This is a genomic window from Type-E symbiont of Plautia stali (genome assembly GCF_059731115.1).
In genome coordinates this window covers 3,452,269-3,509,939 of record NZ_AP035906.1, presented here as the reverse complement: position 1 = coordinate 3,509,939, position 57,671 = coordinate 3,452,269, and the positions used below count along the sequence as shown (strand labels likewise).

Sequence of the window (57,671 nt, the reverse complement as noted above, 5' to 3'; positions counted from 1 at the left end):
ATCAGGCCTGATTTCACCTCCGTTTTACCGCGCTTTACTCCGTTAATATCGATGACACGCCGCACGTTTGTTGCGGCGCGATCGTTGCTTGCTGTTGTTCGCGAGTCCAACTCAATTCCCTGTGCGGGAGTGGTCGCTGCGGTGCTCTCCTGAAACCCCCGTCGGCGTTAATACCTACCCAGGCCACACCGAAAATTCTGCAACTTTTCCCAATAGCATTTTTCGGCATTGCATCGAAGATATATCATAGCTATTCTTCCTGACGTCAGATGAGAATGATTTTCGATAACCTTTGACGTGAACGACTCTCAAGTTACGGTATCGTCAGCTGAAGGGTCGGCAATCCTGCCACCCCGGATGGGTAACAGCAGGTTCGCATTTAGTAACGCCTTTGTCTGGAGAGATCTCTTGCAAAAAAACACTAACGATCGCGCACCGAAGCGCGTACGTAACGAATTACGCTTCCGTCATATCACCGTGGCGAGCAAAACCTTAATCGCCGGTGAATTCTGGCGCATCGAGTTTACCGGCAGCGATCTGGCGGGCTTCAATTCGCCATCGTTCGACGATCACATCAAAGTGTTCTTCCCGGACAACGCTGGCAGTGCTTTGGCCTTGCCGAAAATGACCGAAGAAGGGATCGTCTGGCCTGGTGGCGTACGTCCGGCTGCGCGTGACTACACGCCGCTGGCGTTTAACGGTACGGATTCCCTGACGCTCGATTTCTATATTCACGATGGCGGCGTGGCCAGCAGCTGGGCGAATGAGGCAAAGCCAGGTGATCAAATCGCCATGGGCGGCCCGCGTGGCTCCTGTGTGGTGCCCGTGGATTATGCCTGCCAGATTTACGTGTGCGATGAGACCGGTCTGCCAGCCTTTAAGCGTCGCTACGCTGAGATGCAGGCGCAGCAGATCCATCTGCTGGCCTACGCCGATGAAACCACCGGGCGTGATTACCTCGGCGATCTGCCAAATGTGCAGGTGACCTGGCTCGGCAGTGGCAGCATGCAGGTAGACAACCTCGGCCCGCTGATTGCAAAGCTGGATCAGATCTCACTGCCCACAGAAGAGTATTTCATCTGGCTGACCGGTGAAGGTGAAGCGGTGAAACTGCTGAGCGACTACTTCACGCAACGCCGTGGTGCCCACACCGACTTCGTGCGCGCGGTGGCTTACTGGCATCAGAAATAACTGACTTCGCCGCGCCCGCTGCCGCCTGTGTTGAATTTTGCCAGGCGGCAGACTACTATCAACCTCCCTTAATTGACCTCAGGGAAGGCAATGAAACAGCAGCGGGATTTTCCATGGCAGTCCGATAATGCACAACGTGCAATCTGTGCAGGTGCGCGTAAAAAGCGCCGGGAAAGGATGCTGGATGCCAGTGATATCCGCCTGTTGATGATGCATTTCCTCGCCAACGGTTCTGCGCATGGCTATGAGCTGATCAAGTCAGTGGAAGAGCTGTCCAAAGGGGAATACTCCCCCAGCCCTGGCATCATCTATCCTAACCTCACTTTGCTCGAAGAGATGGATGCGATCCGCGTGGTAGATGCACATGCATCGCGTAAAGCCTACGCACTCAATGAAGGTGGTCGCGCATTATTAGCCGAGAACGGCGAGAATATTGCCAATATTATTGAGCGACTGACTTCGCTGGCGATTCTGGTGAATAATCGCAGCATTCCGGAAGTTGAGCAGGCGATTCATCATATTCGTCACACGCTGAATCATCGCTTATCCCAGGAAGATATTTCGCCTGAGTCGCTCGAAATTGTGATTAATGCACTGAACGAAGCGACGGAAAAAATTTCGAACAGTTAACAGGTTAAAGGCGCGTACAATCGCGCCTTTTTTATTGCCTGTGGTATTAACCTTTCTGCTACGAAATTCATAAAATAAAAACATCCCAACATCCTTTATTACAGGCATACCAAAAAGGTTTAGCCTGTGAATATAAACGGTAGTTTTTAACTTTTTTATTTGGCGTTACTTTTTCTCCATCGCAGTTAACGCGTTTATGGAGAGAAGTATGTCTGAAAATAAAACCCCAGCCGTGCACGATCTGCGCTCGGCCATCGCGCTACTCACCAGCCTGAAAGGCGAGTTTGTCAGCACCGATACTGAAGTCGATCCACACGCCGAACTGTCTGGTGTTTATCGCTATGTCGGCGCAGGTGGCACCTGTGAACGTCCAACCCGCAAAGGTCCGGCGATGATGTTCAATAAGGTCAAAGGCTTCCCTGATGTGCGCGTGGTCACCGGTTTGATGTCGACTCGTGAGCGCGTCGGCCATCTGCTCAACTGCCCGCCTGAAAAGCTAGGCTTCCTGCTGAAAGATTCCGTCCACCACGCGATTGCTCCGGTGGTGACCCGCACCAAACCGCTGTGCCAGGAAGTGGTGCACTATGCGGAAGATCCGGCTTTCGATCTGCGCACGCTGTTGCCTGCACCTACCAACACTGAAGAAGATGCTGGTCCCTATTTCACCATGGGCATGTGCTACGCCTCGGATCCGGAAACCCACGAATCGGATATCACTATCCATCGCCTGTGCATTCAGAGCCGTGATGAGCTTTCGATGTGGCTGACGCCGGGTCGTCACATCGACGCCTTCCGTGAAAAAGCCGAAAAGGCCGGACAGCCGCTGCCGATCTCGATCAGTATTGGTGTCGATCCGGCGATTGAGATCGCCGCCTGCTTTGAACCACCGACCACCCCGCTGGGCTACAACGAACTCAGCATTGCCGGTGCGCTGCGCGGCTATCCGGTGCAGTTAACGCCGTGCGTGAGCATCAATGAAAAAGCCATCGCCCATGCTGAAATCGTGATTGAAGGCGAACTGCTGCCGAACGTGCGTGTGCGTGAAGATCAGAACACCAATACGGGTAAAGCGATGCCCGAGTTTCCGGGATACACCGGCGAAGCCAAGGATGCGCTGCCGGTGATCAAGGTGAAAGCCGTCACCCATCGTAAACACCCGATTCTGCAAACCACCCTGGGCCCGAGTGGCGAACACGTCAGCATGGCAGGCATTCCGACGGAAGCCAGCATTCTGGATATGCTGGATCGTGCGATGCCGGGGCGCGTGTTGAACGTCAATGCGCACACCTCTGGCGGCGGAAAATTACTGGCCGTCATCCAGTTCAAAAAAGCCTCCGCAGTGGATGAAGGACGCCAGCGCCAGGCGGCACTGATCGCCTTCGCCGCCTTCTCCGAACTCAAACACGTGATCCTGGTGGATGACGATGTCGATGTGTTCGACACCGACGACATTTTGTGGGCGATGCAAACCCGCTATCAGGGCGATGTCGATCATCTCACCATTCCCGGTGTGCGCTGCCATCCGCTCGATCCTTCACAGGTGCCGGAATACAGCGCCAGCATTAGCCAACAGGGCGTGACCTGCAAAACCATCTTTGATTGCACCGTGCCGTGGCACATGAAGGCGCACTTTGAACGCTCGAAGTTCAAAGAGGTGGATGTGAAACGTTTTCTTCCTGATTTTGAGTAAGTGAGGTAGCAGTGAGCAGAAGGCGCATTATCGTCGGCATTAGCGGCGCGTCGGGTTTTCAGTACGGCATGAAGGCGCTGCAGTTGCTGCGCGATCAGGATGTGGAAGTGCATCTGGTGGTGACCAAAGGCGCAGAAGTGACGCGTTCGATGGAAACCCAATGGCAACGGCAGGATGTGGTGGATCTGGCCGATGAGGTGCACAGCATCAGCAATCTCGGCGCGTCGATTTCCAGCGGATCGTTTAAAACCCTCGGCATGCTGGTGGCGCCCTGCTCAATGAACTCGCTGGCATCGATTGCCCATGGGCTGACCAGCAATCTGCTGACGCGAGCAGCGGATGTGATCCTGAAAGAGCGTCGCCGGCTGGTGCTGATGGTACGAGAAACGCCGCTCAATCTGGCGCACATCCGCAATATGCAGTCTGTTACGGAGATGGGAGGGATTATTTATCCTCCGGTTCCGGCTTTTTATCAGCAGCCGCAGTCCGTGGATGAGATGGTCCATCACAGCGTGGCGCGTGCCCTCGATCTGTTCGATCTCGATGTGGGCAACCTCAAACGCTGGGGTGAAAAACATAACGATAAGTAAGGAGTAAATTATGGTAGTGGGACCCTTTGTCAACGGCAGCGCGGTGCTGATTGGCGGGCTGGTGGGCGCCTTTCTTGGCACCAGAGTGCCAGAGAGGCTGCGCACCGCGTTGCCCATGACGTTCGGCCTGTCGTCGATGGGCCTCGGCATTGTTTTGATCGGCAAGATCCACAGTTTGCCGGCGGTAATTCTGGCGCTGATCCTCGGTGCGGCGCTGGGTGAATATGCCTATCTGGAGCAGAAGATAGGTCGACTGGGAAATCTGGCGAAAGGGCTGGTGAGCCGTTTTCAAAGCCAGCCAGCAGAAGGTGGATTGAGTGGTGAAGCGTTCACTGAAAAGTATGTGGCGATCATGGTGCTGTTCTGCGCCAGCGGCACCGGCATTATTGGTGCCATGACCGAAGGCATGACCCACGATGCCAATATCCTGCTGGTGAAATCCATCATGGATATCTTCACGGCGGCGATATTTGCCACGCTGCTCGGTTATGCGGTGGCGGTGATTGCCATTCCACAGTTGATCGTGCAACTGGTGCTGGCCTCGGCGGCGGTACTGATTATGCCGCACACCACGGCACCGATGATGAGTGATTTCACCGCAGCCGGTGGGTTTGTGATGCTGGCGGCGGGCTTTCGTATCGCCGGGATCAAATCCTTCCCAGTGGCGAATATGTTACCGGCGCTGGTGCTGGTGATGCCGATCAGCCACCTATGGAGTATCTATATCCACTAAGCTTGCGCTCAGCGCGGTTGGATCGATTTCGGCCATGGTAAAGTAGCGCGAACAGGGCGCGGAGGGATTATGGATCTGAAACGATTGCATTATTTTTGCACGATAGCGGAACAGGGCTCGATCAGTAAAGCCGCGAAGCTATTGAGCATCGCACAACCGCCGTTGGGAAAACGTCTGCAAGAGTTAGAACAGGAGATTGGCTCACCGCTTTTTACGCGCACGCCACGTGCCATGGTGTTAACCGAAGCGGGTAGTTTTCTCTATCGCCGCGCCTGCGATATTCTCAGCCAGGTGAACAGTTTAAAGCGGCAGACGGTCACCATTGCTACCCACAAACAGCGCCGCGTCACCATCGGTATTTCCTACCTGTATCTGCGTTATTTCACCCCGATCCTGATGGGTTATTATCAGAACCGTCCCGAGTGGGATATCAACGTGGTGGTATCCGATTCCAGCCATCTGGAAGCGATGCTGGTCGATCAGCGTGTCGATATTGCACTGATGCAAGTGCCACACGATCGCCAGGCGTGGTTTGTGCGTGAACTGGAACCGATTGATACTATCGCCGTGGTTTCCACGCATTACAGCGCGATTCTGGCGGGAAAAACCCTCAAATTTACCGATCTCAACGGGATTCCGTTAATTTTGCTGCATCGCATTGGTGGTGAAGGCACTTATGAAGTGCTGCGTAACACCCTGTTTAGCAACTTAAGCCACATCAATATCAGCATCAAAGTGTCAGAACCGCGTCTGGTGCTGGAGATGATGGAGCAGGGCTTTGAGGGCGCGGCTTTTCTACCGCGCTCTGAGTTCGTGCCGAGTCAGCACGGCAAATATCTGGCGTGCCCGCTGGCCGAACCGTTTGCCATTTATCATCCTGCCATCGTCACGCTAAGCACCGCGCAGGATCGCCTGCTGTGGCCGCTGGAGCAGGAGGCTGAGGGTTGAGCAGTCGGGCACTATGTCTGGCGATTCTGTCATGTTCGATGCGACTTAAGGGCATGCGCATCGCTCCGCTCGAAGATTAACCCGGCTTCTTCTTATCCACGTGCCCTAACTCGCGATCCGGCCAGCAGAAATCACGCACGCGCTGTTTCAGCGCGGCCGCATCCGGGAATCCGCCTTCCTGTTTACGCTCCCAAATCACCGTGCCATCAATCGAGATTTCAAACACGCCACCCGTGCCAGGCTTCAGCGTCACCGCGCCTAAATCTTCGGCAAAAGTGTGCAGCAGTTCCTGCGCCATCCACGCCGAACGCAGCAGCCAGTTGCATTGAGTGCAGTAGTAAATCGTCACAGCCGGTTTTTGCGACATCAGGCGCCTCTTCTTAATTATTGATTATAAACAAGTTAACAAAATGTGCGGTCTAAGATACATCTTAGTGTAAAGTTTATTGATAATGATTACCAATTGCATTACATTCCTGACGAAATTATTTATTACATAAAATAAGTCCACACATTTTACGGTTTATTAACGCATATCGCGTTTTTTGGCGGCAATCCAGTGAGCGAATACTAACAATTAACCAGGTATTTCGCGCATGTCTTCACTCTTTCAGGGAATGACCCAGCAACGTCTGTTTAAAGTTGCGATTTTGTCTTCCGCTATTCACGCCGCTTGCAGCTATGCAGCCAGCGACAACACGACACTTGCTTTATCTGCTGACAAATCCACCACTACAGAGTCGGTTATGACGGTAACTGCACCGAAGCTGGAGAAACAAGCCGGTAGCAAAAGCACCATTACCGCCGCCGATATGCAGCGTGATGGTGGCAATGATTTCGGCACCATCATGCGTTACGAACCGGGCGTGACGGCAACCGGAGCGAGCGGCGGCTCTTCAGCAGGTAAAAGTGGCTTCGATCGCGCGGGCTACACCGGCTACAACATCCGTGGTCTGGAAAGCAACCGCGTCGATATCAACGTTGACGGCGTTTCTCTGCCGGATGCCACCGGACGCAGCTACGTCAGCCGTGCCGGTTTAGATACTTTCGGTATTGGCCGCGATTACATCGACCCATACATGTTTGGTCGCGTGGATATTGATAAAGGTGCGACTTCAGTCTCTCAGGCCAACACCGCCATTGGTGGTGCCGTCTCGTTCCGTAACAAGACCCCAGACGACTATTTACATCCGGGTAAGACCACCTACTTTGGCTACCAGAGCGACTTCGATTCCTCCAACCGCAGCTGGCACAACGGCATCACTGCCGCAGCAGGCGATCAGGAACTGCGCGGTATCTTTGTTTACAGCCGTCGCGATGGCCAGGAAACGCAAAACAATGATGCGAGCCGTGGCGCCTATCCTGCCAACTGGCACTCTGACGCACTGCTGGGCAGCGTGGTGTGGGAGCCGAATGACGCGCACAAAATCACCGGTACCGCCGATTTCTACCATAAAACCAATCACACCCATTACGACAGCTGGGATACTTCAGGCAATACCTTATACGGCACCGCACAGCAGCAGAGCGATACCCGTCGCTTCGGCCTGAGCCTGGCGGACGAGTACACGCCTTACAACGACTTCATCGACAGCCTGAGCACGCGTGTCTACTGGCAGCACACCGAAGCGCATGACAACACCTATATGCCTTCGAGTGCGTCAGCCTATGAAACGGTTTACTCGGACTACAACACTGACAGCTACGGCTTTGAAACCAACCTGGCTAAAACGCTGGGTCGCCATGAGCTGACTGCGGGTTTGAATGGACGTCTGGAAAAAACCGAACGTCCATTCCGCCAGTCACCGACGCCAAGCACCTACAGTGTGATCATGCAGCCTGAAGCAGACAGCCGCAGCTACACGCTGGGCGGCTTTGTGCAGGATAAGATCAACTTCGACCTGGATGGCCACAACTTTGCGGTGGTGCCGGGCGTACGTGTGGCTTACCAAAATACCAAGCCTGATAACCTCAGCAGCCTGACCAGCGGCAGCACCGTTCTAACCGAATCAGAAGTTGAAACGCTTTATGGCTCAGGCAATAGCGATACGCAGGTTCTGCCATCACTGGCATTCCAGTATGAGCTCACGCCAACACTGATGACCTATCTGCAATACAAGCGCGGCGCACAATTCCCGAACGCCAGCCAGCTGTATGGTTCATGGAACCTCGGTTCCAGCTATGCGGGTAGTCAGCAATATGCGCTGATTGGTAACCCGGATTTGAAAACCGAAACCAGCAACAACTTCGAATGGGGTCTGAAAGGACAGCCGACCGAAGGCGTGGTGATGAACACAGCGGTTTACTACAACGCTTATAAAAACTTCATTGCCTATAACCGGTACACCCGTGCCGGTAGCCCGGAGAAATTCACCAACGTTCCGAGCAACATTTACACTACTTATCAGTCAGAGAATCGCGATAAAGCCTATATCTATGGTGCTGAGTTGAGTGGGAAGGTGAATTTCGGCACCTGGTATCAAGATGTGCAGGGCCTGAGCGCACGCTTCGCCTTTAGCTACAACGAAGGTAAATCGAAGTCGAGCTACCTCGGTGACCGTTATGTCGATCTGGAGAGCGTACCGCCAATGAAAGCGGTGCTGGGCCTGGGTTGGGATGCGCCGCAGGACGAGTACGGTGCTGCTGTGACGGCTACTTTCGTGAAGGGCAAAAAAGCCACGGCGACCAACCGCCAGAGCTACACCAATACCGGTTCTGCACTGACCGATTCCACCACCGATTACGAGCGCGTGCCGGGTTACGGTATGGTCGATCTGACGGCTTATTGGCAGGTGGCTAAGAACGTCAAGCTGAGCGGTGGCGTGTATAACCTGACAGATCGTAAATATTGGGATTACCTGAGCAGCCGCGAAATGACCAGCGATACCGCACAGGATCGCAACGATATCGCACTGGCAACTCAGCCAGGCCGCACCTTCCAGCTCGGTGTGAACGTCGACTTCTAATCATTTTTTCGCCCTGCGTTCGCGCAGGGCCTTTTCATGGAGCAAGAGCAATGAACCCACGTTACGATCACTACCTGGCGCTGAAGGGCGAACATCCGAAGAAGTATGCCCGCGATCTGGCCGCTCTGATGGGCATTGGCGAAGCGCAGCTGTGTGAAGCGCGCGTCGGCCAGGATGCGCAAGCTTTAAAAGCAGATTTCCCGGCGTTGCTGAAGGCACTGGAAGCCGTTGGCGAAACCAAAAGCATTACCCGCAACGAATATGCGGTGCATGAGCAGGTCGGCAAATATGAAAACCTGCACCTCGGCGAACATGCCGGGCTGATCCTTAACCCACGTGCGCTCGATCAGCGTCTGTTCCCGGCACAGTGGCACAGCGCCTTCTTCCTGCGTGAGCAGACAGCGCGCGGCGAACGTCAAAGTATTCAGATTTTTGATCGCCACGCAGATGCGGTACTGAAAATCTACACCACCGACAATACCGAGATGGCGGCATGGGATGCGCTGATCGCTGAGTTCACGATCGAAGCCGCTGCGGCACTCGATCCACAACCTGCCGCAGCACCAGAACACAGCCGCGCCATTGATGCCGATAAAGTGGAAGCCGAATGGCGCGCCATCACCGATGTGCATCAGTTCTTTGGCTTACTGAAGCGCCACAATATTTCACGCCAGCAGGCGTTTCACGCGGTGCCGGACGATCTGGCACGTCAGGTCAGCAACGATTCGCTGGCTAAACTGCTGGAGCAGGCGCAGCAAGATGGCAACGAAATCATGATCTTTATCGGCAACCGTGGCTGCACGCAAATCTTCACCGGTGCGGTGGAGAAACTGATGCCGATGGACAATTGGGTCAACATCTTCAACCCAACCTTCACGCTGCACCTGATGGCGGACCACATTGCCGAGAGCTGGGTGACGCGCAAACCGAGTGGCGATGGCTTTGTCACCAGCCTCGAACTCTTTGCTGCCGATGGCACGCAGATCGCGCAGCTCTATGGACAGCGTAGCGAAGGCACGCCAGAGCAGGCGCGCTGGCGTGAGCAAGTCACCGCGTTGGGAGTGACAGCATGAAACGTCTGACGCTGTTATTGCTGGGCGCGCTGGCGCTGCCGGCATTTGCTGCTGAACGGGTGATCTCGATCGGCGGTGATGTGACGCAAATCATTTATGCGCTGGATGCGCAGGCCGATCTGGTGGCGCGCGACAGCACCAGCCAGCATCCAGCGCAGGCTAACAAGTTGCCGGATATCGGTTATATGCGCCAGCTTAATACCGAGGGCATTCTGGCGATGAAGCCTACGCTGGTGCTGACCAGCGAGCTGGCGAAACCGTCGCTGGTGTTGCAGCAGGTCGAGAGCGCTGGCGTGAAAGTGGTGGATGTCACCGGCAAAACCAGCCTCGACGCCATCCCGGAAAAGATCGCCACCATCGGCAAAGCGCTGCATCGTGATGCCGAAGCGAAGGCGCTGATTGAGAAAGTGAACAAGCAGCGCGCGCAGATTCCCCAGCAGCCGCTGCCAGTCAAAGTGCTGTTTGTGATGGCGCACGGTGGCATGCGCACTCAGGCGGCAGGTAACCAAACCGGCGCTGATGCTGCAATCCGCAGTGCCGGTCTGGTCAACGCCATGGCGGCGATCCCGCATTATCAGCAGTTATCACAGGAAGGTGTGGTCGCTGCCGCGCCGGATCTGGTGGTGGTGGGTGAAGATGGCCTACGCACGCTGGGTGGCGAAGAGAAAATCTGGTCGCTGCCGGGTCTGGCGTTAACACCTGCAGGCCAGCATCACGCCTTGCTGGTGGTCGATGAGATGGCCATGTTGGGCTTTGGTCTCGATACGCCGGAGACCATCGTGAAGCTGCGTAAGGCCGCCGAAGCGGTAAAACATGACTAACACCGCCGTGATGCGCTGGCTGCTATTGATGGGCATCAGCATGGTGATTTGCATGCTGATGGCTGCCAATTTTGGTGCCATGCCGCTGTCGATGCGCACGCTGTTCCATGCGCCGCTCAGCGATATGGCGTGGCAAATCTGGCTGAACATCCGCCTGCCACGCGTGTTACTGGCGGTGTTGCTCGGGATGGCATTGGCAGTCTCTGGCGCGGTGATGCAGGGCCTGTTCCGCAATCCGCTGGCCGATCCGGGGTTGCTCGGCATCAGCAGCGGGGCCGGGCTGGCCGTAGCGTTTTCTATTATCGTTCCGCTCAGCTTGCCGCCTTTGCTGGCGCTGTGGCTGCCGTCGATTGCTGCATTTGTGGGAAGCCTGATTGTCACGCTGTTGATCTTTAGTTTCAGCCGGCTGGCGCTGGGGAATCTGTCACGTTTGTTGCTGATCGGTATCGCCATCAACGCTTTGTGCGGTGCGGCGGTGGGTGTGCTCTCCTGGCTCAGTAATGACCAGCAGTTACGCCAGCTGGCACTGTGGGGCATGGGCAGTTTGAGCGCGGCACAATGGCCGAGTCTGGTGGTGTGTGCTGTACTGATTCTTCCTGCGTTGATTGCCATCCAGACCCGTGCGCGCCGTCTTAACCTGCTGCAACTCGGTGAAGAAGACGCGCATTACATGGGCATTGATGTGAAGCGCACCCAGCGTGAGTTACTGGTGCTGAGTGCGCTGCTGGTGGGCACGGCGGTGTCGGTGAGCGGGATTATCGGCTTTGTCGGGTTGGTGGTGCCGCACGTGATGCGTTTCTGTGTTGGTAGCGATCATCGCTGGATGTTGCCGGGTTCGGCGCTGGCGGGAGCCATCTTGCTATTGCTGGCGGATACGCTGGCGCGCACGGTGGTGATCCCGGCGGAAATGCCGGTGGGATTGATCACCAGCCTGATCGGTGGACCATGGTTTCTCTGGCTGATTCTGCGTCAGAAAAGGGGGATGAATGAGTGATTCAATGCAGGCTCGCGGCCTGCGCTTTAGTCATGGCACGCGTGCGCTGATTGATGATGTCTCTATTACCTTGCAGCCTGGTGAGATGATTTCCTTAATCGGCCCCAACGGCGCAGGCAAGTCCACGCTGTTGCGCCTGTTAACTGGGTTTCTGGCGCCTGAAGCGGGGGAGTGCTGGCTCGGCGATCGCCCGTTAAACGATTGGCCGCGTGAACCGCTGGCGCAACGTCGTGCGGTGATGCGTCAGCAAAACAGTGTGACCTTCCCGCTGCCTGCTGAAGAGGTGGTGGCGATGGGCCGTGCGCCCTGGCCTGCAAGCAAATCCAAAGCGGTGATCGAGGAAGTGATGCAGATTACCGGCAGTCTTGAACTGGCGAAACGCGATTATCGTTCGCTTTCTGGCGGGGAACAGCAGCGTGTGCAGCTGGCGCGAGTGCTGGCACAGTTATGGCACGACGATGGCCCGCGTGGCTGGCTGTTTCTCGATGAGCCGACGTCGGCACTCGATCTGTATTGGCAGCAGTACAGTTTGCGATTGCTGCATAAACTGACGCGTAACGGCCGCTTTAGCGTCTGTACCGTGCTGCACGATCTCAATCTGGCGTCGCTGTGGTCCGATCGCATTCTGCTGTTGCATCAGGGCAAGCTGGTGGCGCAGGGTTCACCGCAAGAAGTGATGACGGAAACTACGCTGACGCGCTGGTATCAGGCGGAACTGCACGTGGTGATGCCGCAAGAGCAGGGCAGGCCGCAGATCCAGCTGCGAGCATAGAAACATTGCCTGGTGCGCATCAATGCGCACGCTACAAGAACAAAGGCACCTGAATGCGCAGCGCCAATCCCGTAGCGGCGCAATTCATTGCGCCCAAAACGTTACCGGCAATCTACAATCAGACGGCCACGAACTTCGCCCGCCAGCAATGCCTCGGCACCTTCACGCGCTTCACTTAGCGGAATCACTTTGGTTAACTGCTCCAGCAATGTGCCATCCACTAATTCTGCCAGTCGCTGCCACGCTTGCTCACGCAACGGCTTAGCGCACATCACGCTATCCACTCCGGCTAACACCACGCCGCGCAGGATAAACGGTGCCACGCTGGTAGGCAGATCCAGGCCTTGCGCCATGCCGCAGGCAGCGACCACGCCATCACGCTTGATGCCCGCCAGCACATTGGCCAGCGTATGGCTGCCGACGCTATCAATCGCTGCAGCCCAGCGCTCTTTCGCCAGGGGTTTGCCGGGCGCACTCAGTTCAGCGCGATCGATAATCAATGAGGCACCGAGGGTGTTGATCAGGTAATCGCTGTCACTGGCACGTCCGCTGGAGGCCACCACGTCATACCCTAAACGGGCCAGCAAACTGACGCAGAAACTGCCGACGCCGCCGCTGGCACCCGTCACCAGCACCGGACCCTGCTGCGGCGTGATACCCTGTTTTTCCAGTGCCAGCACGCACAGCATCGCGGTGAAACCGGCGGTGCCAATCGCCATGGTCTGCAACGGGCTTAAAGCCGCAGGCACTTTCACCAGCCAGTCACCAGAAACGCTGGCCTTCTGCGCCAGTCCGCCCCAATGCTTTTCACCCACACCCCAACCGGTGAGCAGTGCCACATCGTCCTGCTGCCACTCTGGATGGCGGCTGCTGATCACCCGACCGACAAAATCGATACCCGGCACCATCGGGAACTGACGCACAATCGGCCCTTTATTGCAGATGGCGAGCGCGTCTTTGTAGTTGAGGGTGGAGTAGCTAACTTCGAGGGAGACATCCTGATCGGGCAACTGTTGTTCTGACAGATCCTGCAGGGAAGTGCGGTATCCCTGCTCATCATTTTCAATGACTAATGCCTTAAACATGCAGCCTCCGGCTGATTGAGGAAAGTGCGGGCCATATTACTCCTCTGGAAACAGGGAGCAACACGAAGGCGGACACACCTTGCATAAATTCGCATAACATAAAGATATTTAAGCGTTTTTATCATGGGTTGATTTGATATTCACTTATTAATCAGATGGTTGCTTAATGTTGCTTATGCGTATCAATCTCGTTGCAACGGGTTGTTCCAGTAAAAAAAAGATGCCATCATTGCGCCGCAGTTTTCCACTGATTCCATCCACCCTGAGGACGCCGCCATGCTCGGTACAATGCGCTTTTGCACTTGTCTCCGTTCGCTTTACGATAAGCGGCCCTCCGTCATCTGTTGTTCGCAATTCTCGCTCACCATGCGGTGAGGCCAGCTTAACGCGCTATGCTGTTGGACATGACTAAAGACAGACGCGATCTGACTTTACTGATGTCTATCGGTTGCGGCGGTTGATCCGCCCGAAGACGTTATTCGCCGGGGAATTTTCCTCATTGCTGTGCCACTGGCACCCACTCATCCTTCATTACGGGGATTTGTGTTATGAATCGATTGAAAATCGCTGCCAGCGTTGCGGTAGCGCCAAGCCTGAGCCTAAACACCGCGCGTGATGTGGTGACGCTCGACAATACTGATTTTACCGATGTGGCGGCGGTGGTCGTCTCACTGGCGGATACACGCAGTGGCGTGTTAACGCTGTTGCGCCAGACCGGTTTTAATCTGCCGGTGTTTGTCGCCAACGCGTTCGATGAAGAAGTGCTGAAGTTGCCGGGCGTGACCGGGGAAATCAACGGTGCACCGGAAGAGTGGGAAGCGCTGGAAGAATCCGCGCAGGCGTATGAGTCTGACCTGCTGCCGCCGTTCTTCGATACCCTGACGCGCTATGTTGATATGCAGAACAGCACCTTTGCCTGTCCGGGCCATCAGGGCGGGGCGTTTTTCCGTAAGCATCCGGCCGGGCGTCAGTTCTATGAATTCTATGGCGAGAACGTGTTTCGTTCCGACATGTGCAACGCCGACGTCAAATTGGGCGACCTGCTGATCCATGAAGGTTCGGCCAAGCATGCACAGAAGTACGCGGCGAAAGTGTTCAACGCCGATAAAACCTATTTCGTGCTGAACGGCACCTCCAGCGCCAACAAAGTGGTGACCAACGCCATGCTGACGCGCGGCGATCTGGTACTGTTTGACCGCAACAACCATAAATCCAACCATCACGGTGCGCTGATTCAGGCGGGCGCTACGCCGGTGTATCTGGAAGCGGCACGTAATCCGTTCGGCTTTATCGGCGGCATTGATGCGCACTGCTTTGATGAAGCCTACCTGCGCGAACAGGTGCAGAAAGTCGCGCCACATCGCGCCAAAGATCAGCGCCCGTTCCGCCTGGCAATTATCCAGCTCGGCACCTACGATGGCACCGTCTACAACGCTCGCCAGGTGGTGGATCGCATCGGCCATCTGTGCGACTACATCCTGTTTGATTCGGCGTGGCTGGGCTACGAGCAATTTATCCCGTTAATGGAAGGCTGCTCGCCGCTGACGCTGGAGCTGAACGAGAACGATCCCGGCATTTTTGTCACCCAGTCGGTGCACAAACAGCTGGCGGGCTTCTCGCAGACCTCGCAGATTCACAAGAAAGACAACCACATCCGTGGTCAGAAGCGCTTCTGTCCACATAAGCGTCTCAACAACGCCTTTATGCTGCACGCCTCAACCAGCCCGTTCTATCCGCTGTTTGCCGCGCTGGATATCAATGCGCGCATGCACAAAGGTGAAGCCGGGCGCAGCATGTGGCACGAATGCGTCACCATCGGCATTGATGCACGTAAAGCGATTCTGGAACGCTGCGAGATGATTCAGCCGTTCCTGCCGGAGAAAGTGCACGGCAAGCTGTGGCAGTCGGCGGAAACCGAGGTTATCGCCGCCGATCCGGCTTACTTCAGCCTGGCGCCAGGCGAGAAATGGCACGGCTTTGAGGGTTACGCCAGCGAGCAGTATCTGGTCGATCCCTGCAAGCTGCTGCTGACCACGCCAGGCATTGATGCCGCCAGCGGTGAATACACCAGCTTCGGTATTCCGGCGACTATTCTGGCGAACTACCTGCGCGAGAACGGCATTGTGCCGGAGAAGTGCGATCTCAACTCCATCCTGTTCCTGCTGACGCCAGCGGAGAATCCGGAGAAGATGGCGCATCTGGTGGCGATGCTGGAGCAGTTTGAACACCATGTGAAAGAGGATGCGCTGCTGGCTGAAGTGCTGCCGAGCGTTTATCGCAAAAACATGGAGCGCTATAAAGGCTACACGCTGCGCCGCCTGTGTCAGGAGATGCACGATCTCTACGTCAGCTACGATGTGAAAGATCTGCAGAAAGCGATGTTCCGCGAATCCTGCTTCCCGAAAGTCGAAGTGAATCCACAGGATGCGCATCAGGCTTACATCCGGGGTGAGGTGGAACTGGTGGCAATTGCGCAAGCTGAAGGGCGCATTGCTGCCGAAGGCGCATTGCCTTATCCACCAGGCGTGCTGTGCGTGGTGCCAGGCGAAGTGTGGGGTGGCGCGGTGCAGCGTTACTTCCTCGCGCTGGAAGAGGGCATCAACTTGTTGCCGGGCTTCTCACCGGAGCTGCAAGGGGTTTACACCGAGGAAGATGACAGCGGACGTAAACACTTAGTGGCGAATATGATGGTGCGCTAACCTGCCTGACGGCGTGCGGTGTAATCACCGCACGCCGTCAGCACCTTATCAGTGGCGAACCACCTGAATTTTCTCTTTAGCCAGTCTTCCTGCCGGATATGCTGCCTGTTTGCGGCGTTTACCGGTAATGTAAACACCGACGCACAGCACCATAAACGTCACCATCAGCGTCATCAGACTCTCGTAGCGATACTGTGGCAGATAGAACATATAGCCCAGCACACTGACAATCATCAAAATGCTCAGCCAGGTCAGCCACGGGAACAACCACATTTTAAAATCAGGCGTGATGCCCTGTTTTTCCATCGCCGTACGCATTCTTAGCTGTGAAACGGCAATCACCAGATAGACAATTAACGCGATCGCACCAGTGGTGGAGATCAGAAAGGCAAACACCTCGCCCGGAAAAGCGTAGTTGGCAATACAGGCGACAAAGCCCGCCAGCGTGGAACCCAATACCGCCACACGTGGCACGCCGCCGTTGGATACCGTGGAACAAGAGGCCGGGGCATTACCGCGTTTACCCAGAGAATAGAGCATGCGTGAAGCGGTATATAACCCGGAGTTCATGCAGCTGCACACAGCAATCAGCACCACCAAATCCACCACCAGTTTGGCACCGGGGAAGTTCAGGGTGGACAACACATACTGGAATGTTCCCTGGGCTAACAGTTGCGGATCATTCCATGCCACCAGCGACACCACGAGGAAAATAGACAGCAAATAAAATAATGCGATGCGGTAAACCACCAGATTAATCGCACGGCTGATTTTTTTACCAGGGTCTTTAGATTCCACGGCGGCAATGGTGACCACCTCCGCGCCAAAGAATGAAAAAATGGTCAGTAAAATACCGGTTAATACTGCGCCAAAACCGTGCGGCATAAAGCCAATACTGTTATATAAATGAGCCACACCACTGACATTTGCCAGCGGCCAGTATCCGGAAATCGCCACAATACCGATGCCAATAAATCCAATAATCGCTACCACTTTGATGATGGCGAACCAGAACTCAAAGGCGCCAAAGTTTTTAACGCTAAAAAGGTTAGTGACAGTGAGCAACAGGATAATCGCAGTAGTAAATTGCCACGAGGCAATGGAAGGGAAATAAGCATGCAGAATATCGGCACCGGCAATCGCCTCAACCGGAATCAGTAACACCCAAAACCACCAGTATAACCAGCCGATAGTGAAACCGGCCCATGGACCAATGGCTTTCGCCGCGTAGGTGGAAAAGGATCCCGAATCAGGTTGCAGCACGGCCATTTCTCCCAGCATGCGCATCACCAGCAGTACCAGCACACCGGTCATCGCGTAGGAGAGCAAAACGGCCGGGCCCGCCGTGGCGATGGCATTCGCGGAGCCGACAAATAACCCGGCACCAATAATGCCAGCAATGGAGATCATACCAACCTGTCGATCTGAAAGGCCGTCGCCTAACGAATCCTGTTTTGCGGGTGAATGGCTCATACATTTCCTCTTAGCAATTCAGGCATGACATTGGATATCCCACGGGATGCAAGCATCCGTGTTGATGAAATAATGTTGATATGCCCGATACGATGTTATTTTCCGCGATGAAGTGTGATCTTCATCGATATTTTAATTATTTAAATCAATGCCAGAAATTATTTATAGAGCGATGTGGGACGTTGTTAATTTATCTGTGGAGACGTGAAATAATCATTGCACCTTATTGAAAAAAGGGTCAATCAGGGCGGGAATGTAAGATGGGAAGAAAACTAACTAACATAGAATATAAATGATCGACAGGTCTTGCGTGTGGTTGTAAAAACAACACGTTGCGATGGGCGAAGTTTCACCATATCGATTTCTTATTTTTGTGAGGTCAGGCGAAATTTATCGGCGAGGTTTATATCTGCAAGGGTAATTAAAAAAGAGGCAGTCAGAGTCAATATTTTTCTCTCTGTCTGCCCCTAAAATAACTAATGCATTAACTCATCAGTTGATGATTAATACCGATGATAACTACGCTGTGCCTGATTCACCTTGTACAGATAGCGACGTGATTCGCCCGATGGGTGGCTAGTGGTCAGCGTTTGATACACATCATTAGGCGACATATCGTTAATCTTGGCGAAGGCACGATCTTTATCGCTGGAGAACACGCGCAGTACGCTACCCGCGCCGCCGTTGTAGGCGGTAATTACCGCGTAGCGGCGTGACACTGGATCCTGAATCCCGCCTAAATAACTCTTCTGCAACAGCGACAGATAGGCCGTTCCCGCATCAATGTTATTGGCCGGATCGAGCAGATAGCTGCGGCTCGGTTTACCCCATTTGCCCTTCATGCGGAACACGTCCACGCCAGCGGTGTGCTGAACCACCTGCATCAAGCCCAGCGCATCGGAGTTGCTGACCGCATAGGGGTTGAAGCTCGATTCCGTCTGCATAATCGCCAGAATCAGGGATGCATCTACGCCGTACTCTTCAGCGGCTTTACGCACCAGCGGCAGATATTTGTGCGCACGTTTGTCGAGGTGATTTGGCACCATCGGAATGGTTACCGACCAGATGACATGCAGGCCAGAAGTGCGTTTTTGTAGTTTGTTCTGAATCAGATAATCGGCGAAATTGGCCGCGCGTCCCTGCCAGCGAATCGGCTGACCGGTGTTATCCAGCACCTGGCCGTAAAGCAGCGGCTCTTTACTAATCTGAATATCATTGGCATCGGAGTAGAGATCGACATTACCCGGATCGTCACCAATCAACAGCGTGGTGATGATCGCCTGGCGCAGGCTGGCCATCGGATCGGTACCGGCAATGGTCTCAATGGTGATGCTACCGCTGTCGAAGTTGATGTGACTGCGGGTGTAATAGCTGTCGCTATATTTGACGTAATCCTTCGGTCCAGCGATCAGAACCTCATTGATACCCCAAATATTTTCAATGTTGGCGGCGAACTGCCCCATCAGGATGTCGAAACCGTTGGTGTCCTTAACCCACTCTTCGTGATACTGCGATTTTTTTTGTCCGGAGCAGGAAACCAAAAGTGGAGCAATCACTAACAGCGCTATCAGTTTTTTATTCATTGTAAATGCGTGCCTGATTCAAAAAGAGGGCCTCAAGGGGAGGCCCTGAACGATTATTTTTCTGGCGGGGTGAAACCTTCGATGTGCACATCTTTGCCTTCGAACAGGAAATTGATCATCTCCTTTTCCAGCACTTTGCGATCTTCCGGGTTCATCATGTTGAGCTTTTTCTCGTTGATCAACATGGTCTGCTTGGACATCCACTGCTGCCAGGCTTCTTTGGAAATCTCATTGTAGATGCGCTTACCGATCTCGCCTGGATAGAGCTGGAAATCCTGCCCTTCAGCGTCGCGTTGCAGAAACGTACAAAAAATGGTGCGGCTCATTACTCTTCCTCTTGGATCACGCGCGTGTGCAGTGCCAGTTGCTGGGGATGGCGCAATTCGTGCAGCAAACGCTCTACGGGCGCTGCCAAACCCACTGACGGTGGTTGCGCTAAGTTATACCAGAGACCGCTCGCTTCATCCATCAGCGACCCGGCAGAAGGCCACGCCAGCCACATAGGCACAATGTCTAAGTGGAAATGGCTGAAGGTATGACGAAAAGCCGTCAGCTGCTGTGGTTTGGCGTGAATGCCACGTTCGGCCAGCCAGTCAGTTAGCGCTTGCTCACTGGTGAACTGTGGGAAGCAGAACAAACCGCCCCATAATCCCACCGGCGGACGTTGCTCCAGGAACACGTCGTCGCCGTGCTGAATCATCAGGAACCAGCCGGTGCGCTCTGGAATCGTCACTTTGGGTTTCTTACCCGGATATTCGGCCCAACTATTGTTGGCATACGCGACGCAACTGTTGCTGACCGGGCAAATCTCACACTTAGGACGTGAGCGAGTACACACTAACGCACCGAGGTCCATCATCGCCTGATTAAACTGGCTTACGCCTTCGGCAGGTGTCACTTCTTCGCTAATCTGCCATAAACGTTTCTCAACGTCTTTTTTGCCCGGCCAACCACCGACAGCATAACACCGGGCCAGCACGCGCTTGACGTTGCCATCCAGAATCGCGAAATGCAGGCCGAGCGATAAGGACAGCACTGCACCCGCGGTGGAGCGTCCAACGCCGGGCAGCGCGGCCACATCATCGAAATTGCGTGGGAACTCGCCGCCGTGCTTATCCACCACCTGTTTCGCCGCTTTATGCAGGTTGCGCGCACGGGCGTAATAGCCGAGGCCGGTCCACAGATGCAGTACTTCGTCCAGCGGTGCAGCGGCCAGATCGGCAATCGTCGGGAAGCGCGCCATAAAGCGTTCAAAGTAAGGGATAACGGTGGCAACTTGCGTCTGCTGCAGCATCACTTCGGAGAGCCACACTTTATAAGGTGTCTTCTCCTGCTGCCACGGCAGGGTTTTGCGGCCGAAGCGCTGATACCACTCCAGCACCTGTTGCGCGAACTGCGGCGCTTGCATCATTTGAGGAAATATTCCGTGTTTGCTCTACAATCAGGCAGGAATTCCAGCACAGAGACATCGGGGTGTAAACCGGAAGATTGCAAAGGCTTGCTTCTGCTATCTAACTTTGCATAATGCCCGTTTCCCAGAAAAGGCTAACCAGCAGGCTTCAACATGATTAATGACGTCATCACCCCGGAATTTGATGAGAACGGGCGGCCATTACGCCGTATCCGCAGTTTTGTGCGCCGCCAGGGGCGCTTAACGAAAGGACAGCAGCTCGCGCTCGATAATTACTGGCCGGAGATGGGCGTCGAGTTCCAGCAGGAGCCGCTGGATTTGGCAGCACTGTTTGGCCGTGAAGCGCCAGTGGTGCTGGAAATCGGTTTTGGCATGGGCGCCTCACTGGTGACCATGGCGCAAAATAATCCTCACCAGAACTTCCTCGGTCTTGAAGTGCATGCGCCGGGCGTGGGAGCCTGTCTGGCTTCTGCCAAAGAGGCAGGCGTGGAAAACCTGCGTGTGATGTGTCACGACGCAGTAGAAGTGTTGCAGCAGATGATTCCGGATAACTCACTGCGCATGGTTCAGCTGTTCTTCCCGGATCCATGGCATAAAGCGCGCCACAATAAACGTCGCATTGTGCAGGTACCTTTTGCCGAGCTGGTGATGCGTAAGCTGAAACTGGGCGGCGTGTTCCATATGGCCACTGACTGGGAAGATTACGCGACACATATGCTGGAAATCATGAACAGCGTGGATGGGTATAAAAACCTGTCAGAAGCTAACGATTACGTGCCGCGTCCGGAAACGCGTCCGTTAACGAAATTTGAGCAGCGCGGGCAGCGACTGGGCCATGGCGTTTGGGATCTGATGTTTGAGAGGATTAAATAATGGCCGTACAGCGTAGCCGTCGTTTACGTAAAAAACTGCATATCGATGAGTTTCAGGAGTTAGGTTTCTCTGTGGCCTGGCGTTTTGCCGAAGGCACCACCGAGGAGCAGATTGATGCCACGCTGGATCAGTTTATTACTGAAGTGATCGATCCCAATGGCCTGGCGTATGACGGCAGCGGTTATCTGGTGTGGGAAGGTTTGGTTTGCCTGCAGGAAACCGGTAAGTGCACCGATGAGCACCGTGAGCTGGTGCGCAAATGGCTGGAGAAACGTGAGCTGTCAGATGTTCAGGTAACTGAACTCTTTGACGTCTGGTGGGACTAAGTACTCTACTGGCCTGAGATATCGCTTCAGGCTAGCTCACTTGCGCTTTTGGCGCCGGGCAGTGCGCTCACAAGTTGCGAAAGCGACTTGTACGCCCAAAGGGCGGCTCCGAAAGGGTCGAGCAACGTGAGTCATCTTATGTACTCAGGCGCGCTCCGATTATTGTGCGCTGATCGCCACCAAATTCGCTGCGCCGCTTACGCCTGACTTGTACTAACTGCAAAGGCGTGGGCGGCTTTTCATTTTAGGGAGATTTCATGGTTCGTAAGGCGCTTCTTACCGCACTGCTGCTGGCCGCAGCGACACAGGCGCAGGCTGATTATCAGTGCAGCGTTAATCCTCAGGATGATGTGATCATCAAACCGCAGAGCGTGCAGGTGGTCGGCACCAACGGTAATCTTGAAATCTCACCGCAGGGCGATGTGACCTTTAACGGGCAGAAAGCCAACGTGGATAACGCCACGCGACAGAAGGCCATCGACTATCAGAATGCGTTACGCCGTGATCTGCCGTGGGTGGATAACGGTGCCTCGACGCGTCTGGAACGCAGCCGTGTGGCGCTGGATAAAGTGATTGTGGAAAAGCTCGGTGCCAACAGCAACGTGCGCAATCGCCTGACCAGGCTGGATGGACAGCTGAAGCAGCAGATGAACCGTATCATTGAGCATCGCCCGGATGGTTTGACCTTCCACCATCAGGCGATTGATCAGGTGCGCGCTGAAGGCGAAAAGCTGGTGCAGAGCACGCTGGGCGGCATTATGCAGGACAGCCTGAACGAGATGGGCAGCAGCCAGGCCGCCAGCGGCAGTAATCCACTGCAGGCGATCATGGGCAACCTCGGCGGTCTGCAGCAGGCGGTTCAGGCGGAATGGAATAAGCAGGAACAGGACTTTCAGAACTTCGGTCATGAGGTGTGTAATCGCGTGACGGATCTGGAAGGGCAGCGCAAAGCGTTAGTACAGGGCGTTAAAGGTTAAAAAAACCAGCGGGACGAAGTAGCGTGCCGCTGGGTTATATGACTGTTTGGCCTACATAAACAGTTCAAGCAGCGAATTCAGGAACAACTTCCCTTTTTCGGTTATCTGCCACTGCTCTGCGGTTTCCACCACGTAACCTGCCTCGATCGCTGCATCCATCTGTGCACGAATCACTTGTTCATCCAGCCCGGTATAGCGGCTGAAATCTGCACGCGGTGCGGCTTCCAGCAGACGGAAGCGGTTCATAAAGAACTCAAACGGCTTGTCATCGTTCTCAACGTTGTGCTGCTTGTCGAGATACTTACCTTGCATAAAGCCGCGCGGATGACGGGTTTTCACCGTTCGCACAATTCTGCCATCCGGTTGCGTTAATTTGCCGTGGGCACCACAGCCGATGCCAAGGTAATCACCAAAGCGCCAGTAGTTAAGGTTGTGTTCGCAGCGATAACCCGGCTTGGCATAGGCTGAAGTCTCGTACTGCTGATAACCTGCGGCACTCAACAGTTCATGGCCTTGCTCATAGATGTCCCACAGCGCATCGTCATCCGGCAACACCGGCGGACGCGAGCTGAACATCGTGTTCGGCTCAATGGTCAGCTGATACCACGACAGGTGCGGCGGATTCAGCGCAATCGCCTGACGCAAATCGTCCAGTGCCTCTTCCAGTGACTGATCGGGCAAGCCGTGCATCAGATCGAGGTTAAAGCTGCGCAGACCAAGACCGGCAGCGAGATGGGCGGCACGTACCGCTTCATCAGGGCCGTGAATGCGCCCTAAGCGCTCCAGCTTCTGCGGGCTAAAACTCTGCACGCCAATCGAAATACGGTTAATACCGGCTTTCTGGTAGCCGCTGAAGCGATCCGCTTCCACGGTGCCCGGATTGGCTTCCATGGTGACCTCTGCATCGGCCGCCAGCGGCAGGCGCGCACGCACGCCATCCATCAACATTTGCATGGCGTTGCTGCTGAGCAGGCTCGGTGTGCCGCCGCCAATGAAGATGGTGCGTACTTCACGGCCAGCGGTTAGCGGCAGGTCCTGTTCAAGATCGCTGAGCAGGTGCTGCACATACTCGATGTGCGGCACCTCGCCTTTTAACGCGTGGGAGTTGAAATCACAGTACGGACACTTCTGCACACACCACGGAATGTGGATGTACAGGCTTAACGGAGGTAACTCAGGCATTGCGCATCGCATCCAGTAACAGCGTCAATGCTTTGCCACGGTGAGAAACAGCACGCTTTTCATCTTTACTCAGCTCTGCTGCGGTTTTGCCCAGTTCAGAAACATAGAAAATCGGGTCGTAACCAAAGCCGCCTTCACCTGCGGCTGCACGGGTGATTTCACCCGCCCAGCTGCCGTGGAACACCAGCGGTGTTGGATCTTCAGCATGGCGCAGGTAAACCAGCACGCAATGGAACTGCGCCTGGCGCTCGCCATCCGGCACGTTTTCCAACGCCACCAGCAGCTTATCGAGATTTTGCTGATCGCTGGCGTCTTCTCCGGCATAGCGCGCAGAGTAGATGCCTGGCGCGCCGCCGAGCGCATCCACCGCCAGACCAGAGTCATCGGCAATGGCTGGCAGACCGGTGATCTGCGCAGCATGGCGCGCTTTGAGAATGGCATTTTCAATAAAGGTCAGACCGGTTTCTTCCGCTGACTCAACGCCCAGCTCGGTTTGCGCCACGATATCGAGGCCGAAGGCCGCTAACAGATCGGCCAGTTCACGAACTTTGCCCGGATTACCGGTGGCGAGTACGACTTTTTGCATAACAGTTCCAGATTAACGAATTACAGCAAATACCAGAGACCTGGGAACAGGTCCATGCCGAGGAAATTCAGCGCGTACAGCACCAGAATCACAATCATGGCAGAGAAATCGATGCCGCCCATCGCAGGCAGAATACGGCGAATCGGTGCCATCAGCGGTTCAGTCAGCTGAATCAACACGTAATCAATCGGGCCACGTCCCTGGCTGATCCAGCTCATCAGCGAGCGAATGATGATCACCCAGAACACCAGATAACCGGCGGATTTCACCAGCGATAACAGGCCAACTAACAGATTAGTGGGATCCACGGAGAACACGCCAACCTGAATTAACAGTAGCACCGGATATTTCAGGGTGGTCAGCACAAAGGCCAGCACCAGCGAGGCTGTGTCAATCGGGCCTATCGCTGGCAGCACGCGGCGCAGCGGCTTGATAATCGGCTGTGTAATCTTCACCACAAACTGTGACAGCGGGTTGTAGAAATCACAGCGTGACCACTGCATCCAGATGCGCAGCAGCAATACCATCACGTACAGGTCGATCAGCGTTTTGACTAAAAACGTCATTGTTAACATGAGGTTCCTCAATTATTGTTGTGAAGGTCGCGCATAATCCCGCGCGCCAAATACGGCGGTGCCAATGCGCACCATGGTGCTGCCTGCGGCGATTGCCGCATCCATGTCGTCGCTCATTCCCAGAGAAAGCGTATCGACGTCAGGGTAATCCTGTTTTAGAGCGTTAAGCGCGCCAGCCATCTGCTGACATACCGCGAACTGCCGATCGTAATCTGGCTCCGGCGCCGGGATCGCCATTAAACCGCGCAAGCGCAGACGCGGCAATGCAGCTATCTGCGCCGCCAGCGCCGGAATCGCCTCCAGCATGATGCCAGATTTGCTGTTCTCGTCACTGATATTTACCTGAATTAACACGTTAAGCGGTGGCAACGCTGCCGGACGCTGATCGTTCAGACGTTGTGCAATGCGTTCACGATCCACGGTGTGACACCAGGCAAAATTCTCCGCCACCAGGCGGCTTTTATTGGATTGCAGCGGCCCGATAAAGTGCCACTGCAGATCAGGATGTGCGGCCAGCTCAGCCACCTTTTCAACCCCTTCCTGTACGTAATTTTCACCGAATGCCTGCTGACCCGCAGCAATCGCTTCTGCGACTGCGCTCGCAGGTTTGGTTTTGCTCACTGCAAGCAGGGTAATTTCTTCTGGCGCGCGGCCGCAGCGTGCAGCGGCAGTGGCGATACGCTCACGCACTTGCTGTAGGTTGTGCTCAATGGAAGTCATAGTCAGGAGAAGTTAAATGGATTTGGATGAAGTTGTGGCCCTTAGTGTAAAGCATAACGCCGCCGATCTGCACCTTTGCAGCGGACATTTACCGCACTGGCGCCGTCAGGGCGTGCTGGAGCCGATCCCACAACAAACCGCATTGGATGGCGACTGGCTGGAAACCTTTTTGCAACAGTGGCTCAGCGGCGTACAGCAGGATGAGCTGGAAGCGAGCGGGCACGTTGATTTTGCCATCACCCTGAAAAGCGGCGTGCGTTTGCGCGCCAACCTGTTTATGCAGCGCCACGGTTTATCGCTGGCGCTGCGCTTGATTGGCAGCCAGGCGCCCAACATCAACCCATTGCAACTGCCCGACGTGGTAACGCAGTTGTTGCAGCTGGAAGAGGGGCTGATCTTAATCACGGGTGCCACCGGCAGCGGTAAATCCACCACGCTGGCCGCGCTGGTGGACAGCCTCAATCGCGAACAGGCACGCCACATTATTACGCTGGAAGATCCGATTGAATTTGTGCATCACAGCCAGCGCTCATTGATACAGCAGCGGGAAGTGGGCGCACACACGGTGTCATTCCAGAAAGGATTGAAAGCGGCGCTGCGCGAAGACCCGGATGTGATTCTGTTGGGTGAGCTACGTGACAGCGAGACCATTCGGCTTGCGCTGACGGCGGCAGAGACCGGGCATCTTGTACTGGCAACGTTGCACACGCGAGGTGCCACGCAAGCGGTGGATCGGCTGGTGGATGTGTTTCCTGCCGAGGAAAAAAACCTGGTGCGCACCCAGTTGGCGGGCAGTTTGAAAGCGGTGCTGGCGCAGCGTTTGGTGCCGGCAAAAAACGGCGGGCGAATTGGCTTGTTCGAGGTGTTGGTGGCCACGCCTGCGGTGACCAATTTAATCCGTGAGGGCAAGATGCATCAACTGCCTGGCGTGCTGCAAACCGGCGCGCAGTCAGGGATGCAGACGTTCGCGCAGAGCGTACAGGCGCGACAACAGGCGGGATTGATTTGAGAATTTGCGAGTCGATTCAAAAGGGCGGGCATGATTTGCGTGCCTGCGAGTTGCTACTAAAGGGCGGGGCATGATTTGAATGCTTGCAAGTCGATACAAGGGAGCGGGCATGATTTGAATGCTTGCAAGTCGATACAAGGGAGCGGGCATGATTTGAGTGCCTGCGAGTTGATACAAAGAGGCGGGGATGATTTTAATGCCTGCGAGTCGTTACAACATGGCGGGGCATGATTTGTGCGCCTGCGAGTCGTTACAACAGGGCGGGGCATGATTTGCGCGCCTGTGAGTCAATACAAGTGGCAGAATTGATTGGCGTGTTTGCAGGTTGCCGTAAATGGCGGGAGCACAATAGCCGAGCGAATAACAAGCAAGCTGTTGCCGCAATTTGTCAGGTGCGCATTCACGCGCACCTGGATTTCAATCAGTGCGTATCGAACCAATCTTCCAAAATGATCACCGCCGATTGCGAATCGACCTGACCTTTTTGCAATGCACGGAAGCCACCGCGTTCGAACAGGTCGGCGCGCGCTTCCACGGTGCTTAACCGCTCGTCCTGCAGCTCAACGCGCACGCCGAATCGGCCATGAATGCGATTGGCGAACTTACGGGCGCGATCGGTTAACGGCTGCTCGGTGCCGTCCATGTTCAACGGCAAGCCCACCACCACGTAATCAGGCTGCCACTCTTTCAGTAGCTTCTCGATCAGCTTCCAGTCTGGCGTGCCATCTTGCGCTTTAAGCGCGGTCAGAGCGCGAGCGGTGCCGGTCAACTGTTGACCGACCGCCACACCGATGCTTTTGGTGCCGAAATCGAAGCCCAGCAAGGTTTCACTGGCCATCAGGCGTGCCCTGCATCGCTGGTCATATTATGAATATCGATGCCCATGCTGCGTGCAGCTTCGCGCCAGCGCTCGGCGATTGGCGTCTGGAACAGAATATTGCTGTTGGCGGGCGTGGTCAGCCAGGCATTTTCCAGCAGCTCATTCTCCAGCTGATCTTTCTCCCAGGCGCAATACCCTAACGCCACCAGCACGTTATCGGGCTGTTCTGAGGTGCCGATCGCTTCCAGCACATCCCGCGAAGTGGTGATCACGGTATTGTCAGAAATACGAATGCTGGAAGAGTAAATTTTCTGGGCAGAGTGCAGGATAAAGCCGCGATCTTCCGCCAGCGGACCGCCGGCAAACACCGGTTTGTCCAGCTTGATGGCCGGGTCACGTTCTGATGGGCTGATTTTAAGTTTCTTCAGGATGCCTTCGACCGTCAGGTTTTCCATCGGTTTGTTTACGATCAAACCCATGGCGCCATCTTCATTGTGCTCGCAGATATACACTACCGAGCGTTTGAACAGCGGGTCCTGCAGCGACGGCATCGCAATCAAAAAATGATGCTGTAAATTCATTCTCACTCGTATACCAAAAATAACCGGCGCGGCCGCAGCCACGTCGGTTTTGGGTTCTCACGGCGCTTACACGCCGTTGACATCAGCCCAGGCGTTTCTCGATGGCATCCATCAGCATGCCGGTGATCGAGATCGGGAATGCAGCCTCGATTTCACGCACGCAGGTTGGGCTGGTTACGTTAACTTCGGTGAGTTTATCACCAATGATGTCCAGACCGACAAAAATCAGCCCTTTGGCTTTCAGCGTTGGGCCAACGCGGCGGGCAATTTCCCAATCGCTTTCACTCAACGGGCGTGCTTCACCGCGGCCACCAGCTGCAAGGTTACCACGGGTTTCGCCACCCTGTGGGATACGCGCCAGGCAATACGGCACCGGCTCGCCATCCACTACCAGCACGCGCTTATCGCCGTCTTTGATCGCCGGCAGGTAGTTTTGCGCCATGCAGAAGTTCTGGCCGTGATTGGTCAGGGTTTCGGTGATGACGCCAAAGTTCGGGTCGTCCTGCTTCACGCGGAAGATCGAGGCACCGCCCATGCCGTCCAGCGGCTTGAGAATCACATCACCGTGCTCCTGCCAGAAGGCACGCAGCTGCTCTTTATTGCGGGTCACCAGCGTGTCTGGCGTCAGGTCGGCGAACCACGCGGTGTACAGTTTCTCGTTACAGTCACGCAGGCTCTGCGGTTTGTTGACGATCAGCGTACCTTGCTCTTCCGCGCGCTCCAGCAGGTAGGTGGCATAGATGAATTCGGTATCGAACGGCGGATCTTTACGCATCAGCACCACGTTGAGATCGGCCAGCGGGATTAACTGCTCACTGCCGAACTCGTACCATTTGTCGTAGTTCTGCTCCACGCTCAGCAGGCGCGTGCGGGCGTAGGTCACGCCACCGCGCAGGGAGAGATCGCCCATCTCCATGTAATGAATTTCGTAACCACGGCGCTGTGCTTCCAGCAACATGGCGAAGCTGGTGTCTTTTTTAATGTTGATGGACGAAATTGGGTCCATAACGATGCCAAGCTTAATCATTATTCTCTCCTCAAAGGGGGAATTTATTGCCCCGTTCCGTGACAGCGCTGCGGCTTTTCACGTGCGTAGTTTTAAAACCCTAAAAGTATCCCTTAACCCAGGTCACCAAACCTCACCTGAAGTGCCGTAATGGCCGTGAGCGCAGTGGTTTCTGTGCGCAGCACGCGTGGGCCCAACAAAATATCGGTGAAACCCTGCTGCGCGGTCATGGCAATTTCGTCTGCGGATAAACCGCCTTCCGGACCAATCAGCAGGCGTACACGTTCAACCGGCTGCGGCAGAGTGTTAATACTGTGGCTGGCACGCGGATGCAGATTGAGCTTTAAACCGCTTTCCTGCTCGGCACACCAGGCTTCCAGCGTCATCGCTTCACGGATTTCCGGCACACGATTACGGCCGCACTGTTCACAGGCGGCAATCGCAATTTTTTGCCATTGCTGAATCTTCTTCGCCAGTCGTTCAGCATCCAGCTTTACGCCGCAGCGCTCCGAAAACAAGGGTGTAATTACGTTCACGCCGAGTTCGATCGATTTCTGGATGGTGAATTCCATCTTTTCGCCGCGCGACATCACCTGCCCAAGATGGAGATGGAGCGGAGATTCACGGTCATCAGGCTGACTGGCAAGGACCCTTACTTTTACACGCTTTTTATCAGCCTGGGTGATTTCGGCGTTAAAAGTCAGATTACTGCCATCAAACAGCTCAATTTGTTGACCGGCGGTCATGCGCAGCACGCGCCCGACGTGGTTAGCGGCATCTTCGTCGAGGAAGACTTCACTGTTAACTTCAAGAGGTTCGGGATGATAAATGCGAGGTATGCGCATGCGGTTCCTGCCAGCGTTATGCCGTGTCTTCGGACACGGCCCAATCGGAAAAAAGCTAGTGTAGGGTAGCGCTTTTAGCGCTGGCAAGCCTGTTGTACATAGGGATTGTGATTTCCCTGCACCTGCGCGATGCGGTTGTCGCGTTCACACTCCCATTGGCTTACCGGATATTGCTTGTTCCAGGCGGTGAACAGCTGGGTCTGCTGGCGTGACAGACGCAACTGATACTGGTCGCGCATATAGAAGTAAGTGCGGGCGATGGCACCACGTGCACGCTCGGGTGGCTGCGCCAGCTTCTGCTTGAAATCGACTTTCATTGCGCACTGACCATATTGCGCGTCGCCGCCGTTCCACTGGCTGTACTGGAAGTTATTGCGATCGCCATTCACTTCACCAATCGCCGGTTGCAGATTGTGCAGGTCGCTTTCAATGCGGCGGTAATCGGCATCTTTACTGCAATTTTTGCGTCCGCCATTTTGCCAGCACTGGCGCTGATGGCCGAACTCCCATGCGGGCATCACATGTTCCCACTCAATACGTTCAGCGCGGTTGGCATTTTTACGCACGCTGTAGCCACAGCTGCTGAGGTCAGGGACGCCTTTTTTGCCGTGCCAGCTGATTTTGCAGCCGCAGTAAAATTCTGCCGGGGCATCGGCATTGATCTGCGCGGCGACTACTTTGGCCTGCTGGAAGTTGTTTTGATTGTAGTGGGTGATGCTGAGGCTGAAGGCGCTAATGGGGGCAACTAATAAGGAGAGTAACAACAGCGTTTTGCGAGACATATTCCAAAAATTACCTGATGCGTAAAAAGGCGGCAGGGTAACAGAATGGCGCAGGGTGGGAAATCAGATAAACGGATTAACCTGCTGAAAATTCTCCAGGTTGCAGCAAAGTACCGCATTGCACGCAGCGGTATTCACTTTCCCCCCGTAACACGCGATTGTGGCGGCGCACGGTGAGCTGATGTTGCTGACAGCGGCAGCGATAGGGGAAGGTATTGCTGCGCACCGACGCGATTTCGAACTGATGGGTGCGACGCGCGGGAACGCCGAGCACGCTCTCCATCATCCACTTCCACTCTTTGCCGTGCGGCGGCACGCGGCCAAAGGTTTTCCATACCAGCAGGTGCGCCAGTTCGTGCGGCACCACCTCATCCACAAAGGCCTGCTGATTCTCCAGCAATAGCACCGGGTTGATGCGAATCTCCCATTTCTCCAGCCAGGCCGTACCGGCAGCGGTGCCGCGCTGCTGATACACCAGCTTCGGCTCGTCATAGTGACGCTCCAGCTTTTCATTGGCGAGCTGCAAATGGTGACGCAACGAGCGCATCACGGCTTGTTGCAGGGCAATGGGAAGGCGAGGTGTTTTCATGCCGGGCAGGATAACCTGGTACGCACAAATGCGCACCTGACGAAACGCACAAAAAAAGGGCCGCCAATCGGCAGCCCTTTGTATCGCTTATCGACCTTATTGCTGGCCGATATCGCGCAGTTTTTTGCCTTGCATCAGGTTGCGCTCGATGTGTTCCAGCGAGACGTTTTTGGTCTCTGGAATCAGCGCCACGGTCAGCAGGATAAAGAACACATTCAGACCTGCGTATACCCAGAAGGTCGGCGCGTTGCCTAGCGTATTCAGCATGGTCAGGAAGGTGGCACCGACGATCATGTTGGCAATCCAGTTGGTTGCGGTCGACACGGTGATACCAAAATCGCGGCCTTTCAGCGGCTGAATTTCTGAACACAGTACCCAGATCAACGGACCGGCAGACATCGCAAAACCAACGATGAACATCAGCAGCATGGCGACAGCAAAGTATTGTGCGGAAGCGGAGTTAATGCCGATGTGCAGCATGGTACCGAGGATACCCATACCGGCAGCCATCACGATGAAGCCCAGCACCAGTGTAGGTTTACGGCCCCAACGATCCACCAGACCGATAGCAATAAAGGTCGCCAGTACGTTTACCAGACCAACAATGACCGTGCCCCACATCTGCTGAGTGGTATTGGCGAAGCCCGCAATCTCAAAGATTTTTGGCGCGTAATACATGATGACGTTCATACCGGTGAACTGCTGCATTACCTGCAACAGCACGCCCAGGAACACCGCGCGACGGAAGTTGCTGTTGCTCTGGAACAACTGCCAGCCAGACTGTTTGATCTTCAGGCTTTCACGAATCTCATCCAGTTCACGTTTAGCTTGCTCGCTAGTATCACGCAGGCGAGCCAGCACGCGTTCTGCACTGCGGAAATCGCCTTTCGCCGCCAGCCAGCGTGGGCTGTTTGGCAGGAAGAATACACCCACCAGCAGCAGCACGGCTGGAATGGTGATGATACCCAGCATCCAGCGCCATGCGCCTGCATCACTGAACGCTGTATCCGACAGATACGCGCCCAGGATACCGATGGTGATCATCAGCTGATACAGAGAAATCATGCTGCCACGAATCTTTTCCGGTGCGATTTCAGAAAGATACAGAGGAGCAGTGTAAGACGCGACACCCACGGCCAGGCCGAGTACGACACGTGCAGCAATCAGCATATCCGGGCTAACCGCCATGGCTGACCACAGTGAACCGATCACGAACAGAATTGCACCCGCCATCAGGCTCTTTTTACGGCCGAGATGTGAAGACATCCAGCCGCTACCAATCGCACCGACAGCCGCACCAAACATCATTGAGCTGACAATCCACTCTTGCTCATGTGCAGTCACGTTGAAATCTTTGGCGATGAAGGGCAGGGCACCAGCGATAACGCCGATATCCAGACCAAATAGCAGGCCGGCCAGAGCCGCTAAGAAACAGACAAACAAGGTCATCATCTTGTTCGATGTTCTGCTCTTATGAGTATTACCAGGCATAATGCCTCCGAAGTTTATCTATCGTTGTTTTTATCAATGTTATGAAACCTGCCGGCAGAAAAAAGTGAGGGCGATCACATCAGTGTAATCGGTTACACACGCTGAAGCCCTGCAATCCAGCATTTTCCGCCTGAAATAGTTACGTAACCAGTAAGGTATAGCACCCCTTAAGTTTCTGACATCTCTCTAAATACCGACTATCAGACGACGCTGAAAATAACGCATTTTCATATGAATAACTACGCTGAAAATTCTCTAAATTACGGATTACAAAAAGTTTTCAAAATGTAATCGTTAACACTTTGTTGTAAACATAGAAAATGAAGTGTAGACGGCGGGAAAAAACGTGCTGGCTGGTTAGCAGGCACAAAAAAGCCCGCAATATGCGGGCTCGTTTTTGCAGGGCTGTCAGATTACAGGCCCGCAGCCTCGCGTAGTTGAGCAGCTTTATCAGTCTGCTCCCACGGGAAGTGTTCGCGACCAAAGTGACCGTAAGCAGCGGTCTCTTTGTAGATAGGTTTAAGCAGATCCATCATCTGAATCAGGCCGTATGGACGCAGGTCGAAGAACTCGCGCACCAGCAGGGTCAGCTGTTCGGTAGGGACTTTCTCAGTACCGAAAGTTTCCACCATGATGGAGGTTGGCTCAGCCACGCCAATCGCGTAAGAAACCTGGATTTCGCAACGGTCGGCCAGACCAGCCGCGACGATGTTTTTCGCGACATAGCGTGCAGCGTAAGCAGCAGAACGGTCAACCTTAGACGGGTCCTTACCAGAGAACGCACCGCCACCGTGACGCGCCATACCGCCGTAGGTATCAACGATGATTTTACGACCCGTCAGACCACAGTCGCCCATTGGGCCGCCGATCACGAAGCGACCAGTTGGGTTGATGTGGTATTTGGTGCTGGCATTCACCCACTCAGCAGGCAGAACCGGCTTGATGATCTCTTCCATCACCGCTTCACGCAGATCGGCTGTTGAGATTTCTTCAGCGTGCTGAGTCGACAGGACTACCGCATCGATACCGACAATTTTGCCGCCATCGTACTGGAAGGTGATCTGGCTTTTTGCATCCGGACGTAACCACGGCAGTGAGCCGCTTTTACGCACTTCAGCCTGACGCTGCACCAGACGGTGGGCGTAGGTTACCGGAGCAGGCATCAGCACGTCGGTTTCGTTGGTGGCGTAGCCGAACATCAGGCCCTGGTCGCCCGCGCCCTGTTCCAGCGGATCGGTACGGTCAACACCCTGGTTGATGTCAGGAGACTGCTTGCCAATCGCGCTCAGCACGGCGCAAGAGTTTGCATCAAAGCCCATATCGGAATGGACATAGCCGATTTCACGTACGGTATTACGGGTGATCTCTTCGATATCCACCCATGCGCTGGTGGTGATTTCACCGCCAACCAGCACCATACCGGTCTTAACGTAAGTTTCGCAGGCCACGCGTGCTTTAGGATCCTGTTCAAGGATCGCATCTAACACGGCATCGGAAATTTGGTCAGCGATTTTATCAGGATGTCCTTCTGATACGGACTCAGATGTAAATAGGTGTTTAGCCATTCTGTTCTTTACCTTACAAATGGTTTGAATTCGACTGCATAGCGTAAGTGGACCAGGCCGACTCGACGCCCCTTCAGGCAAAGCCGCGAGCAGTAGGGAGTATTGGCGTAATCGCCGACACCGCCTGGATGTTAACCAGTTTAGATGGAAAACCATCTGGACGGCTATTCTAGGTTACACAGTGAGCACTTTTCCAGTGCTTTTTCTGATTCCGCACGTTTACGCAAGTGAGCAGATGGAAGAAATTCCTGACACCTTCCACATATCCCAGACAAAGATTTTGCTTTTTCACCCTGTAGGCTGTATAAAACGCCGCTGCTGTCGACCACAGTACAAAAGGATGACGCCGCCGTGCGTCGCGCCGTCAGAGCTATTCTCTGATTTTCACCCAGGCCGTTTCTCGTTTGCTGTTTGCAGGCGTTGGAGGTGATAAAAGTAATGAACCACACTTCTCTTCTTTTCGGTTCACTGCGCTCAACGGGCGCGCTGGCAATCCTTTCCCAATCCAGTCTTATTCTTTTCTCTCGTCGAAGTTTTGCGCGTTGCGGTAATTATCCCGACACGAGCGCCGGCTAAGCTATTCCCGCATTTCTGTCGCTGTGTTTCACTCGTCTTTGGCGGTGAAAAGCGTTGGCTTCTGGCCCGTTTTTTACTGACTACGGCGTGGTGTTTTACACTTAGAGTCAGCAACGTGCACGGCAACCCGATAATCGGAGCTCAGCAGGATGGGGAAATGTTTACCCGGACTCGCAACAGCAAGACCCGGCAACTGTTTCATATTTCAACGGAAAATTGAGGTTCGCGATGTCTGACGACATGAAGAATATCAAGGGTTCGTCAGCTGGCGAACAGGGTGTACTCCGCTCCATGCAGGAGGTGGCGATGAACGATCAGGAAGCGAGCAGAATGCTGCGTACCTACAATATTGCCTGGTGGGGTAATAACTATTATGACGTCAACGAGCTGGGGCACATCAGCGTGTGTCCGGATCCGGATCAGCCGGAAGTGCGCGTTGACCTGGCCAAGCTGGTCAAAGAGCGTGAAGCCGATGGTCAGCGTCTGCCTGCGCTGTTCTGCTTCCCGCAGATTTTACAGCATCGCCTGCGGTCGATTAACGCCGCCTTTAAACGCGCGCGCGAATCCTACGGCTACAAGGGTGACTACTTCCTGGTTTACCCAATTAAGGTTAACCAGCATAAGCGCGTGATCGAATCACTGGTGAACTCCGGTGAGCCGCTGGGCCTGGAAGCGGGTTCTAAAGCCGAGCTGATGGCGGTGATCGCGCACGCGGGTAAAACCCGTTCAGTGATCGTCTGTAATGGCTATAAAGACCGCGAGTACATTCGTCTGGCGCTGATTGGCGAGAAACTCGGTCACAAGGTTTACCTGGTGATCGAGAAAATGACCGAAGTGCGCCTGGTGCTGGAAGAGGCCGAGCGCCTGAACGTGATCCCACGTTTGGGGATTCGCGCGCGTCTGGCTTCGCAAGGCTCCGGTAAATGGCAGTCGAGCGGTGGTGAGAAATCTAAGTTCGGTCTGGCGGCGTCACAAGTATTGCAGCTGGTGGATATCATGCGCAAAGCCGGCCGTCTCGACAGCCTGCAACTGCTGCATTTCCATCTTGGCTCGCAGATGTCCAACATTCGCGACATCGCCACCGGTGTGCGTGAGTCGGCGCGTTTCTACGTTGAGCTGGCGAAGCTCGGCGTGAACATCAAATGCTTTGATGTCGGCGGCGGTTTGGGCGTGGATTATGAAGGTACGCGTTCGCAATCTGACTGCTCGGTGAACTACGGCCTGAACGAATATGCCAACAACGTGATTTGGGCAATTGGTGATGCTTGTGAAGAGCACGGTCTGGAGCATCCAACCGTCATCACCGAATCCGGTCGTGCGGTTACCGCGCACCATACCGTGCTGGTCTCCAACATCATCGGTGTAGAGCGCAACGAATTCAGTACGCCAGTGGCGCCAGATGCCGATTCACCACGTCCGATTCAGAGCCTGTGGGATACCTGGCAGGAGATGCATGAGCCGAACGTCCGTCGTTCGCTGCGTGAATGGCTGCACGATAGCCAGATGGATCTGTTCGACATCCATACCGGCTACTCTTCCGGTACTTACGATCTTGGCCAGCGCGCCTGGGCAGAGCAGCTCTATTTAAGCATCTGTCACTATATCCAGCAGCATCTGGATCCAAGCAACCGTGCGCACCGCCCGATCATTGATGAGCTGCAGGAACGTATGGCGGATAAGATTTACGTCAACTTCTCGCTGTTCCAGTCAATGCCGGATGCGTGGGGGATTGATCAGCTGTTCCCGGTATTACCACTGGAAGGCCTGAACAAGATCCCACAACGTCGCGCCGTGCTGCTGGATATCACCTGTGACTCTGATGGCACCATCGATCACTACGTGGATGGTGACGGTATTGCCACCACCATGCCGATGCCTGAATACGATATTGATAACCCGCCGATGCTGGGCTTCTTTATGGTCGGTGCCTACCAGGAGATCCTCGGCAATATGCACAACCTGTTCGGTGATACCGAAGCGGTTGATGTATTCGCCTTCCCGGACGGCAGCGTAGAAGTGCAGTTGTCAGATGAAGGCGATACGGTGGCGGATATGCTGGAGTACGTGCAGTTGAATCCAAACGATTTGATGACACTGTTCCGCGATCAGGTTACTCAGCAAAAGGATATCGACGAAGAGCTGCGAGCACAGTTCCTTGCCGAGTTCGAAAGCGGCTTGTACGGTTACACCTATCTTGAAGATGAGTAACTGTTAATGCTCTCAACGGGCCCTGAACAGGGCCCGTTTTATTTCCCTGCCATTCTATTTTCTTATTTCCCCATTTTTTATTTGAATTGTGATGAAGATCACTCTCAATAAATGTTAATTAGCCATTTATAACTCGCCCCTAAAATACGCCTTTTCTATCCCCTTCATTTTTATTCATAAAGCTAAAGAACCGCTTCGCTTCAATCCTGAATATCCCTGTATTAGTTACTGATTTTGTAAGGATTGGATAGGTAATCTGTTATGTTTTCTTATCGATGTATAATAAAAATTTAAACATTAAGGATTGAATAGTTCCATTGAGAAACTATATTTTTTGACGCCTTTTGGAATAATGCGCTCCAGATCTAAAAAAATGAATTTTGCGATGTAATTATCTTTATCAGACAAATGTATAAAAATTAATTCATTTAATTCAATATGTTCGTTGTTTATTCATCTGTCAAGATTTGCACTAACTTAAATTTTTCTAGGAATTATCTGATTATTTTGTGAAATTAAAATAAGTTTACTAATGAAATTGATAGATTTAAACGATTGAAGTTGGGGCAGTTCTTTACTGAAATCTATTTTGCAAACTGTAAGCTGTACGTTAGGCTTCAGTTAACGTGTTAAGTTTTATCGATGTTTCCCTTACATCTCACATGAGTAATCCTGACAGTTCAGGAGTTTCAGTAAGTTGCGGAAGGGACCGTGAAATGAGCAATCAACCTGAATACATTTTCTTGCTGGAACCCGTTCACGGTAAAGCCGGCGAGTTGATTGCATGGGAATTGTTAACCCGATTCTCAGATGATGCAGATATTAATAATAAACGTAACCCTTGCAGGGATGAAGGGTTCTTCAGTCGGCTTCCTGCTGACGAGAAATGGCAGTTATTCCTCCACCAGATCGGAAAAATTATTCAGCTATACCAGAAAGGGTTTGATCAGATAGTCAGTGTAAATGTGGATAGAGATATCGTCGCCGGTATTTTTGAAGATGCTGAAATACAACATAAACTGGCGAAACTAACGTTGTTGCGTTTAGAGATATCCGCCTTCTTTACCGCGCGCTTTAACAGCGCAGACCTGCTGATATTAAAAGGTGTCGCGAAAGTGACACCAGCCCCTTTATGGCTTGATGACTTTGGTCCGGGTTATTCCAACCTGACCATGCTCGATAGCGGAATATTTGAAATCGTCAAGATTGACAAGAAGTTTTTTTGGCAATTTGGCGACGGTCACATTTTTGACACGCTGCTCAGCCACCTCAACCAATTATGCAAAGGCGTAATTGTTGAAGGTGTGGAAAGCCAATCGCACCTCGATTTGCTGGCGCATAAAGCGATCTACGGTATGCAGGGCTATTACTGGCAGAGTGTCTATCTAAATGATTTTCTTAAGCAATCCTGAGTTGGTACGGGTTCGGCCACTACAATCGGGGTAGAAAAAATGTCTAGGAATGGGTTCATTGCATTCAATTTAATTTGTGCTCGCCCTATGGAAAATAAAGGCATTTCCCCCTTTGTTGCGCTGAAAAATAAACCCAACCCTTGCTTTGGATGGAGGCTTAACACGGCTCAGCGCGAATTCATCATGAGTTTGTATGAAATCGACCAAGAGAAGAAGTGAATAGTCATCTGGATTATTCGCCATTGAAGCCGGTATCTGCGGATACCGGGCGTTTTTATGGAATTTAATAACTGCGCGGGATTTCGATAAAATGAATAATATCTCTATCACTCCTAAAGGTGGGACAGTTGCTTCTGAAGTCAGTGGCAGCCAGGTCAATTTATCTGCGCCAAGCGTAGTGAAACTTCACCTTAATCAATCAGATATTAAGTCTTTCACACGCAATGGTAATGATTTAGTCGTCACCACAAAGGCTGGTGAAGTCGTTGTTATTCATAACTTTTACACTGCAGCTGGCGATAGCGATTTGGTGCTGCAGGACGACAAAGGCGCACTGTGGTGGGTCGAAGATCCGGGCACTGATGGCTTCCAGTACGTCAACATCGACAGTACCGAAGGGCTGTTAGCTGAGAACACCACCAATGACGGCACGATTGCCGCCTTCGGTATCGGTGGTGCGGCGCTGGCGGGCTTGGGTGCGATGTTTGCTGGTTCATCGGGCGGCGGCGGCGGTAATGCAGCGGTCGGTGATGGAAATACCGGCGGCGGCGACAATGGCGGCGGGAATAACGGCGGCGGCAACAACGGTGGGGGTAATAACGGTGGTGGCAACAACGGTGGGGGTAATAACGGCGGTGGCAACAATGGTGGTGGTGACACTACTGCACCGACTGCTGCGACCAACTTAACGCTTACCGACAATGTTGGCGCGATTCAGGGCGCGATTGTTAACGGCGTCACCACTGACGACAATACTCCGACGCTGACCGGCACCGCAGAAGCGGGTGCTACAGTCAGTATTTACGATGGCAGCACACTGCTTGGAACCGTCGTGGTGGGAGCTGATGGCAACTGGAGCTTCACTTCGCCTGCGTTGGCTGAAGGCCAGCATAGCTTTACCACCACGGTGACGGATGCGGCCGGCAATACCAGCGGCTCCAGCGACCCGATCACGTTTATCGTGGATACCGTTGCACCAGTTGCGGCTGCTGGTCTGGTGGTCAGTGATGATGTTGGCGGTACGCAAGGCCCATTAACCGCTGGCTCGACTACCGATGACAATACCCCGACTATCAGCGGTACTGCTGAACCGGGCACCTACGTTAGCGTGTATGACGGCACTACACTGCTCGGCACTGCAACCGTTGGGGCGGACGGCACCTGGAGTTTCACCACGCCAGCCTTGAGTAATGGCGCGCACAGCCTGACTGTGACGGTTACCGATACGGCGGGCAATGTGAGTGCAGCCACAGATCCGTTTAACTTCAGCGTGACGGCGGATCTGCCTCCAGCAACCTCCACGTTGGAAATCAACGATGATAATGGCAGTACATTGGTGCCACTGACCAATGGCGCTTATACCGATGACAACACACCGGTATTGAGCGGGCTTGCAACTGCAGGCGCAGTCATTACCTTGTATGACGGCGAAACTGTACTGGGCAGCGTTGTTGCCGGGACAGATGGACAATGGGTATTTACGCCTGGCGCACTAGCAGATGGATCCCACGCGATTCACGCCACCATTACGGATTCCACTGGCAATAGTGTTGAATCAGCAATCATTACCATCAACATTGATACTGTTGCGCCAGAAGCAGTAGGTGACCTTCAACTGAGCGGCGATGCAGGCGGCACAGTCGTGCCTTTTGCAGCAGGCGGTGCAACCAATGACACCACTCCAACACTGAGTGGAACTGCTGAGCCAGGTAGCACCATTACTGTTCTGGATGGTACGACAGTATTGGGCACGGCTGTTGTTGACACTAATGGCAACTGGCGATTCACAACACCAGCACTGACCGAAGGTAGCCATAGTCTTACCACCACCGTGACCGACCTCGCAGGCAATACGGGTCCAGCATCGGCGCCAGTTGCCTTCACAGTAGACACAACGGCACCTGCAACATTGGCTGGGTTCACGGTGGCAGATAACGTCGGCGACGTTCAGGATAATCTGACTACTGGTGACACCACGGATGACAACACGCCAACGCTGAGTGGGCAGGCAGAAGCTGGTGCCATTATCAGCATTTATGACGGTGATGTATTGCTGGGTAATGCAACGGCCAACCTTGCTGGTGGCTGGAGCTTTACTACGCCAGCACTGAGTAACGGACCACATAGCCTGACCGTAACGGCGACAGATGCAGCAGGCAATATTAGCGAACGCTCTGAACCATTCGATGTTGAGATTCAGGCAGGTCTTCCGCCTGCGACCTCAACACTGCAGGTGACAGATGACAATGGAAATACCCTTGCACAACTGTCCAACGGCGCCTTTACAAATGACAATTCCCCTATTCTCAGTGGGCTATCGCAAGCGGGTTATGTGATCACGCTGTTTGATGGTGATACGCAGTTAGGCACAGTGATTGTTGGCAGCGATGGTCAATGGACGTTTGCAACCAATGATTTGTCAGAGGGCGCACACACCTTCCATGCCACTATTACCGACATCAATGGCAACGTAACCAATACCGCCAATATTGTTATCAACGTTGATACCGTGGCACCGGATGCAGTGGGTGGCCTGCAAATCAATAACGATGCGGGTAGCGTTCCCGTGCCAGTGGCCTTGGGCGGTATTACCAATGACAGCACTCCTCGCCTGAGCGGTACAGCAGAGCCGGGTAGCACTGTCACTATATCTGATGGCACTACCGTTTTAGGTACGGCCACCGTCGGCGCCAATGGTACCTGGAGCTTCTCAACGCCAGCGTTGGGTGAAGGTGAACATAGCCTGACCGCAACGGTGAAAGATCAGGCTGGCAATATCAGCCCAGCCTCAGATTCACTTACCTTCACGGTGGATACCATTGCACCGGCAGCAGCCAGCGGATTAGTGGTCGCCGATAACGTGGGTGGCAGTACAGGCCCACTGACGTCTGGTGGTACCACCGATGACAACACGTTAGATCTGACAGGCCAGGCTGAAGAGGGCGCTGTCGTAACGGTTTACGACGGCGCAACTTTGCTGGGTACTGTAACGGCAGGTGCTGGCGGCGCATGGAGCTTCACCACTGCAGCACTGAGTAACGGCAGCCATAGCCTGACAGTTACAGTGACGGATATCGCGGGGAATGTTAGCCCTGCAACCACGCCGTTTGTCGTCAATATTGAAGCGGGTCTGCCACCTGCAACCCTCACGCTGGAGGTGACTGATGACAGTGGCAGCACCCTGGTGCTGTTGGCGGATGGCGACAGCACACAAGATACCACCCCGGTCTTAAGTGGCCTGGCAAGTGCTGGTGCAGTGGTGACGTTGACAGATAATGGCACTGAGTTGGGTACTGTTATTGCGGGCGCGGACGGCCAATGGACCTTCACACCAACCGCATTGCCAGATGGACCGCATGCCTTCCAGTCCAGCTATGTTGATGCCACAGGTAATACCATCGATTCCGATGTTATTAATGTGACCATTGATACCGTTGCTCCTCAGCCAGCAACCGGCGTCGAACTCAGCAACGATGCAGGCGATCCGATTTCTTCGGGTGGATCAACTAATGACACCACGCCACAGCTGAATGGTAGCGCTGAACCGGGCAGTACCGTTACCGTAACCGACGGTACTACGGTTCTGGGTACGACTATCGTGGGAGATGACGGCACCTGGACATACACCACTCCGCCATTAACCGAAGGCACGCATAACATCTCGACCACCGTGACCGATCCGGCGGGAAATACTAGTTCAGCCTCCGATCCTATTACGGTGATTGTAGATACGCAGGCTCCCTCCGCAGCGGGTAATGTGCAGCTCAGCACCGACCAGAGTGGTACGTCGGTTCCTATTACCTCTGGAGCTACCAATGACACCACACCTGTATTAAGCGGCACAGCAGAGCCTGGCAGCACCGTTACCGTTTCTGACGGCGGTACCGTACTGGGCACCGCTACCGTGGGTGACGATGGCAATTGGAGCTACACGCCAACATTGACAGAGGGTGATCACAGTCTCACTACGACCGTGACTGACCCCGCGGGCAATGCCAGCTCGGCTTCTAATCCGATTATCGTCAACGTTGATACGACTGCACCTGAGCCTGCCGCCGAAATTCAACTGAGTAACAATCAATCAGGTACGGCAGTGCCGATTACGGGTGACGCAACGAATGACACCACGCCTGTATTAAGCGGTAGCGCTGAACCGGGCAGTACCGTGACCGTGTCGGATGGTAATACTGTGCTGGGTTCAGTGAGCGTCGGCACCGATGGCAACTGGAGTTACACCACCCCCGCGCTAACGGAAGGTAATCATTCTCTCACCGCAACGGTGACCGACCCTGCGGGCAACACCAGCCCGGCCACCGATCCCATTAACTTCATTATTGATGTGACGCCGCCAGCAGCCGCGACAGATGTCGCACTGGCTAATGACGATGGCGATGCAATTGCCGTCGGCGGTGCCACCAATGACACCACCCCAGTGTTGAGCGGAACGGCTACTGAAGGCAGCATTGTTATTGTTTCTGATGGCACCAACGTATTGGGTTCAACTATCGCCGGTACAGGTGGAGCCTGGAGTTACACCACTCCTATATTAGGCCAGGGTCCCCACAGTATTACTGCAGTGGTTACCGATCCGGCGGGTAATAGCAGCACACCGTCTACTCCGATAACCTTCACCGTAGATACTGAAGTGCCAGACGCTGCGGGTGATTTAGTGCTAAGTACCGACCAGAGTGGCAGCGCAGTACCTGTTACCGGCGGTACCACCAACGATACGACCCCTGTATTAAGCGGAACCGCAGAGCCGGGCAGCACCATCACAGTATCTGATAATGGTACGCCATTGGGCACCGCCACAGTGGGTACGGATGGTAACTGGACCTTTACGCCAGAAACCCCGCTGGAGCCAGGCGATCATAGCCTCACCACTACGGTAACTGACCCTGCAGGCAACGTCAGCGATCCCTCTACGCCAATTGAATTTAGCGTGGATACGACGCCACCAGATGTGGTCTCGGATCTGGTGTTGTCCAACAACGAAGGCCAATCACCTGTTGAAATCGCAGCGGGTGCTGCAACCAATGACACCACACCAGCATTAAGCGGCACTGCTGATGCTGAGGGCAGCATTATCACCGTTTATGATGGCACCACGGTGCTTGGCAGTGTTGTGGCAGGCGCAGGCGGAAGCTGGACCTTCACCACACCAACGCTCAGCATTGGCGACCACAGTCTGACCGTGACCGTGACGGATGCAGCGGGTAATGTCAGTGCACCTTCTGACTCAATTACTTTCACCGTGGATACTCAACCTCCAGCCGCAGCTTCGGGTCTGCTGTTGACGAATGGCGATGACACAGCCATTGCCACCGGCGGAGTTACCAATGACACAACACCGGTGTTGAGTGGTAACGCGGAGCCAGGCAGTACGGTAAATGTGTTGGATGGCACTGCGACAATCGGTACTGCTACCGTTGGTGACGATGGGACTTGGACATTTACTCCGGATCCGGCTTTGGAAGCGGGTAACCACAGCCTGAGTGTCACTGTCACCGATCCAGCAGGCAACACTGGACCGGCATCAAGTGCTATTAGCTTTAATATCGATCTCACCGCACCTGAGGCGGCGACTGGTCTGCAACTCAGTAATAACGAGGGCAGTACGCCGTTGGCGATTACCGAAGGCGGTGTTACAAATGACCAGACTCCTGTACTGAGTGGCGCAGCGGGAAGCGCTGAACCCGGCAGCACAGTATCGGTTTACGATAATGATGGCCCAGCACCATTGGGAACCGCGATTGTCGGTGCTGATGGCAGTTGGACCTTTACTTCGCCAGAACTGGCTGCGGGCGATCACAGCCTGACCGTTACGCTGACCGATCCTGCCGGTAACGTGGGGGCTGCTTCTGAACCGTTCACGTTTACCGTTGATGTTACACCTCCGGCTGAAGCGGCTAATGTCTCACTCAATAACGATGATGGTTTAGCAATTGCCGATGGCGACGCGACAAACGATACCACACCTACCTTAAGCGGCTCTGCTGAAGAAGGCAGTATCGTAACCATTTCTGACGGCACCACGGTGCTGGGAACCGTTATTGTGGAAGCTGGCGGAGCGTGGACGTACACCACTCCAACGCTTAGCGAGGGTGACCACAGCCTGACGGCAACCGTTACAGACCCAGCGGGTAATGTTAGTGCACCGTCGGCACCGATTGGCTTTACTGTCGATACCACGGCACCAGCCGCTGCCACTACGGTGGTATTAAGTAATGACAGCAGCGGTACACCTGTGGCCATTACCAATGGTGTAACCAACGATACCACACCAGTCTTAAGTGGCTCGGCGGAACTGGGTAGTACGGTAACGGTGTTGGATAACGGTGCAGAAATTGGCACCGCTACAGTTGATAGCAATGGCAGCTGGACGTTTACGCCAGATCCTGCTCTGGAGCCCGGAGCACATAGCTTAACCACTACCGTAACGGATGCGGCAGGAAATACCGGCCCAGCGTCATCCGCAATCAGTTTCACTCTTGATACAACGGCTCCAGATGCAGCGATAAACCTGCAACTTATCAACAACGAGGGTGGATCACCCGTTGCTATTGCCAATGGTGGTGCGACCAATGACACCACGCCAGTATTGAGCGGTGCCACAGGCAGTGCCGAACCGGGCAGCATCGTCACGATTTATGATAATGATGCTGTGACGCCTCTAGGCACCGCCACGGTAGGAACGGATGGAAGCTGGAGCTTTACGTCTCCAGCACTTGAAGCGGGTGATCATAGTCTGACCGTTACTTTGACGGATCCAGCGGGTAACGTCAGCGATCCATCTGAGCCGTTTGACTTCTCTGTCGACCTCACTGCGCCAGACACGGCAACAGCGATCACCTTAGCGAACGATGGTGGCACCGCTATTCCTGCGGGGGGCGCAACCAACGACAGCTCACCAGTTTTGAGCGGTGCAGCGGGTAGCGCAGAAGCTGACAGTGTCATCACCGTAACGGATGGCTTAAACGTGCTGGGTACCGCGATTGTGGGTACCGATGGTAGCTGGAGTTTTACTTTACCAACACTGAGCGAAGGTGCTCATAGCCTGACCACGACCGTGACTGATCCCGCTGGCAACGTTAGCGATCCGTCAGCAGCAATTGGCTTCACCGTTGATACTGTACTGCCTGTCGCCGCGACGGCTCTGGTTCTGAGCAGCGATCAGAGCGGAACGCCGGTTGCCATTACCAATGGAACAACTAACGATACGACTCCAGTCTTAAGCGGCACCGCAGAGGCGGGCACGACGGTTACCGTCTTTGCGGATGGTTTGGAACAGGGCACAGCCATCGTAAGTGATGATGGTACCTGGACCTTTATGATAGAGACGCCGCTATCAACAGGTGACCATAGCCTCACGACTTCCGTGACTGATCTCGCCGGGAACACTGGCCCGTTATCAGCGCCTGTCACGTTCACCATCAATACCACAACGCCAGATGCTGCAATCAATCTGCAACTGACCAATGACGAAGGTACTACGCCAGTCACTATCAGTAACGGCGGCGCGACCAATGACACCACGCCAGTGCTCAGTGGTACTGCATTAGCGGGCAGTGTTGTGACCATCTCTGATGATGGCGTTGTGCTGGGCTCGGTTGCGGTAGGTGCGAACGGCAACTGGAGTTATACCCTGCCTGAGCTGGATTCCGGCACCGACCATAGTTTGACAACGGTAGTTACCGATCCATCAGGTAATGATAGTGCGCCATCAGCACCGGTTACCTTTAGCGTGGATACGGATGTGCCAGATGCTGCGCTAGGATTGGCGCTTGCGAATGACTCTAGCGACCCGGCATTCCCGATTGCTGCCGGCGGGGTCACCAACGACAGCACACCACTTCTCACCGGTACGGCTGAGCCTAACAGCATTATTACTGTCTCAGACGGCCTAACCGTTCTGGGTACCACCACCGCTGATGAAAATGGTGACTGGAGCTTCACGCCGACACTCACCGATGGGGATCACAGCTTGTCAGTCACGGTAACGGATGAGGCAGGCAATACCAGCGGCGCGAGTGCGCCGGTGGCTGTCACCATTGACACCGTGGCACCTGTTATTACCAATCTGGCGTTGAGTAATGATCTGGGCAGTAACCCAGTGGCGATCCCTGGTGGTGGCCTGACCAATGACAACACGCCAGTCGTCAGCGGTTCGGCGGAGGAAGGTACGATTATTACCATCACAGAGGGTAATACCGTTCTTGGACAGATCACTGTGGATGCAACGGGTAACTGGAGCGTAGCTGTCACTACGGCACTTTCAGACGGTACCCACACGTTGAGTGTGACGGCACGTGATCCTGCCGGTAACACCAGCGCTCCTTCGACCATTAGTGTAGAAGTTGATACCGCCCCACTTCCTGCTGCTACGGGTGTTCTCCTGAGCACCGATAATGGCACGGTGCCGGTAACCAATACCGAGGGCACATTTACCAGTGATAGCACACCGCTTCTCTCTGGATCGGCCACGGCTGGCAGCATTATTAACGTTTACAACGGAGATGACCTGCTTGGCACCACCACGGTAGGCAGCAATGGGGCGTGGAGTATCACTCTGCCGAATCTGCCTGATGAAACGTATACGCTGTCTGTACGCGTGGTTGATGCTGCAGGTAACCTTAGCCCAGCTTCGGATATCACATTCACCGTGGATACGGCTGCGCCTCCTGCTGCTACTTTGCAGGTCTTCAACAATGACGGCACGACCAATGTTGAGGTGCTAAGCGACGGCACGACCAATGATAATACCCCTCTGCTGAGCGGTGCCGCGGAAGCAGGAAGCCTGGTCATTATTTATGATGGTAACCAACAGGCTATCGGTTCAACCATTGCTCTCGATGACGGAACCTGGAGCTTCCAATCACCCGTCTTGTCAGACGGCACGCACACGCTCACTGCGACTGTCACTGATGAAATCGGCAACGTCAGTCAACCTTCTGCGACCTTCACAATTAGTGTGGATGCGACGGCACCGGAACCTGTCAGTGATTTAGTCGTGCAAAATGATGTTGATCCTGATGCACCTGTGACCATCGCTAATGGTGGGGCAACCAGTGACACTACGCCTGCTATCAGTGGTAACGCAGAACCTGGTAGCACCGTATCGATTATCAATACGGCGACAGGTGAGGTGCTTGGCACGGCAGTTGCTGACCCTGATACAGGTGTTTGGAGTTACACCACGACCACCGCCTGGCCTGAGGGCACTTACAATCTGGGCATTGTAGTCACCGATGAGGCGGGTAATGCCAGCGCCACGACCAATTTCAATATCACCATTGATAGCACTGCACCTGTAGTTGGAACCTTTACCGTTAGTAACAACAACGGTGCCAACCCTGTCACTATTCCTGCTGACTCTACGACGAATGACAGTACGCCAGTACTACGTGGTACCGGCGGAGAAGCGGGATCCATTATCAACGTTTACTCTGATGGTCTCCTGGTAGGCTCAACGATAGTGGCAGACAACGGTACATGGCGCGTGGTCACCACTGAGCTGGGTCAGGGTGAACAAACGCTTTCCGTCACCGCAACTGATGCTGCGGGTAACACCTCAGCTGCAACAACCTACACGCTGACTGTGGATACCCTGGCACCAGAGGCGCCTCTTGGTCTGACCGCAACAGATAATGCGGGCGGGGCAACTGGCGAACTTTCAACGGGAGACGTTACAGATGACAACACCCCAACCTTCGGCGGAACCGCTGAATTGGGTAGTATTGTCTCTGTTTATGACGGCACCACCCTGTTGGGTAGCGCGGTTGCTGATGCTACGACGGGTGCATGGACGTTTACACCCGTTGCGTTGAGTAATGGTCTGCATAACTTCACGGCAACGGCAACCGATGCGGCGGGCAACGTCAGCCCAGCGGCACCTCAGCCTGCCTTTGAGTTAAACATTCAAGCAGACTTGCCACCTGCGACCAGTACATTGCAGATCACCGATGACAGTGGTTCCACACTGGTGGATCTGGCTGACGGTGATTACACCAAAGACACAAGCCCTGTTCTGACCGGTGTAACAACAGCCAATGCCGTGGTCACTATCCTGGATGGCGCAACCGAGTTGGGTCAGGTTATTGCAGACGGCGACGGTCAATGGACCTTTACCCCGAATCCAGTTTTGGGTCAGGGTGAGCATGCTATCACGGTGACTATCGTAGATGCGGAAGGTAATGCTGGAGTGGGTGCGGGCCCAATCACCATTAACATTGACAGCATCGTGCCAGACGCCGTTGCTAACCTTGTAGTCAACAACAACAACGGTTCAACACCAGTGGTAATTGGTGAAGGAACGTCAACTAATGACAACACCCCGCAACTGACTGGTACAACAGAAGCGGGTGGTATCGTCACCATTTACGATGGTACGAATGTTATTGGCAGTACAACGGCAGGAACGGACGGCGTATGGAGTTTCACCACTTCAACATTGACCAGTGGTGCGCATGCGGTGAGTGTCACGGTGACCGACCTGGCTGGTAACATTAGCCCGGCGTCTGCTACCGTGAACTTCACTGTAGATACCATTGCTCCGGCGGCGGCGACCAATCTAGTGGTCACCAACAATGATGCAGCGCCTAATGTTGTGATACCTAACGGCGGCTCGACTAATGACAGCACGCCGGTACTGAGTGGTATCGCGGAAGCTAACAGCACGGTGACGATTTATGATGGCACCACAGTTCTAGGCACAGCGACCGCAGACGGCACCGGTAACTGGTCTTACAGCCCAACGCTGGCTGAAGGTACGCATACGCTGAGTGTGCGAGTCACAGATGCTGCCGGTAACGTTAGTGGTGCATCAAGCACTGCCACGGTGATTGTCGATACCACACCTCCGGCTGTGACTATTGCCGCGAGCAATAACAATGGCACAACGGCCATTCCTATCGCCAATAATGGCAGCACTAATGACTCCACCCCGGCACTCAGTGGTACCACCGATCCAGGCAGTTTGGTGATTATCAGTGAGAACAACGTAGTAGTGGGCTCTGTCACCGCCAGCAGTACGGGGTCATGGAGTTATGTCAGCACAGCGCTTGGTGAGGGCCAACATACCTTTAGTGTGACCGCGACAGATATTGCTGGAAACGTGAGTCCAGCGGCGACCGTAACAGTCAACGTCTCTCTCACAGGACCAGCACCAGTGACCAATCTGGTTGTAACGGATGACGTTGCACCGGTTACCGGCCCATTGACCAGTGGCGCAACCACCAATGACAACACTCCAACCTTGTCCGGCGGGGCGGGGACCGCAGGTAATATCGTCACGGTTTACGATGGCACGACAGTGCTGGGTACGGTGATCGCCGGTGCGGGTGGGGCATGGACCTTCACCACGGCAGCGCTCTCTAACGGCGCACATCCACTGAGCGTAACGGTGACCGATGCCGCAGGTAACACCAGCACGGCAACGAGCTTCCCTATCACGGTGGATACGGTTGCGCCGGTTGCTTCAACTTTGGTTATCACCAACGATGTTACCAATGTAACGGTGCCGAACGGTGGCTCAACCAATGACACCACGCCAACACTCAGAGGTACAGTCAGTACAGCGGAAGCGGGTGGACGTGTCACCATTTCTGATGGCACAACCGTGCTTGGTACCGCCATTGTCCAGTCTGACGGTACATGGAGCTTTACGACTACCGCACTGAGTGTAGGCACGCATCCATTAAGCGTGACGGTCACTGATGCCGCAGGTAACGTCAGCGGCACGACGTCGGCAAGTGTCATCATTGATACCACCGCGCCGGGCGCAGTCACGGTTGCAGCCAGCAACAACAATGGCTCAACACCTATTGCCATTGCCAACGGCGGCAGCACTAACGACAATACGCCAGCACTGAGCGGTACGGCAGAGGCGGGCAGCGTGGTCATCGTGCGTGAAGGCACTACGGTGCTGGGTTCCACCACGGCGAGCAGCACCGGCGCATGGGGCATCACCAGTTCTATACTGACTGACGGCACGCACAACCTGAGCGTCACGGCAACGGATGCGGCGGGTAACGTCAGTAGGGCGACACCAATCACGCTGATTATCGATACTGGTGTGCCGGTGGCATCAAACCTGATTGTCACCAATGACGTGACTAACGTTGCGGTACCTAACGGCGGTTCCACCAACGACAGCACGCCGACGCTGAGTGGAACGGCCGAAGCGAACGCAGTGGTCACCATCCTTGACGGCACCACAGTTCTGGGTTCAGTGACGGCGGGCGCTGGTGGCGCATGGACCTTCACACCAACCACAGCGCTGAGTAATGGTACTCATCCACTGAGCGTGACGGTGAGAGATGCGGCGGGTAACGTTAGCCCGGCATCAACCACGGTTACAGTCATCGTGGATACCGTTGCACCGACCGCAACCACACTGGTGATCACCAATGACAATACCGGTGTGGTAGTCCCAGCGGGTGGGTCGACCAACGATACCACACCAACCTTAAGCGGCGTGGCGGAAGCGGGCAGTCGTGTCAGCATCCTGGATAACGGTACGCTTCTGGGGACCGCCATCGCAGGATCCAACGGTGTATGGACCTTCACAACTGGTGTCCTGGTTGCTGGTACCCATCCGCTGACTGCAACGGTGACGGATGCGGCGGGTAACGTCAGCGGCTCAACGGCGGCGACGGTCATCATTGATACCACCGCGCCGGGCGCGGTCACGGTTGCAGCCAGCAACAACAATGGCTCAACACCGATTGCCATTGCCAACGGCGGCAGCACCAACGACAACACGCCAGCGCTGAGCGGTACGGCAGAGGCGGGCAGCGTGGTCATCGTGCGTGAAGGCGCAACGGTGCTGGGTTCCACTACGGCGAGTAGCACCGGAGCATGGAGCATCACCAGTTCCACACTGGCCGATGGCACGCACAACCTGAGCGTCACGGCAACGGATGCGGCGGGTAACGTCAGTACGGCGACGCCAGTCACGCTGATTATCGATACCGGCGTGCCGGTAGCGGCAACGGGACTAACGGTGACCAACGACAGCGTGACGCCAAACACCACGGTAGCGAACGGCGGTTCGACCAACGACAGCACGCCAGTGCTGAGCGGTACGGCGGAAGGCGGTTCAATCGTGACGGTGTATGACGGCACCACAGTGCTGGGTTCGACAACGGCAGCCGCTGGCGGGGCGTGGAGCTTCACACCACCAACGGCATTGGCCAATGGCAGCCATCCGCTGAGCGTGACGGTGAAAGATGCGGCGGGCAACGTCAGCCCGGCCTCTGGCACCTACACGGTGATCGTGGATACCGTGGCACCAACCAATACGACGCTGGTCATCACCAATGACAATACCGGTGTGGTAGTCCCAGCGGGTGGATCGACCAATGACACCACACCAACCTTAAGCGGTGTGGCGGAAGCGGGCAGCCGTGTCAGCATCTTTGATAACGGTACACTTCTGGGGACTGCTGTTGCAGGCTCTAACGGTGTCTGGACCTTTACCACTGCAGCCCTGAATCCGGGCAGCCATCCGCTGACCGCGACCGTTACGGATGCAGCGGGTAACGTCAGCGGCTCAACGGCGGCGACGGTCATCATTGATACCACCGCGCCGGGCGCAGTCACGGTTGCAGCCAGCAACAACAATGGCTCAACACCGATTGCGATTGCCAACGGCGGCAGCACCAACGACAACACGCCAGCGCTGAGCGGTACGGCAGAGGCGGGCAGCGTGGTCATCGTGCGTGAAGGCGCAACGGTGCTGGGTTCCACTACGGCGAGTAGCACCGGAGCATGGAGCATCACCAGTTCCACACTGGCCGATGGCACGCACAACCTGAGCGTCACGGCAACGGATGCGGCGGGTAACGTCAGTACGGCGACGCCAGTCACGCTGATTATCGATACCGGCGTGCCGGTAGCGGCAACGGGACTGACGGTGACCAATGACAGCGTGACGCCAAACACCACGGTAGCGAACGGCGGTTCGACCAACGACAGCACGCCAGTGTTGAGCGGTACGGCGGAAGGCGGTTCCATCGTGACGGTGTATGACGGCACCACGGTGCTGGGTTCGACAACGGCAGCCGCTGGCGGGGCGTCGAGCTTCACACCACCAACGGCGTTGACCAATGGCAGCCATCCGCTGAGCGTGACGGTGAAAGATGCGGCGGGCAACGTCAGCCCGGCCTCTGGCACCTACACGGTTATAGTGGATACCGTAGCGCCAGCGGCTTCAACTCTGGTCATCACCAATGACAATACTGGGGTCGTTGTGCCAGCGGGTGGATCGACCAACGACACCACACCAACCTTAAGCGGTGTGGCGGAAGTCGGTAGTCGCATCACTATTCTGGATGGCACCACCGTGCTAGGCACCGCAATCGTTGGAGCAAGCGGTACGTGGACTTACACCACAGTGACACTCGGTACGGGTACACATCCGCTAAGCGTTACAGTAACGGATGCTGCAGGTAACGTTAGTGGTGCCACCAACGCCACCGTAATAGTGGATACCACCACACCATCTGCTGTGACCCTGGCCGCAAGTAACAACAATGGCAGTACGCCAGTAACGATTCCAAACAACGGTGTCACTAATGACAGCACGCCACTGTTGAGCGGAACCGGCGAGGCAGGCGCACGCATTAGTGTCTATGAAGGCGCCACTCTGTTGGGTACCGCAACGGTTGCCAGCAATGGAAGCTGGAGCTTTGTCACTGGCACCTTGAGCAACGGTACGCATACGTTAAGCGTGACTCAGACCGATGCTGCGGGCAACGTCAGCCCAGCGGCATCAACCACGCTGCGTATTGACACTGTGGCACCAACAGCCAGTACGTTAACCATCACTGATGATGCCGGTACAACACCGGTAACGTTGGCCAATGGCGCATACACCCGTGATACCACACCAGTATTGAGTGGTACGGCTGAAGTCGGTGCCGTTGTCACTATCTTTGATGGCGCAACGGCGCTGGGTTCGGTCACGGTAGGTGCAGGTGGTACCTGGACATTCACCACTGCAGCACTTGGAAATGGTGCTCATACCCTGAGCACCACCGTCACCGACTCTGCAGGGAACGTCAGTACAGGCAATACCACGGCAACGGTCAACGTCGATACCGTTGCACCTGCGGCTGTCTCGGGCCTGGCGATTAACACTGCGGGTACGGTCGTGACGGGCAGCGGTGAAGTGGGTGCAACGGTCACGGTACGTGACGCAGGCGGTGCAGCCATTGGTACAGCGACTGTCGGAGCGGGCGGAACATGGTCAGTGTCGCTCACCACGGCGCAAACCACCGGAGCGACTTTGTCGGTTACTCAGGCGGACCGTGCAGGCAACGTCTCAACCAGCACATCGTTGGTCGGTGCCATTCGTATCGTCGCCACTAACGACACCAATGAAGTGGACTACAGCACAACGCAGGGCACCCTTAACAATGGCACGACCAGTGTGTCTCACGTTGCGCTGGCCAACGTTGGTTTGGGGAACGTGTTGAATGCCAGTGTCTTGTCGAACGGTAATGCGTATGTGTTCTCAGTGGGACCAGATGATACGCGCACCATTACGCTCAATGGTTCAGTCGGTGGTATCAATCTGATTTCAACCTATTCGCTGTATCTGTACGAGCAGCAGACGAATGGTACCTGGTTGTTAATCAAAACTAACGCCGGTTACTTATCAACCGGGTTGATTTCACTGGGTACACAAACCGGTGCCAACGTCACCTACAGCAATTTGGGAACAGGTAACTATGCGGTCGTTCTTGGTTCAAACGTCAGTGTTGGCGTATTGCCTACCACCACCATCAGCACGGTATCTGATATCACTACGCTAGCGGTTACGGTTGCTGCAACAGTCACCGGTAATCTATTAACGAACGATACCAGTTCAATAGCGGGTACGGTGCCAACCGGAACAGCAGTAACGGCAGTCTCGGGCAGTGCGGTTGCCTCAACGGGTAATACAGTAATCAATACCACCTACGGTACGCTGACTATTGATTCCCAAGGTAACTACACCTATGTACTGAAGGCGGGTCTGAATATCGATACCTTGCCAACTGCCGATACCTTTACCTACTCGGTGAGGGATGCGAGTGGTGCACTCACCTCTGCCACCTTGACCGTAACTCTGCATAACGGTGCGGCAACATCGTTGCTGTCAGTGAACAGTTTGTTTGCTGAAACCACCAGTGGAGAGCATGACGCCAGCGGCAGTATTTACGGTGATTCAACTGCAACGCACACCGGAACCTTGAGTATTACTAATGAACACGGCGATACCACCACCGTGAGCAGCAGTGGTTCAACTCTGGTAACCGGTGACTACGGTACGTTGAGCATTGCTGCCAACGGCAGTTATACCTACACGCTGAAAGCGGGCCTTGATGCGCAGACTATTACGCACAAAGAGGTGTTCACCTACAGTCTGGCTGCGTCTGACGGCACCATTACTCATAACAGCTTTACCATCGACCTCCACCCGACCATCACTGGAACCGCTGGCGCAGACACGCTAACGGGCAGTGCCTACGACGACACCATCACCACCGGTGCCGGCGCAGACACTCTGGTGTACCACCTGCTGGCAACTGCGGATGCCACTGGCGGTAACGGGCACGATACCTGGACCGACTTTAATGTTGCGCAAGGTGACAAAGTTGACATCAGTAACTTGCTAATTGGCTGGAATGATTCCACAAGTAATATTAATGATTTCGTGAAAGTGGACCATACTTCTGATGGCAACACCGTGCTCTCAATTGACCGTGATGGTACAGGTACGGCGTACAGCAGTACTCAACTGGTCACGCTGGAAGGCGTGAACGTATCACTGGAGGAATTGCTGCAACAACCGCACCAAAACACCACGGCCTAACGGCGGTGAAATGAAGCAGGGAAGCAGTATGGGCACAGGGATGTGCCCCTTTCTTTGTTACTGACTGGTGGATTATCGATGGATTTGATGCAATCAGGCGCTCCAACTCGCCGTTATTCTAAGCTCAGCGTCTTCTGTGCGGGCATCGCTTTATTTCATTGTTCTCAACTTATGGCTGCCAGTGATGCGCTCACCTCGGCAGGCACCATTACTTCAACAGGGCTGGCACAGCAACAGGATCTGCCCTCGTTAACCGGTGAAGTGGCCGAACCCGCATTGGCCCGAGTTCCGGACTCCCTAACCATCAATCAGGCAGTACAACGCGCCATTCAGTGGCATCCCGACATTGCGCAGGCAGTGGGGAAAATGCTGGAGCAGGCCAATCAGGTGGATGTGGCGAAAGCCAAATATTACCCGCAGGTAAGCGGCGGGATGAACAACGGTTACAGCAATGCTTATACCGAGAAGGGATTCAGCCCATCGTTCGTATTGTCGGTTTCGCAGATGCTGTATGACTTTGGCAAAGTTAGCAGTTCAGTGCGCTCCGCCGAAGCGGGCGTGGCGATGGAACAAGCCAATGTGTTAGTGAGCATTGATACCGTAGCCCACGATACGGCTTCCGCGCTGGTGGAAGTTCAGGGTTATCAGCAGTTGGTCAAAATTGCGCGGCAGCAACTGGATTCGCTGACGAAAATTGGCGATCTGGCACGTCAGCGTAATGACGAGGGCGCAGCTTCACTCTCCGATGCCACGCAAACGGATGCGCGTATCGAAGGGGCGCGCACCACACTGATTCAATATCAAGCCAACCTCGAACGCTGGCGTGCGACGCTGGCGACCTATCTTGGTTGGCCGTTGGTGAAAAAAGTCAGCGACGATTTCCCGGTGAATCTGACACGTTCGTGCGGGATAGCAAAAGCTGATGACAAGCTCAATCCAGCGGTACTCTCTGCATGGGCGCAGGCTAACCAGGCGCAAGCCAAATTGGATAACGCCAACGCGCAGAACATGCCGACTATTTCGCTTGAACCTCAGGTGACTCACTATCTCAACAACCATTACTCCGGCAGTGAAACGCTGGACCGCACGCAATATCAGGCTTTCGTTAAAGTCGAAATGCCGATTTATCAGGGCGGCGGTATCACGGCCGCACGCGATGCAGCGGCCAACGCGTTACTGGCGGCTAATGCGGCCGTCAACTCCGCGCGATTGAAAGCGCGTCAGCAACTGAGTGAATCGCAGACTCAGGCGCTAAGCCTGTCGCAGAGCCTGGCGATCATGGCGCGGCAACAAACGCTGGGCGAGAAAACTCAGCAGCTCTATCAGGATCAGTATCTGCAACTGGGCACCCGTCCATTACTGGATGTGCTTAACGCTGAGCAGGAAGTGTTCCAGACGCGTTTAACGCTCCAACAAACTATCAGCCAGCTACGAACGCTTCAGCTCGACTGCTTATACAGCACCGGGCACATCCGATCGGCGTTCGCTTTGAATAATCAGCGGATCCAGAATGTGGAGATCCAGCCATGACCCAATTACAAATTCCTGATGCTCCCAATGGCGATAGCAGTAGCGCTACGGGCGGCGATGTTCCATTGAATGGATGGGCAACCGCCATCATCCAGATCGCCACCCATTATCGCTTGCCCTGTTCACCAGGCATGATCATGGCCGCCGCCGAATGGCAGGGTAAGCAAACCCGTGATAAAGCACTGCGCCATTTGGCGCGTCAGGCTGGTTTATCACTACAGCTATATGAAGAGAATAAATGGGAAATCACCAGCTGGCGTTTGCCACTGGCGGTAGAAC

40 protein-coding genes (2 of these 40 only partly in view) are annotated in these 57,671 nt (G+C 54.6%); 22 read left to right on the top strand and 18 right to left on the bottom strand.

Annotated elements, in window-relative coordinates; all coding sequences use genetic code 11:
• The 7 genes from AC6I8L_RS16025 to AC6I8L_RS15995 all read left to right on the top strand — a co-directional run.
• Window positions 1–11, top strand: partial view of a hypothetical protein gene (locus AC6I8L_RS16025; RefSeq protein WP_058959315.1) — the 3' end only. Its footprint begins 199 nt before the window's first position; the window shows 11 of its 210 coding nt (coding positions 200–210); the start codon falls outside the window, past its left edge; the stop codon is at window positions 9–11.
• 397 nt (window positions 12–408) lie between these two features.
• The gene (locus AC6I8L_RS16020; protein WP_058959316.1) at window positions 409–1,191 is read left to right on the top strand and encodes a siderophore-interacting protein; all 783 of its coding nucleotides are present in this window, start codon (window positions 409–411) and stop codon (window positions 1,189–1,191) included.
• Between the two features lie 90 nt (window positions 1,192–1,281).
• Window positions 1,282–1,821 carry a PadR family transcriptional regulator gene (locus AC6I8L_RS16015; RefSeq protein ID WP_058959317.1) on the top strand — a complete coding sequence of 180 codons (540 nt, stop codon included), beginning with the start codon at window positions 1,282–1,284 and terminating at the stop codon, window positions 1,819–1,821.
• A 208-nt stretch (window positions 1,822–2,029) separates the two neighbouring features.
• Window positions 2,030–3,511, top strand: a complete 1,482-nt coding sequence (locus AC6I8L_RS16010; RefSeq protein ID WP_153012256.1) for a UbiD family decarboxylase — start codon at window positions 2,030–2,032, stop codon at window positions 3,509–3,511.
• 11 nt (window positions 3,512–3,522) lie between these two features.
• Window positions 3,523–4,101 carry a UbiX family flavin prenyltransferase gene (locus tag AC6I8L_RS16005; protein WP_072226488.1) on the top strand — a complete coding sequence of 193 codons (579 nt, stop codon included), beginning with the start codon at window positions 3,523–3,525 and terminating at the stop codon, window positions 4,099–4,101.
• A gap of 10 nt (window positions 4,102–4,111) precedes the next feature.
• Complete coding sequence (locus AC6I8L_RS16000; RefSeq protein WP_058959320.1) at window positions 4,112–4,834, top strand: DUF554 domain-containing protein; 723 nt, start codon at window positions 4,112–4,114, stop codon at window positions 4,832–4,834.
• A 69-nt stretch (window positions 4,835–4,903) separates the two neighbouring features.
• Entirely contained in the window at window positions 4,904–5,782 is an 879-nt protein-coding gene (locus AC6I8L_RS15995; protein ID WP_058959321.1) for a LysR family transcriptional regulator, read from the top strand.
• A 76-nt stretch (window positions 5,783–5,858) separates the two neighbouring features.
• Here the strand turns inward: AC6I8L_RS15995 and AC6I8L_RS15990 are convergent, their stop codons facing one another.
• Window positions 5,859–6,149, bottom strand: coding sequence for an Rdx family protein (locus AC6I8L_RS15990; protein ID WP_058959322.1), 291 nt, complete (start codon window positions 6,147–6,149; stop codon window positions 5,859–5,861).
• A gap of 229 nt (window positions 6,150–6,378) precedes the next feature.
• On the opposite strand from AC6I8L_RS15990, the gene AC6I8L_RS15985 reads away from it, so the two are divergent.
• From AC6I8L_RS15985 to AC6I8L_RS15965, 5 genes are read left to right on the top strand one after another with little or no spacing between them, the layout of a single operon-like run.
• The gene (locus AC6I8L_RS15985; protein ID WP_479399527.1) at window positions 6,379–8,748 is read left to right on the top strand and encodes a TonB-dependent hemoglobin/transferrin/lactoferrin family receptor; all 2,370 of its coding nucleotides are present in this window, start codon (window positions 6,379–6,381) and stop codon (window positions 8,746–8,748) included.
• 50 nt (window positions 8,749–8,798) lie between these two features.
• Complete coding sequence (locus tag AC6I8L_RS15980) at window positions 8,799–9,821, top strand: hemin-degrading factor (RefSeq protein WP_058959323.1); 1,023 nt, start codon at window positions 8,799–8,801, stop codon at window positions 9,819–9,821.
• A complete protein-coding gene (locus AC6I8L_RS15975) occupies window positions 9,818–10,642 on the top strand; it encodes a heme/hemin ABC transporter substrate-binding protein (RefSeq protein ID WP_058959324.1) in 825 nt (274 codons plus the stop codon). Before AC6I8L_RS15980 ends, AC6I8L_RS15975 begins: the two co-directional genes overlap by 4 nt.
• On the top strand, window positions 10,635–11,636 hold the full coding sequence (locus AC6I8L_RS15970) for a FecCD family ABC transporter permease (protein ID WP_058959325.1): 1,002 nt from the start codon (window positions 10,635–10,637) through the stop codon (window positions 11,634–11,636). Before AC6I8L_RS15975 ends, AC6I8L_RS15970 begins: the two co-directional genes overlap by 8 nt.
• Window positions 11,629–12,408 (top strand): heme ABC transporter ATP-binding protein, encoded by a 780-nt coding sequence (locus AC6I8L_RS15965; RefSeq protein ID WP_058959326.1) that lies wholly within the window; start codon window positions 11,629–11,631, stop codon window positions 12,406–12,408. Before AC6I8L_RS15970 ends, AC6I8L_RS15965 begins: the two co-directional genes overlap by 8 nt.
• A 101-nt stretch (window positions 12,409–12,509) precedes the next feature.
• Here the strand turns inward: AC6I8L_RS15965 and acuI are convergent, their stop codons facing one another.
• Window positions 12,510–13,493, bottom strand: coding sequence for an acrylyl-CoA reductase (NADPH) (acuI, locus tag AC6I8L_RS15960; protein ID WP_058959327.1), 984 nt, complete (start codon window positions 13,491–13,493; stop codon window positions 12,510–12,512).
• 548 nt (window positions 13,494–14,041) lie between these two features.
• On the opposite strand from acuI, the gene AC6I8L_RS15955 reads away from it, so the two are divergent.
• Window positions 14,042–16,192, top strand: coding sequence for an ornithine decarboxylase (locus tag AC6I8L_RS15955; protein WP_058959328.1), 2,151 nt, complete (start codon window positions 14,042–14,044; stop codon window positions 16,190–16,192).
• A 48-nt stretch (window positions 16,193–16,240) separates the two neighbouring features.
• On the opposite strand, the gene AC6I8L_RS15950 is transcribed toward AC6I8L_RS15955, so the two are convergent.
• From AC6I8L_RS15950 to mutY, 4 genes are all read right to left on the bottom strand, one after another.
• Complete coding sequence (locus tag AC6I8L_RS15950; protein ID WP_058959329.1) at window positions 16,241–17,665, bottom strand: amino acid permease; 1,425 nt, start codon at window positions 17,663–17,665, stop codon at window positions 16,241–16,243.
• 503 nt (window positions 17,666–18,168) lie between these two features.
• Window positions 18,169–19,248, bottom strand: coding sequence for a membrane-bound lytic murein transglycosylase MltC (gene mltC / locus AC6I8L_RS15945; RefSeq protein ID WP_058959330.1), 1,080 nt, complete (start codon window positions 19,246–19,248; stop codon window positions 18,169–18,171).
• 53 nt (window positions 19,249–19,301) lie between these two features.
• Window positions 19,302–19,574: an oxidative damage protection protein gene (locus tag AC6I8L_RS15940; protein ID WP_034823278.1), complete on the bottom strand. Its 273-nt coding sequence runs from the start codon at window positions 19,572–19,574 to the stop codon at window positions 19,302–19,304.
• Window positions 19,574–20,659, bottom strand: coding sequence for an A/G-specific adenine glycosylase (gene mutY, locus AC6I8L_RS15935; RefSeq protein WP_058959331.1), 1,086 nt, complete (start codon window positions 20,657–20,659; stop codon window positions 19,574–19,576). Before mutY ends, AC6I8L_RS15940 begins: the two co-directional genes overlap by 1 nt.
• Before the next feature lie 153 nt (window positions 20,660–20,812).
• Between mutY and trmB the strand changes: the two genes are divergently transcribed.
• The 3 genes from trmB to AC6I8L_RS15920 all read left to right on the top strand — a co-directional run bounded on the left by trmB (window position 20,813) and on the right by AC6I8L_RS15920 (window position 22,835).
• Window positions 20,813–21,532 (top strand): tRNA (guanosine(46)-N7)-methyltransferase TrmB, encoded by a 720-nt coding sequence (gene trmB / locus AC6I8L_RS15930; RefSeq protein ID WP_058959332.1) that lies wholly within the window; start codon window positions 20,813–20,815, stop codon window positions 21,530–21,532.
• Window positions 21,532–21,858 (top strand): YggL family protein, encoded by a 327-nt coding sequence (locus AC6I8L_RS15925; protein WP_034823275.1) that lies wholly within the window; start codon window positions 21,532–21,534, stop codon window positions 21,856–21,858. The genes trmB and AC6I8L_RS15925 overlap by 1 nt, the downstream gene beginning before the upstream one ends.
• Before the next feature lie 257 nt (window positions 21,859–22,115).
• The gene (locus AC6I8L_RS15920) at window positions 22,116–22,835 is read left to right on the top strand and encodes a YggN family protein (RefSeq protein WP_058959333.1); all 720 of its coding nucleotides are present in this window, start codon (window positions 22,116–22,118) and stop codon (window positions 22,833–22,835) included.
• 51 nt (window positions 22,836–22,886) lie between these two features.
• Here AC6I8L_RS15920 and hemW read toward each other — a convergent pair whose 3' ends face one another.
• The 4 genes from hemW to AC6I8L_RS15900 are packed head-to-tail and all read right to left on the bottom strand — an operon-like array spanning window position 22,887 to window position 25,898.
• Complete coding sequence (gene hemW, locus AC6I8L_RS15915; protein ID WP_058959334.1) at window positions 22,887–24,017, bottom strand: radical SAM family heme chaperone HemW; 1,131 nt, start codon at window positions 24,015–24,017, stop codon at window positions 22,887–22,889.
• The gene (locus tag AC6I8L_RS15910; RefSeq protein ID WP_058959335.1) at window positions 24,010–24,603 is read right to left on the bottom strand and encodes an XTP/dITP diphosphatase; all 594 of its coding nucleotides are present in this window, start codon (window positions 24,601–24,603) and stop codon (window positions 24,010–24,012) included. Before AC6I8L_RS15910 ends, hemW begins: the two co-directional genes overlap by 8 nt.
• Before the next feature lie 20 nt (window positions 24,604–24,623).
• A complete protein-coding gene (locus AC6I8L_RS15905) occupies window positions 24,624–25,178 on the bottom strand; it encodes a YggT family protein (protein WP_034823271.1) in 555 nt (184 codons plus the stop codon).
• Between the two features lie 12 nt (window positions 25,179–25,190).
• The gene (locus tag AC6I8L_RS15900) at window positions 25,191–25,898 is read right to left on the bottom strand and encodes a YggS family pyridoxal phosphate-dependent enzyme (RefSeq protein ID WP_058959336.1); all 708 of its coding nucleotides are present in this window, start codon (window positions 25,896–25,898) and stop codon (window positions 25,191–25,193) included.
• A gap of 16 nt (window positions 25,899–25,914) precedes the next feature.
• Here AC6I8L_RS15900 and AC6I8L_RS15895 point away from each other — a divergent pair, with 16 nt between their 5' ends.
• On the top strand, window positions 25,915–26,907 hold the full coding sequence (locus AC6I8L_RS15895) for a type IV pilus twitching motility protein PilT (RefSeq protein WP_058959337.1): 993 nt from the start codon (window positions 25,915–25,917) through the stop codon (window positions 26,905–26,907).
• Between the two features lie 421 nt (window positions 26,908–27,328).
• Here the strand turns inward: AC6I8L_RS15895 and ruvX are convergent, their stop codons facing one another.
• The 8 genes from ruvX to metK form a co-directional block, all read right to left on the bottom strand.
• Window positions 27,329–27,745: a Holliday junction resolvase RuvX gene (ruvX, locus tag AC6I8L_RS15890; protein WP_034823268.1), complete on the bottom strand. Its 417-nt coding sequence runs from the start codon at window positions 27,743–27,745 to the stop codon at window positions 27,329–27,331.
• Window positions 27,745–28,308 (bottom strand): YqgE/AlgH family protein, encoded by a 564-nt coding sequence (locus AC6I8L_RS15885; protein WP_034823267.1) that lies wholly within the window; start codon window positions 28,306–28,308, stop codon window positions 27,745–27,747. Before AC6I8L_RS15885 ends, ruvX begins: the two co-directional genes overlap by 1 nt.
• Window positions 28,309–28,390: 82 nt before the next feature.
• Window positions 28,391–29,335: a glutathione synthase gene (gene gshB, locus AC6I8L_RS15880; protein ID WP_058959338.1), complete on the bottom strand. Its 945-nt coding sequence runs from the start codon at window positions 29,333–29,335 to the stop codon at window positions 28,391–28,393.
• Between the two features lie 92 nt (window positions 29,336–29,427).
• On the bottom strand, window positions 29,428–30,159 hold the full coding sequence (rsmE, locus tag AC6I8L_RS15875; RefSeq protein ID WP_038644914.1) for a 16S rRNA (uracil(1498)-N(3))-methyltransferase: 732 nt from the start codon (window positions 30,157–30,159) through the stop codon (window positions 29,428–29,430).
• Window positions 30,160–30,233: 74 nt separating this feature from the next.
• Complete coding sequence (gene endA, locus AC6I8L_RS15870) at window positions 30,234–30,941, bottom strand: deoxyribonuclease I (protein ID WP_034823262.1); 708 nt, start codon at window positions 30,939–30,941, stop codon at window positions 30,234–30,236.
• Between the two features lie 76 nt (window positions 30,942–31,017).
• Window positions 31,018–31,530, bottom strand: a complete 513-nt coding sequence (locus AC6I8L_RS15865) for a SprT family zinc-dependent metalloprotease (RefSeq protein ID WP_045831736.1) — start codon at window positions 31,528–31,530, stop codon at window positions 31,018–31,020.
• A gap of 96 nt (window positions 31,531–31,626) precedes the next feature.
• Complete coding sequence (locus AC6I8L_RS15860; protein WP_034823260.1) at window positions 31,627–33,021, bottom strand: sugar porter family MFS transporter; 1,395 nt, start codon at window positions 33,019–33,021, stop codon at window positions 31,627–31,629.
• Between the two features lie 413 nt (window positions 33,022–33,434).
• Entirely contained in the window at window positions 33,435–34,586 is a 1,152-nt protein-coding gene (gene metK / locus AC6I8L_RS15855) for a methionine adenosyltransferase (RefSeq protein WP_058959339.1), read from the bottom strand.
• Window positions 34,587–35,390: 804 nt separating this feature from the next.
• On the opposite strand from metK, the gene speA reads away from it, so the two are divergent.
• From speA to AC6I8L_RS15830, 5 genes are all read left to right on the top strand, one after another.
• Complete coding sequence (gene speA, locus AC6I8L_RS15850) at window positions 35,391–37,370, top strand: biosynthetic arginine decarboxylase (protein ID WP_072226490.1); 1,980 nt, start codon at window positions 35,391–35,393, stop codon at window positions 37,368–37,370.
• Window positions 37,371–38,086: 716 nt separating this feature from the next.
• Window positions 38,087–38,782 carry an EAL domain-containing protein gene (locus AC6I8L_RS15845; RefSeq protein WP_058959340.1) on the top strand — a complete coding sequence of 232 codons (696 nt, stop codon included), beginning with the start codon at window positions 38,087–38,089 and terminating at the stop codon, window positions 38,780–38,782.
• A gap of 310 nt (window positions 38,783–39,092) precedes the next feature.
• Window positions 39,093–55,862, top strand: a complete 16,770-nt coding sequence (locus tag AC6I8L_RS15840; protein WP_498013939.1) for an Ig-like domain-containing protein — start codon at window positions 39,093–39,095, stop codon at window positions 55,860–55,862.
• A 78-nt stretch (window positions 55,863–55,940) separates the two neighbouring features.
• Entirely contained in the window at window positions 55,941–57,392 is a 1,452-nt protein-coding gene (locus AC6I8L_RS15835; protein WP_058961873.1) for a TolC family outer membrane protein, read from the top strand.
• Window positions 57,389–57,671, top strand: the 5' end (the start) of a protein-coding gene (locus tag AC6I8L_RS15830) for a type I secretion system permease/ATPase (protein ID WP_058961874.1). It continues 1,901 nt past the right edge of the window; the window shows 283 of its 2,184 coding nt (coding positions 1–283); its start codon is at window positions 57,389–57,391; its stop codon lies beyond the right edge, outside the window. Before AC6I8L_RS15835 ends, AC6I8L_RS15830 begins: the two co-directional genes overlap by 4 nt.

Excerpts from the sequence above, each read along its gene's own strand:
- AC6I8L_RS16015 (WP_058959317.1), top strand. The coding sequence starts at position 1,282 with ATGAAACAGCAGCGGGATTTTCCATGGCAGTCCGATAATGCACAACGT.
- AC6I8L_RS16010 (WP_153012256.1), top strand. The coding sequence starts at position 2,030 with ATGTCTGAAAATAAAACCCCAGCCGTGCACGATCTGCGCTCGGCCATC.
- AC6I8L_RS16000 (WP_058959320.1), top strand. The coding sequence starts at position 4,112 with ATGGTAGTGGGACCCTTTGTCAACGGCAGCGCGGTGCTGATTGGCGGG.
- AC6I8L_RS15995 (WP_058959321.1), top strand. The coding sequence starts at position 4,904 with ATGGATCTGAAACGATTGCATTATTTTTGCACGATAGCGGAACAGGGC.
- AC6I8L_RS15990 (WP_058959322.1), bottom strand. The coding sequence starts at position 6,149 with ATGTCGCAAAAACCGGCTGTGACGATTTACTACTGCACTCAATGCAAC.
- AC6I8L_RS15985 (WP_479399527.1), top strand. The coding sequence starts at position 6,379 with ATGTCTTCACTCTTTCAGGGAATGACCCAGCAACGTCTGTTTAAAGTT.
- AC6I8L_RS15980 (WP_058959323.1), top strand. The coding sequence starts at position 8,799 with ATGAACCCACGTTACGATCACTACCTGGCGCTGAAGGGCGAACATCCG.
- AC6I8L_RS15975 (WP_058959324.1), top strand. The coding sequence starts at position 9,818 with ATGAAACGTCTGACGCTGTTATTGCTGGGCGCGCTGGCGCTGCCGGCA.
- AC6I8L_RS15970 (WP_058959325.1), top strand. The coding sequence starts at position 10,635 with ATGACTAACACCGCCGTGATGCGCTGGCTGCTATTGATGGGCATCAGC.
- AC6I8L_RS15965 (WP_058959326.1), top strand. The coding sequence starts at position 11,629 with ATGAGTGATTCAATGCAGGCTCGCGGCCTGCGCTTTAGTCATGGCACG.
- acuI (WP_058959327.1), bottom strand. The coding sequence starts at position 13,493 with ATGTTTAAGGCATTAGTCATTGAAAATGATGAGCAGGGATACCGCACT.
- AC6I8L_RS15955 (WP_058959328.1), top strand. The coding sequence starts at position 14,042 with ATGAATCGATTGAAAATCGCTGCCAGCGTTGCGGTAGCGCCAAGCCTG.
- AC6I8L_RS15950 (WP_058959329.1), bottom strand. The coding sequence starts at position 17,665 with ATGAGCCATTCACCCGCAAAACAGGATTCGTTAGGCGACGGCCTTTCA.
- mltC (WP_058959330.1), bottom strand. The coding sequence starts at position 19,248 with ATGAATAAAAAACTGATAGCGCTGTTAGTGATTGCTCCACTTTTGGTT.
- AC6I8L_RS15940 (WP_034823278.1), bottom strand. The coding sequence starts at position 19,574 with ATGAGCCGCACCATTTTTTGTACGTTTCTGCAACGCGACGCTGAAGGG.
- mutY (WP_058959331.1), bottom strand. The coding sequence starts at position 20,659 with ATGATGCAAGCGCCGCAGTTCGCGCAACAGGTGCTGGAGTGGTATCAG.
- trmB (WP_058959332.1), top strand. The coding sequence starts at position 20,813 with ATGATTAATGACGTCATCACCCCGGAATTTGATGAGAACGGGCGGCCA.
- AC6I8L_RS15925 (WP_034823275.1), top strand. The coding sequence starts at position 21,532 with ATGGCCGTACAGCGTAGCCGTCGTTTACGTAAAAAACTGCATATCGAT.
- AC6I8L_RS15920 (WP_058959333.1), top strand. The coding sequence starts at position 22,116 with ATGGTTCGTAAGGCGCTTCTTACCGCACTGCTGCTGGCCGCAGCGACA.
- hemW (WP_058959334.1), bottom strand. The coding sequence starts at position 24,017 with ATGCCTGAGTTACCTCCGTTAAGCCTGTACATCCACATTCCGTGGTGT.
- AC6I8L_RS15910 (WP_058959335.1), bottom strand. The coding sequence starts at position 24,603 with ATGCAAAAAGTCGTACTCGCCACCGGTAATCCGGGCAAAGTTCGTGAA.
- AC6I8L_RS15905 (WP_034823271.1), bottom strand. The coding sequence starts at position 25,178 with ATGTTAACAATGACGTTTTTAGTCAAAACGCTGATCGACCTGTACGTG.
- AC6I8L_RS15900 (WP_058959336.1), bottom strand. The coding sequence starts at position 25,898 with ATGACTTCCATTGAGCACAACCTACAGCAAGTGCGTGAGCGTATCGCC.
- AC6I8L_RS15895 (WP_058959337.1), top strand. The coding sequence starts at position 25,915 with ATGGATTTGGATGAAGTTGTGGCCCTTAGTGTAAAGCATAACGCCGCC.
- ruvX (WP_034823268.1), bottom strand. The coding sequence starts at position 27,745 with ATGGCCAGTGAAACCTTGCTGGGCTTCGATTTCGGCACCAAAAGCATC.
- AC6I8L_RS15885 (WP_034823267.1), bottom strand. The coding sequence starts at position 28,308 with ATGAATTTACAGCATCATTTTTTGATTGCGATGCCGTCGCTGCAGGAC.
- gshB (WP_058959338.1), bottom strand. The coding sequence starts at position 29,335 with ATGATTAAGCTTGGCATCGTTATGGACCCAATTTCGTCCATCAACATT.
- rsmE (WP_038644914.1), bottom strand. The coding sequence starts at position 30,159 with ATGCGCATACCTCGCATTTATCATCCCGAACCTCTTGAAGTTAACAGT.
- endA (WP_034823262.1), bottom strand. The coding sequence starts at position 30,941 with ATGTCTCGCAAAACGCTGTTGTTACTCTCCTTATTAGTTGCCCCCATT.
- AC6I8L_RS15865 (WP_045831736.1), bottom strand. The coding sequence starts at position 31,530 with ATGAAAACACCTCGCCTTCCCATTGCCCTGCAACAAGCCGTGATGCGC.
- AC6I8L_RS15860 (WP_034823260.1), bottom strand. The coding sequence starts at position 33,021 with ATGCCTGGTAATACTCATAAGAGCAGAACATCGAACAAGATGATGACC.
- metK (WP_058959339.1), bottom strand. The coding sequence starts at position 34,586 with ATGGCTAAACACCTATTTACATCTGAGTCCGTATCAGAAGGACATCCT.
- speA (WP_072226490.1), top strand. The coding sequence starts at position 35,391 with ATGTCTGACGACATGAAGAATATCAAGGGTTCGTCAGCTGGCGAACAG.
- AC6I8L_RS15845 (WP_058959340.1), top strand. The coding sequence starts at position 38,087 with ATGAGCAATCAACCTGAATACATTTTCTTGCTGGAACCCGTTCACGGT.
- AC6I8L_RS15840 (WP_498013939.1), top strand. The coding sequence starts at position 39,093 with ATGAATAATATCTCTATCACTCCTAAAGGTGGGACAGTTGCTTCTGAA.
- AC6I8L_RS15835 (WP_058961873.1), top strand. The coding sequence starts at position 55,941 with ATGGATTTGATGCAATCAGGCGCTCCAACTCGCCGTTATTCTAAGCTC.